Source organism: Vibrio metschnikovii CIP 69.14 (assembly GCF_000176155.1).
GTDB classification, from domain to species: Bacteria; Pseudomonadota; Gammaproteobacteria; order Enterobacterales; family Vibrionaceae; genus Vibrio; species Vibrio metschnikovii.
Map to the genome: position 1 here is coordinate 1 of NZ_ACZO01000005.1, position 57,671 is coordinate 57,671.

The 57,671-nt window shown below is 46.7% G+C and carries 51 protein-coding genes, 1 tRNA gene and 2 rRNA genes (1 of these 54 running past the window's edge); 29 read left to right on the forward strand and 25 right to left on the reverse strand.

The genetic code is table 11. The annotated features are described in order from the left end of the window. The 3 genes from VIB_RS02200 to VIB_RS02210 all read left to right on the forward strand — a co-directional run. Positions 1–187 (forward strand): 23S ribosomal RNA (locus VIB_RS02200); the annotation flags it as partial. 87 nt (positions 188–274) lie between these two features. Further along, positions 275–390: ribosomal RNA gene (gene rrf / locus VIB_RS02205) — 5S ribosomal RNA — on the forward strand. A 68-nt stretch (positions 391–458) separates the two neighbouring features. Further along, positions 459–549: transfer RNA gene (locus VIB_RS02210), tRNA-Ser, on the forward strand. 126 nt (positions 550–675) lie between these two features. Here the strand turns inward: VIB_RS02210 and add are convergent. The 5 genes from add to glnA form a co-directional block, all read right to left on the reverse strand. Next, a complete protein-coding gene (gene add, locus VIB_RS02215) occupies positions 676–1,680 on the reverse strand; it encodes an adenosine deaminase (protein WP_004394359.1) in 1,005 nt (334 codons plus the stop codon). A gap of 126 nt (positions 1,681–1,806) precedes the next feature. Next, a complete protein-coding gene (glnG, locus tag VIB_RS02220; RefSeq protein WP_004394360.1) occupies positions 1,807–3,213 on the reverse strand; it encodes a nitrogen regulation protein NR(I) in 1,407 nt (468 codons plus the stop codon). A gap of 38 nt (positions 3,214–3,251) precedes the next feature. Next, on the reverse strand, positions 3,252–4,298 hold the full coding sequence (gene glnL / locus VIB_RS02225; protein WP_004394361.1) for a nitrogen regulation protein NR(II): 1,047 nt from the start codon (positions 4,296–4,298) through the stop codon (positions 3,252–3,254). A 236-nt stretch (positions 4,299–4,534) separates the two neighbouring features. Beyond that, on the reverse strand, positions 4,535–5,080 hold the full coding sequence (locus VIB_RS02230; RefSeq protein ID WP_040903877.1) for a DUF4124 domain-containing protein: 546 nt from the start codon (positions 5,078–5,080) through the stop codon (positions 4,535–4,537). A gap of 218 nt (positions 5,081–5,298) precedes the next feature. Further along, a complete protein-coding gene (glnA, locus tag VIB_RS02235) occupies positions 5,299–6,708 on the reverse strand; it encodes a glutamate--ammonia ligase (RefSeq protein ID WP_004394365.1) in 1,410 nt (469 codons plus the stop codon). 503 nt (positions 6,709–7,211) lie between these two features. On the opposite strand from glnA, the gene typA reads away from it, so the two are divergent. From typA to VIB_RS02255, 4 genes are all read left to right on the forward strand, one after another. Continuing rightward, complete coding sequence (gene typA / locus VIB_RS02240; RefSeq protein ID WP_004394366.1) at positions 7,212–9,035, forward strand: translational GTPase TypA; 1,824 nt, start codon at positions 7,212–7,214, stop codon at positions 9,033–9,035. A gap of 237 nt (positions 9,036–9,272) precedes the next feature. Next, complete coding sequence (locus VIB_RS02245) at positions 9,273–10,184, forward strand: virulence factor BrkB family protein (protein WP_372436273.1); 912 nt, start codon at positions 9,273–9,275, stop codon at positions 10,182–10,184. Then, the gene (dtd, locus tag VIB_RS02250) at positions 10,156–10,590 is read left to right on the forward strand and encodes a D-aminoacyl-tRNA deacylase (RefSeq protein ID WP_004394368.1); all 435 of its coding nucleotides are present in this window, start codon (positions 10,156–10,158) and stop codon (positions 10,588–10,590) included. Before VIB_RS02245 ends, dtd begins: the two co-directional genes overlap by 29 nt. Before the next feature lie 33 nt (positions 10,591–10,623). After that, complete coding sequence (locus tag VIB_RS02255; RefSeq protein WP_004394369.1) at positions 10,624–11,550, forward strand: bifunctional GNAT family N-acetyltransferase/hotdog fold thioesterase; 927 nt, start codon at positions 10,624–10,626, stop codon at positions 11,548–11,550. A 47-nt stretch (positions 11,551–11,597) separates the two neighbouring features. Here VIB_RS02255 and VIB_RS02260 read toward each other — a convergent pair whose 3' ends face one another. From VIB_RS02260 to hslR, 4 genes are all read right to left on the reverse strand, one after another. Next, on the reverse strand, positions 11,598–13,505 hold the full coding sequence (locus VIB_RS02260; protein WP_004394370.1) for an AsmA family protein: 1,908 nt from the start codon (positions 13,503–13,505) through the stop codon (positions 11,598–11,600). A gap of 108 nt (positions 13,506–13,613) precedes the next feature. Beyond that, positions 13,614–15,242 carry a phosphoenolpyruvate carboxykinase (ATP) gene (gene pckA / locus VIB_RS02265; RefSeq protein WP_040903878.1) on the reverse strand — a complete coding sequence of 543 codons (1,629 nt, stop codon included), beginning with the start codon at positions 15,240–15,242 and terminating at the stop codon, positions 13,614–13,616. Positions 15,243–15,581: 339 nt separating this feature from the next. Beyond that, a complete protein-coding gene (gene hslO / locus VIB_RS02270; RefSeq protein ID WP_004394373.1) occupies positions 15,582–16,472 on the reverse strand; it encodes an Hsp33 family molecular chaperone HslO in 891 nt (296 codons plus the stop codon). Positions 16,473–16,491: 19 nt separating this feature from the next. Next, positions 16,492–16,878 carry a ribosome-associated heat shock protein Hsp15 gene (hslR, locus tag VIB_RS02275; protein WP_040903881.1) on the reverse strand — a complete coding sequence of 129 codons (387 nt, stop codon included), beginning with the start codon at positions 16,876–16,878 and terminating at the stop codon, positions 16,492–16,494. Between the two features lie 264 nt (positions 16,879–17,142). On the opposite strand from hslR, the gene gspC reads away from it, so the two are divergent. Genes gspC through VIB_RS02335 form a run of 12 tightly spaced genes read left to right on the forward strand, consistent with a single transcriptional unit; the run spans position 17,143 to position 28,346 of the window. Next, entirely contained in the window at positions 17,143–18,027 is an 885-nt protein-coding gene (gene gspC / locus VIB_RS02280) for a type II secretion system protein GspC (protein ID WP_004394376.1), read from the forward strand. Between the two features lie 35 nt (positions 18,028–18,062). Next, complete coding sequence (gene gspD, locus VIB_RS02285) at positions 18,063–20,090, forward strand: type II secretion system secretin GspD (RefSeq protein ID WP_040903884.1); 2,028 nt, start codon at positions 18,063–18,065, stop codon at positions 20,088–20,090. Beyond that, on the forward strand, positions 20,090–21,601 hold the full coding sequence (gene gspE, locus VIB_RS02290) for a type II secretion system ATPase GspE (protein ID WP_004394378.1): 1,512 nt from the start codon (positions 20,090–20,092) through the stop codon (positions 21,599–21,601). Before gspD ends, gspE begins: the two co-directional genes overlap by 1 nt. Beyond that, a complete protein-coding gene (gene gspF, locus VIB_RS02295) occupies positions 21,602–22,822 on the forward strand; it encodes a type II secretion system inner membrane protein GspF (protein WP_004394379.1) in 1,221 nt (406 codons plus the stop codon). A gap of 35 nt (positions 22,823–22,857) precedes the next feature. After that, complete coding sequence (gspG, locus tag VIB_RS02300; protein ID WP_040903885.1) at positions 22,858–23,301, forward strand: type II secretion system major pseudopilin GspG; 444 nt, start codon at positions 22,858–22,860, stop codon at positions 23,299–23,301. Between the two features lie 52 nt (positions 23,302–23,353). Further along, a complete protein-coding gene (gspH, locus tag VIB_RS02305) occupies positions 23,354–23,929 on the forward strand; it encodes a type II secretion system minor pseudopilin GspH (protein ID WP_040903887.1) in 576 nt (191 codons plus the stop codon). Continuing rightward, complete coding sequence (gene gspI / locus VIB_RS02310) at positions 23,922–24,278, forward strand: type II secretion system minor pseudopilin GspI (RefSeq protein WP_040903889.1); 357 nt, start codon at positions 23,922–23,924, stop codon at positions 24,276–24,278. Before gspH ends, gspI begins: the two co-directional genes overlap by 8 nt. Continuing rightward, entirely contained in the window at positions 24,265–24,897 is a 633-nt protein-coding gene (gene gspJ, locus VIB_RS02315; RefSeq protein WP_040903891.1) for a type II secretion system minor pseudopilin GspJ, read from the forward strand. Before gspI ends, gspJ begins: the two co-directional genes overlap by 14 nt. Then, positions 24,884–25,897 (forward strand): type II secretion system minor pseudopilin GspK, encoded by a 1,014-nt coding sequence (gene gspK / locus VIB_RS02320; RefSeq protein WP_004394381.1) that lies wholly within the window; start codon positions 24,884–24,886, stop codon positions 25,895–25,897. Before gspJ ends, gspK begins: the two co-directional genes overlap by 14 nt. Then, positions 25,866–27,092: a type II secretion system protein GspL gene (gspL, locus tag VIB_RS02325; RefSeq protein ID WP_040903893.1), complete on the forward strand. Its 1,227-nt coding sequence runs from the start codon at positions 25,866–25,868 to the stop codon at positions 27,090–27,092. Before gspK ends, gspL begins: the two co-directional genes overlap by 32 nt. Then, complete coding sequence (locus tag VIB_RS02330; protein ID WP_040903895.1) at positions 27,092–27,586, forward strand: type II secretion system protein M; 495 nt, start codon at positions 27,092–27,094, stop codon at positions 27,584–27,586. The genes gspL and VIB_RS02330 overlap by 1 nt, the downstream gene beginning before the upstream one ends. A 1-nt stretch (position 27,587) precedes the next feature. After that, positions 27,588–28,346 (forward strand): type II secretion system protein N, encoded by a 759-nt coding sequence (locus tag VIB_RS02335; protein WP_004394384.1) that lies wholly within the window; start codon positions 27,588–27,590, stop codon positions 28,344–28,346. Positions 28,347–28,396: 50 nt separating this feature from the next. Here VIB_RS02335 and cysQ read toward each other — a convergent pair whose 3' ends face one another. The 4 genes from cysQ to VIB_RS02355 all read right to left on the reverse strand — a co-directional run bounded on the left by cysQ (position 28,397) and on the right by VIB_RS02355 (position 31,378). Next, entirely contained in the window at positions 28,397–29,224 is an 828-nt protein-coding gene (gene cysQ, locus VIB_RS02340) for a 3'(2'),5'-bisphosphate nucleotidase CysQ (protein ID WP_004394385.1), read from the reverse strand. A gap of 8 nt (positions 29,225–29,232) precedes the next feature. Next, on the reverse strand, positions 29,233–29,793 hold the full coding sequence (nudE, locus tag VIB_RS02345; protein WP_004394386.1) for an ADP compounds hydrolase NudE: 561 nt from the start codon (positions 29,791–29,793) through the stop codon (positions 29,233–29,235). Between the two features lie 190 nt (positions 29,794–29,983). Further along, entirely contained in the window at positions 29,984–30,574 is a 591-nt protein-coding gene (gene nfuA / locus VIB_RS02350; protein WP_050782704.1) for a Fe-S biogenesis protein NfuA, read from the reverse strand. A gap of 84 nt (positions 30,575–30,658) precedes the next feature. Continuing rightward, the gene (locus tag VIB_RS02355; protein WP_004394388.1) at positions 30,659–31,378 is read right to left on the reverse strand and encodes an amidophosphoribosyltransferase; all 720 of its coding nucleotides are present in this window, start codon (positions 31,376–31,378) and stop codon (positions 30,659–30,661) included. A gap of 92 nt (positions 31,379–31,470) precedes the next feature. Here VIB_RS02355 and bioH point away from each other — a divergent pair, with 92 nt between their 5' ends. Continuing rightward, a complete protein-coding gene (bioH, locus tag VIB_RS02360) occupies positions 31,471–32,247 on the forward strand; it encodes a pimeloyl-ACP methyl ester esterase BioH (RefSeq protein WP_004394389.1) in 777 nt (258 codons plus the stop codon). Between the two features lie 122 nt (positions 32,248–32,369). Then, positions 32,370–32,840, forward strand: a complete 471-nt coding sequence (locus tag VIB_RS02365; RefSeq protein WP_004394390.1) for a hypothetical protein — start codon at positions 32,370–32,372, stop codon at positions 32,838–32,840. 280 nt (positions 32,841–33,120) lie between these two features. Here VIB_RS02365 and VIB_RS02370 read toward each other — a convergent pair whose 3' ends face one another. Further along, entirely contained in the window at positions 33,121–35,442 is a 2,322-nt protein-coding gene (locus VIB_RS02370) for a Tex family protein (protein ID WP_004394391.1), read from the reverse strand. Between the two features lie 235 nt (positions 35,443–35,677). Between VIB_RS02370 and greB the strand changes: the two genes are divergently transcribed. After that, positions 35,678–36,154: a transcription elongation factor GreB gene (gene greB, locus VIB_RS02375; protein WP_004394392.1), complete on the forward strand. Its 477-nt coding sequence runs from the start codon at positions 35,678–35,680 to the stop codon at positions 36,152–36,154. A gap of 38 nt (positions 36,155–36,192) precedes the next feature. Then, entirely contained in the window at positions 36,193–37,191 is a 999-nt protein-coding gene (locus VIB_RS02380; RefSeq protein ID WP_004394393.1) for a LacI family DNA-binding transcriptional regulator, read from the forward strand. A gap of 20 nt (positions 37,192–37,211) precedes the next feature. Here the strand turns inward: VIB_RS02380 and edd are convergent, their stop codons facing one another. Both edd and VIB_RS02390 read right to left on the reverse strand, forming a co-directional pair. Beyond that, on the reverse strand, positions 37,212–39,014 hold the full coding sequence (gene edd / locus VIB_RS02385; protein ID WP_004394394.1) for a phosphogluconate dehydratase: 1,803 nt from the start codon (positions 39,012–39,014) through the stop codon (positions 37,212–37,214). 2 nt (positions 39,015–39,016) lie between these two features. Continuing rightward, complete coding sequence (locus tag VIB_RS02390; RefSeq protein WP_004394395.1) at positions 39,017–39,532, reverse strand: gluconokinase; 516 nt, start codon at positions 39,530–39,532, stop codon at positions 39,017–39,019. A 158-nt stretch (positions 39,533–39,690) separates the two neighbouring features. Here VIB_RS02390 and VIB_RS02395 point away from each other — a divergent pair, with 158 nt between their 5' ends. The 4 genes from VIB_RS02395 (at position 39,691) to envZ (ending at position 44,078) form a co-directional block, all read left to right on the forward strand. Then, entirely contained in the window at positions 39,691–41,064 is a 1,374-nt protein-coding gene (locus VIB_RS02395; RefSeq protein WP_004394396.1) for a GntP family permease, read from the forward strand. Between the two features lie 12 nt (positions 41,065–41,076). Then, positions 41,077–41,682 (forward strand): bifunctional 4-hydroxy-2-oxoglutarate aldolase/2-dehydro-3-deoxy-phosphogluconate aldolase, encoded by a 606-nt coding sequence (locus tag VIB_RS02400; protein ID WP_170904288.1) that lies wholly within the window; start codon positions 41,077–41,079, stop codon positions 41,680–41,682. Between the two features lie 287 nt (positions 41,683–41,969). After that, positions 41,970–42,692: an osmolarity response regulator transcription factor OmpR gene (gene ompR, locus VIB_RS02405; protein ID WP_004394398.1), complete on the forward strand. Its 723-nt coding sequence runs from the start codon at positions 41,970–41,972 to the stop codon at positions 42,690–42,692. 84 nt (positions 42,693–42,776) lie between these two features. After that, positions 42,777–44,078, forward strand: a complete 1,302-nt coding sequence (envZ, locus tag VIB_RS02410) for a two-component system sensor histidine kinase EnvZ (RefSeq protein ID WP_004394401.1) — start codon at positions 42,777–42,779, stop codon at positions 44,076–44,078. A gap of 70 nt (positions 44,079–44,148) precedes the next feature. On the opposite strand, the gene VIB_RS02415 is transcribed toward envZ, so the two are convergent. The 6 genes from VIB_RS02415 to gmk form a co-directional block, all read right to left on the reverse strand. After that, positions 44,149–45,543 carry a uracil-xanthine permease family protein gene (locus VIB_RS02415; protein ID WP_004394402.1) on the reverse strand — a complete coding sequence of 465 codons (1,395 nt, stop codon included), beginning with the start codon at positions 45,541–45,543 and terminating at the stop codon, positions 44,149–44,151. 288 nt (positions 45,544–45,831) lie between these two features. Continuing rightward, the gene (gene recG / locus VIB_RS02420) at positions 45,832–47,913 is read right to left on the reverse strand and encodes an ATP-dependent DNA helicase RecG (protein WP_040903903.1); all 2,082 of its coding nucleotides are present in this window, start codon (positions 47,911–47,913) and stop codon (positions 45,832–45,834) included. Between the two features lie 69 nt (positions 47,914–47,982). Next, positions 47,983–48,669 (reverse strand): tRNA (guanosine(18)-2'-O)-methyltransferase TrmH, encoded by a 687-nt coding sequence (gene trmH, locus VIB_RS02425; protein ID WP_004394404.1) that lies wholly within the window; start codon positions 48,667–48,669, stop codon positions 47,983–47,985. A gap of 99 nt (positions 48,670–48,768) precedes the next feature. Continuing rightward, a complete protein-coding gene (gene spoT / locus VIB_RS02430) occupies positions 48,769–50,889 on the reverse strand; it encodes a bifunctional GTP diphosphokinase/guanosine-3',5'-bis pyrophosphate 3'-pyrophosphohydrolase (RefSeq protein ID WP_040903905.1) in 2,121 nt (706 codons plus the stop codon). 38 nt (positions 50,890–50,927) lie between these two features. After that, entirely contained in the window at positions 50,928–51,200 is a 273-nt protein-coding gene (gene rpoZ / locus VIB_RS02435; RefSeq protein WP_004394406.1) for a DNA-directed RNA polymerase subunit omega, read from the reverse strand. Positions 51,201–51,356: 156 nt separating this feature from the next. After that, positions 51,357–51,980 carry a guanylate kinase gene (gmk, locus tag VIB_RS02440; protein ID WP_040903908.1) on the reverse strand — a complete coding sequence of 208 codons (624 nt, stop codon included), beginning with the start codon at positions 51,978–51,980 and terminating at the stop codon, positions 51,357–51,359. Between the two features lie 395 nt (positions 51,981–52,375). Here gmk and VIB_RS02445 point away from each other — a divergent pair, with 395 nt between their 5' ends. After that, positions 52,376–53,047: a 7-cyano-7-deazaguanine/7-aminomethyl-7-deazaguanine transporter gene (locus VIB_RS02445; protein ID WP_004394408.1), complete on the forward strand. Its 672-nt coding sequence runs from the start codon at positions 52,376–52,378 to the stop codon at positions 53,045–53,047. A 127-nt stretch (positions 53,048–53,174) separates the two neighbouring features. Here VIB_RS02445 and VIB_RS02450 read toward each other — a convergent pair whose 3' ends face one another. From VIB_RS02450 to VIB_RS02460, 3 genes are all read right to left on the reverse strand, one after another. Continuing rightward, entirely contained in the window at positions 53,175–53,696 is a 522-nt protein-coding gene (locus VIB_RS02450) for a hypothetical protein (protein WP_040903910.1), read from the reverse strand. Positions 53,697–53,807: 111 nt separating this feature from the next. After that, a complete protein-coding gene (locus VIB_RS02455) occupies positions 53,808–55,589 on the reverse strand; it encodes a sodium:solute symporter family protein (protein WP_004394410.1) in 1,782 nt (593 codons plus the stop codon). A gap of 5 nt (positions 55,590–55,594) precedes the next feature. Continuing rightward, positions 55,595–55,855 carry a DUF4212 domain-containing protein gene (locus VIB_RS02460; protein WP_040903912.1) on the reverse strand — a complete coding sequence of 87 codons (261 nt, stop codon included), beginning with the start codon at positions 55,853–55,855 and terminating at the stop codon, positions 55,595–55,597. Between the two features lie 348 nt (positions 55,856–56,203). Here VIB_RS02460 and VIB_RS02465 point away from each other — a divergent pair, with 348 nt between their 5' ends. Then, positions 56,204–57,671, forward strand: partial view of a potassium/proton antiporter gene (locus VIB_RS02465; protein ID WP_004394412.1) — the 5' portion only. The gene runs 272 nt beyond the window's last position; the window shows 1,468 of its 1,740 coding nt (coding positions 1–1,468); the start codon lies at positions 56,204–56,206; its stop codon lies off the right edge, out of view.

Genomic DNA, 57,671 nt, shown 5'->3' on the forward strand with positions numbered 1-57,671 from the left:
GGTAGCTAAGTTCGGAATTGATAAGCGCTGAAAGCATCTAAGCGCGAAGCGAGCCCTGAGATGAGTTCTCCCTGGCACTATAAGTGTCCTAAAGGGTTGTTCGAGACTAGAACGTTGATAGGCAGGGTGTGTAAGCGCTGTGAGGCGTTGAGCTAACCTGTACTAATTGCCCGTGAGGCTTAACCATACAACACCCAAGGGGTTTTGGTGGACTCAAAGAAGTGCATTGAATGTGTGAGAACAAAAAAACAGCTTTCCGAATTAACCAAATTTGCTTGGCGACCATAGCGTTTTGGACCCACCTGATCCCATGCCGAACTCAGAAGTGAAACGAAACAGCGTCGATGGTAGTGTGGGGTCTCCCCATGTGAGAGTAGAACATCGCCAGGCTTTAATTTTGCCGCTTAATAAGCGGCCGGCCATGAGTAAATATTATTTACTTGTGGATTAAAAATTGTGGAGAGATGGCTGAGTGGTTGAAAGCACCGGTCTTGAAAACCGGCGATGGTTAATAGCTATCCTAGGGTTCAAATCCCTATCTCTCCGCCACTATTTAAAAAGCCGCTAATTTATTAGCGGCTTTTTTGCGTTACGCACCTGATTAAATCTCAATAAAAAAGATCGAATGTTTCGATCTTTTTTATTTTTTATATTATTGGCCTTTTTTATATTGGCCTAGTGGCGTGCGGCGACTTTGTTTATTAACGTCTGTTTTTCACTTTCAGATAAGAAGGCAAGTGTTACACCATTCTTCTGTGCCTGATAAATCTGTTCGTTACTAAGGCCCGCTTTAGGCGCCGCGACCAGATATTCGTGAGGAAGTTCTATACCTTCTACAGCAGGGTCATCTGTGTTAAGGCAAGCCAAGATACCGTGATTTAAAAAGAGTTTAATTGGGTGTTTCTCTAAGCTTTCAACCGTACTGGTTTGAATATTAGATGTTAGACAAGATTCAATACCAATATGATGTTTTGCCAGATAATCCATCAGCTTGGGATCGTTAATCGCTTTGACGCCATGGCCAATACGTGTAGCCCCTAATTCTTTAATCGCCTGCCACATACTTTCAGGACCAGCGGCTTCTCCAGCGTGTACTGTGACATGTAACCCTGCATCTTTAACTTGTTTAAAATGTTGGACAAAGCGCTCTCCAGGTTGTCCTAATTCATCACCAGCAAGATCGACTGCGACAATATGATCTTTTTGGCTAAGAATCGCCTCTAATTCTTTCTGGCATGCATCGGTTCCGAAAGTTCGGCTCATAATACCAATCAGATTAGCTTGAATCCCGAAGTCGCGAACCCCAGCTTGTACACCATCCACGACGGCTTCAACGACACCAGCAATAGGGAGATTATGTTTCATGGCCATGTAGTAAGGTGAAAATCGTAATTCGGTATAATCAATCTGAGCACGTAAAGCATCTTCTACATTCTCATAGGCGACTCTACGGCATGCCTCTAAATCACCTAGTACCGCAACTCCCCAGTCCAATTTAGATAGGAAAGCGACTAACGAAGGCTCTGCTTCAACGATTTGTACATAAGGTGTTAAGCCTTCTACCGTATTGGCAGGCAGTGCGACATTAAACTTACGACCTAGGTCGAGAATGGTTTGAGTGCGTATGTTGCCATCTAAATGGCGATGTAAATCGGTAAGAGGGAAGTTTTTGGTTATCATGGCATTTTTCCAAGTCATATTGTCAATCAAGTATAAAAACCAAACGCATGTCTGTCAGTAAGACGAGCTTGGGAATCTGCACAATTCATCTTTATTTTGTTATTGTTTACTGAAAGTGTTGATAGCTTACGAGTAAAGCTCTTTTAATTTACGCGTTAAGGTGTTGCGTCCCCAGCCTAATACTTTAGCTGCCTCTTGTTTATGGCCGTGAGTATGATCGAGCGCTACCTCTAATAGGATACGTTCAAATTCTGGTTGAGCATGGGTTAAAAGATCGGTTTCACCAGCCGCTAATGCAGATCTTGCCCAGACCTCAAGCTGAGCTTGCCAATGTATATCCGTTGTTGTTTCTACTGCTTTACGTTGTTGGAGTAGCTCTGGCGGAAAGTCGCTTGGCAAAACTTCACTGCCGCTGGCCATTACTGTTAGCCATCGGCACATATTTTCTAGTTGCCTTACATTACCTGGCCAATCCAAGCGATTAAGAATTTCAACACTCTTAGGATGCAATGTTTTCATTTCTACACTGAGCTCTTTTGCTGCTAATGCTAAAAAATGTTTAGTCAGTTTTTCAATATCTTGTCGCCGCTCACGTAAAGCCGGAATGTGAATTCGGATCACATTAAGGCGATGAAATAAGTCTTCACGAAATTTTCCTTGTTGAACTAATTTTTCTAAGTGTTGATGGGTTGCAGCCACAATGCGAACATCAACTTTTAAAGCTAGGTGCCCACCAACGCGATAAAATTGTCCGTCAGAAAGGACTCGCAATAATCGTGTTTGTATATCAAGTGGCATATCACCAATTTCGTCAAGGAAGAGAGTTCCCCCGTTGGCCTGTTCAAAGCGCCCTTGACGAACACTATTTGCTCCAGTGAAAGCCCCTTTTTCGTGTCCAAACAGTTCGGATTCAATTAAGTCCTTCGGAATGGCAGCCATATTAAGGGCGATAAATGGTTTTTGTGCTCTAGGACTATGACGATGTAAAGCATGAGCGACCAATTCTTTACCTGTTCCTGACTCTCCATTAATCAGTACCGAGATGGAGGAACGGGAAAGTCGGCCAATCGCTCGAAACACCTCTTGCATCGCCGGTGCTTCGCCAATAATTTCAGGTGATCTATAGGTTGAGATTGTGTGCTGTACTTGAGTCGTGCGCTGCTCTTGTCCGTGTGCCATCGCTCGTTCGACTAAGGTAACGGCTTCATCGACGTCAAAAGGTTTGGCGAGATATTCAAAAGCGCCTTTCTGATACGCATTCACGGCTGCATCTAAATCAGAATGAGCCGTCATAATAATGATCGGTAATTCAGGCGTACGAGAATGGACTTGGTTAAGTAGCTCAATACCATCCATGCCAGGCATTCGAATATCAGAGATCAGTGCATCTGGTGTTTCTCTTTCTAACGCCATTAGGACACTTTCTGCATCAGAAAAAGTTTCACATTTTATATTGGCTGCGGCTAAGGTTTTTTCGAGAACCCAGCGGATTGAGCTATCATCATCAACCACCCAGACGTATCCTTTGCTCATGTTTGTTCTCCTTTTTATTCGACCGGATCCTGGTCAGGTTAAATGGGTAAATAAATGGTAAATGCGGTACGCCCTGGCCAGCTTTCAACGTCAATTTTTCCATTGTGTTGATCAATGAGGTTTTGTGAGATGGACAGTCCTAGTCCTGTTCCTCCTTCTCGGCCACTCACCATGGGATAAAATAAGGTATCTTGTAGTTCAAGAGGGATGCCAGGACCATTGTCGATGATTTCAATTTTAGCGGCCAATTTATGACGATGACCGTGAATATTGGCTTGATGCACGGTTCTGGTACGCAGCGTAATCATTCCATAAGGTTGGTGAGCGAGAATTTGCGCAGCGTTACTAACAATATTTAATAGTGCTTGTTCAATTTGATCGGTATCCATCAATAGCTCAGGTAGACTCGGATCATAATCTCTTTCAATGGTGATTGAGTGGGTTGTTTCCAATTCAATCAATTGCCTTACTTTTTCTAGAATAACATGTAAATTCTCATGCGTTTTTTTTCCAGGTTTTTGGGGGCCAAGCAGCCTGTCGACTAGCGTTCTTAAACGATCGGCTTGTTCAATAATGATTTGCGTATATTCAGTTAGTTCACGATTAGGAAGCATTCTCTCGAGTAGTTGTGCTGCGCCGCGTAATCCTCCTAACGGATTTTTAATTTCATGGGCCAAACTACGCACCAATAACTTCGCTGCTTGTTGCTGAGCATGTTGGTTGAGTTCTTGTGTTAAACGTCGCTGTTGACCAATCTTCCTCATTTCAACCAATAGCATGAGCTCTTTTTGCCATGAAAAAGGGCTTACCGTGACTTCTAGCATCAGTGGTTTGCCATCCACTACAAACGTGACGTCACTGTCGGTAATACTTTGGCCGCTTTGTAGTGGTTGAGTTAATAAAGCGAGATCAAGCGAGGCATGTTGTACGAGTGCAGACAGTGATTGATGAAGAATGCGTTTAGCACTTTGCGAGAAGAGTTGCTCCGCCGCTGGATTAGCATAACGAACAGATAAGTTCTCATCGAGTAGTAACGTCGCGGTGACGAGATTATTTAATATCGCTTCACTTCGGTCTAGATTCACAGCGGCATCCTATTACCCATTGATACATTGCACCAGTTTGGTGCGGTCGACAGTTCAGTATGGCGCAACGGAATAAAAAGCAAAAGCTTAAATAAGAGCGGGAGTCTTCATTTCTCATGGCTGCCAGTTATCGCGGCATTGGATCACTGGGTGTTGTCACCCTTTTGCATTGATAAAGCATGAGATATCAGCTTGCTATGGTTTGTTCACTCAGTATGAGATCATACGATGACCGATTAATGCCGCGCAGCTCGATGTAAATAAACCGTTACTGAATTAGTTGATGCAATAACCTTGCCGTTTTCAATTGCTTGAATCATCAAACGATGTTCACCTCGATCGATATTTTTTAACTCCCAATAATTTTGCGTATTAGGCGCGCCATAGGCTTGGTTATTAAGCATCAGTTGTAGGTGCTGATGGGTTGTCAAAGGGCGACTTAACTCAACGACAACTTTAATACGTCCTTGGTTATCACGAATCGTTTGTTGATCAAGTGGCGAGATTATCTGTAGTGCTAAGGCTGGCAACAGGGAGCTGCTAGGTTGAGAGGTTTTACTTGGTAGGGTTTCATCGATTGGTATTGCTTCACTAAATTGAGGATCGGGAGCAGGATGATCGTCGACTGATAAGGTAATTAATTGAGCATGTGGGCTCTGAGCAAAATCACTAAAATGAACTATCCCTTGTTCATCTTCCCAAACGTACACCGTTTGTGCATGACTGGTGATTGGCAACAGCACGCTGTAGATAAGTAAACACACGATGACTATCGGATTCATTTTTTACCTCATATTTTACGGCTTCTTTGCTCAGAAATGGTGCAATGGGGCTAGTGAGCACCGAGTTAGGTGTTAGGTTTGACGGTTATGCTCCTGTTTGGTTAGGCGATGATGATGTTAAAGTGAATGGAAAGAAAGCCAAATAAACAAAAGGCCCGCCTGCGAGGCGAGCCTAGAATTACGTTGCAAAATAAGCTGAGATTTACATTAGGTGCTGATTACACCGAATAATAAAGTTCAAACTCAAGTGGATGAACGGCCATGTTAACACGCTCAACATCTTTTGATTTCAGAGCAATATAAGAGTTAATGAAATCATCAGAGAACACGCCACCTACGGTCAGGAACTCACGATCTTCGTCAAGTGCTTTTAGCGCGACTTCTAAAGATTCGGCGACTTTTGGAATTTCAGCGGCTTCTTCTGCTGGTAAGTCGTATAAATCTTTATCCATGGCTTCACCGGGATGGATTTTATTTTTGATACCATCAAGGCCTGCCATTAGCAGTGCAGCGAACGCAAGGTATGGGTTGGCTGCTGGGTCTGGGAAGCGAGCTTCAATACGACGCGCTTTCGGGCTTGGCACGACAGGGATGCGGATCGATGCAGAACGATTGCGCGCTGAATAAGCGAGCATGACTGGTGCTTCAAACCCTGGAACAAGACGTTTGTACGAGTTAGTTGATGGGTTAGCGAAAGCGTTAATTGCACGTGCGTGTTTGATAATACCGCCAATGTAATACAGGGCAAGATCAGAGAGACCGCCGTATTTGTCACCCGCAAATAAATTGACGCCATCTTTTGCTAGTGATTGGTGTACGTGCATGCCTGACCCATTATCACCAACGAGAGGTTTAGGCATAAAGGTCGCGGTTTTGCCAAACGCATGAGCAACGTTGTGTACAACGTATTTGTAAATTTGGATCTCATCTGCTTTTGTGGTCAACGTATTAAAGCGAGTCGCGATTTCGTTTTGACCTGCGGTGGCCACTTCATGGTGATGTGCTTCAACGACTAAGCCCATTTCTTCCATGATCAAGCACATCGCAGAGCGGATGTTTTGTGATGAATCGACCGGAGCAACAGGGAAGTAACCGCCTTTTACGCCAGGACGGTGACCTTTGTTACCACCTTCAATTTCTGCACCCGTATTCCAAGCCGCTTCGACATCATCAATCTTGAATGACGCGCCAGACATGCTGTTGGTATATTTTACGTCATCAAAGAGGAAAAATTCTGGCTCTGGGCCGACAAGAACGGTATCAGCGATACCGGTTGAACGCATATAATCTTCGGCACGCTTAGCAATAGAGCGTGGGTCACGGTCGTAGCCTTGCATCGTGGCTGGTTCAAGAATGTCACAACGAATATTGAGAGTGACATCATCGGTAAATGGGTCAAGCACGGCACTGGATGCATCAGGCATCATCACCATGTCAGATTCATTGATTCCTTTCCAGCCAGCAACTGATGAACCATCGAACATCTTACCTTCTTCGAAGAAGTCTGCGTCGATTTGGTGAGCAGGAATAGAGATATGTTGCTCTTTACCTTTTGTATCGGTAAAGCGTAAGTCAACAAACTTAACTTCGTTTTCTTGGATCAGCGATAGTACGTTTTCTACTGACATCTTGGATAACCTCCAGTGTTAAATAAAGCGGTTTGGGCTCGAATCAAAATGAAATCAGCACAGATTAATGGTTTTTCATCAAGCTTAATCCGTACTGTATTTACCTAAGCGATAATCGTGCCAGTTTTTATTGTCCATAAAATCAATTGTTTATGTTTTGATGGGTGAGTTTGGTGCGTATCGTTGCACCAAAAAGGTCACACGTTGCACTTTTGTGGTGCAATGCGGTAGCGTTGCTCACTACGGCTAACAAAACTTGTTCATTCAGCCGATTATTCATGGCTTTGTCAATCTTCATTTCTGTGTGGGAATCGGGTTTGAATTAAGCGGGAACGACGACTAGGATGTAATGGGACAATATTGAGCGTGATAGATCACATTTTTCTAGGTTTTTCGCCAAAATCTGGTACATTATTGACCATTTTTTTAACGAAAATTTTGGCTACGTTTGTGCACTCCCGTAGAAACGAGCTATCTGTGTAAAATAAGTGAAGCAAAACTCCATGGCTACTCCACAAATTGAAAAACTAAGAAACATCGCGATCATCGCGCACGTTGACCACGGCAAAACGACCTTGGTGGATAAACTACTCCAGCAGTCGGGTACCTTAGAGTCTCGCGGTGACGCTGAAGAGCGAGTCATGGACTCGAACGATATTGAAAAAGAACGTGGTATTACGATTCTTGCCAAAAATACCGCGATCAATTGGCACGATTACCGCATTAACATCGTAGACACCCCTGGACACGCTGACTTCGGTGGTGAAGTTGAGCGTATTATGTCGATGGTTGATTGTGTTTGCTTGATTGTCGATGCTGTTGATGGTCCTATGCCACAAACACGATTTGTGACTCAAAAAGCTTTTGCTCATGGCTTAAAGCCGATTGTCGTTATCAATAAAATTGACCGTCCAGGTGCTCGCCCTGACTGGGTAATGGATCAAGTGTTTGACTTGTTTGATAATCTAGGTGCAAGTGATGAACAGTTGGATTTCCAAGTGGTTTATGCTTCAGCACTGAATGGTTGGGCGACCTTAGAAGAAGGTGTTATTGGTGAAAACATGGAACCATTGTTCCAAGCCATCGTCGATAATGTGGAGCCTCCACAAGTGGATCTTTCTGGTCCATTACAGATGCAAATTTCACAACTTGATTATAGCTCGTACGTTGGCGTTATCGGTGTAGGCCGTGTGACTCGTGGTAGCGTAAAGGCTAACCAACAAGTAACGGTTATTTCTGCTGATGGTAAAAAACGCAACGGTAAAGTCGGTACTGTACTCGGATACCTTGGTTTACAACGTACGGAAACCGAACTGGCCACTGCTGGTGATATCGTCGCGGTTACTGGATTGGGTGAGCTGAAGATATCGGATACGATTTGTGATGTTAATGCCGTTGAAGCGTTACCACCATTGAGCGTTGATGAGCCTACTGTGACCATGACTTTCCAAGTAAATACTTCTCCTTTTGCTGGTAAAGAAGGTAAGTTCGTTACTTCACGTAATATTCTTGAACGTCTTGAGAAAGAGTTAGTGCATAACGTGGCACTTCGTGTAGAGCAAACCGAAGATCCCGATAAATTCCGTGTTTCTGGTCGTGGGGAATTACACCTCTCTATCTTGATCGAAAACATGCGTCGCGAAGGCTTTGAATTAGCGGTTTCACGTCCAGAAGTTATTCTTAAAGAAGAAAATGGCCAGTTAATGGAACCGTTCGAGACCGTGACTATCGACGTGATGGAAGAGCATCAAGGCGGGATCATGGAGAAAATTGGTCTGCGCAAAGGCGAGATGAAAGATATGTCGCCAGATGGTAAAGGCCGAGTTCGTTTAGACTTTGTGATGCCTTCTCGTGGACTGATTGGTTTCCAAACAGAGTTTATGACACTAACGTCAGGTTCAGGTTTGCTTTATCATACGTTTGATCATTATGGACCTCACAAAGGTGGTGATATTGGTCAGCGAGTGAATGGCGTACTGATTTCTAATGCGACGGGTAAGGCATTAACTTACGCATTGTTTAACTTGCAAGAGCGTGGTCGCTTGTTTACTGAGCATGCTGACGAAGTCTACGAAGGTCAAGTGATCGGCATTCATAATCGTTCTAACGATCTAACCGTAAACTGTCTAAAAGGTAAGCAGCTGACCAACGTACGTGCTTCTGGTACGGACGAAGCTCAGGTGCTAACCCCTGCGATTAAATTTACTCTTGAGCAGGCACTTGAGTTCATTGATGATGATGAATTGGTTGAAGTGACGCCAAAGAGCATTCGTATTCGTAAGAAACACCTAACCGAAAACGAGCGTAAACGTGCTTCTCGTGGCTAATTAATGGTCATGATGGCAGTGAAAACCCTTATCCTGTAAAGGCTAAGGGTTTTTTTATATCGCGAGTTGGCTTGGTGTGAGAGTGATGTCTAATCAAGGGGAAATGAAGCGTTGGATGATGCGTTTAAGGATATCCTGACATAAGATGTTGTGCTGGTGGAGAGGCAATAGCGTCAATTTTTCAGTACACTAGCATATTGGACAGCACAACGTAGGAGTGAGATTTTGGCCCTAGAGATGTTATTTAAGCAAAGCGTGCGGTTTGTTCGTTATTTATTCAACCGAATGAATCATGACCGAATCAATATTAATGCCGGCTATTTAGCTTATATTACTTTATTGTCCCTTGTGCCGATGTTAACGGTGCTGTTATCCATTCTTTCCTCGTTTGCCATTTTTGATAATGTAGGGGAAATTATCCAAGAGTTTGTGATCACTCACTTTGTTCCTGCGGCCGGCGATGCGGTTAGTAACGCTTTACTGCAGTTTGTTGCTAATACGGGAAAAATGACCGCCGTTGGTGGGGCCTTCTTATTTATTGCCGCGTTAATGCTGATCTCAAATATCGATAAGAATATGAATTTTATTTGGCGAGTACGCAATAAGCGGCGGGTCGTCTTTTCATTTTCTATGTATTGGATGATTTTGACCTTAGGGCCGATTCTTGTCGGCACGAGCATTGCGGTGACCTCCTATGTAACGTCTTTGAAATTGGTGGAAAGTGAAGCGTTTAGCGGTGTTTTTCGATTGTTTTTAAGCCGATTGCCTTTTTTATTGTCCTTTTTTGCTTTTGTGGGTTTGTATGTTTTGGTTCCCAATAAAAAAGTTCGCCTCGTTCACGCTCTATCCGGAGCATTTGTTGCCGCTTTGTTGTTTGAGTTAAGCAAAAAAGCCTTTGCCGCTTATATTACCCAATTTCCGTCTTATCAATTGATTTATGGCGCACTCGCAGCGATACCGATTTTATTCGTCTGGGTATATTTATGTTGGTTGATTGTACTGATTGGTGCTGAGTTTACTGCCGCGTTAGGTGAAAGTGAGCAATGGAAGCGCGAGCCTAACGTGGTAGACTCAACCACTCGATTAGATAAATTAGCAGAGAAACCACAAGGAGATCCAAGTGATCGCTTTAATTCAACGGGTGAGTGAAGCTGCGGTTCGCGTCGATGGTGACGTCGTCGGACAAATTGAGCGCGGTTTATTGGTGTTACTGGGAGTCGAGCGTGATGATGATGAGGCTAAGGCGAAGCGTTTGGTCGAGCGGGTCACGCAGTATCGCGTTTTTGAAGATGAAGCCGGTAAAATGAACCTGAGCGTGCAAGATGTTGGTGGTAGTGTTTTGGTCGTTTCACAGTTTACGCTGCCTGCTGATACCAAAAAAGGCACCCGAGCTGGTTTCTCACGTGGGGCTGCACCACAAGAAGCGGAACGCCTGTACGATTATTTTTCAGATCTATGTGCGACCATTTTACCGACGCAGCGAGGACGTTTTGCGAAGGATATGCAAGTCTCACTTATTAACGATGGTCCAGTGACTTTTTGGTTACAGGCTTAATCTGAGCGAAATAGCGCTTTAGGAAGGGAATCAATGTTTAAGCTTATCACTCCCAAGACGGAAAACCAGCTCAACAAGTATTACCATTTTCGTTGGCAGATGCTACGTGAGCCGTGGCGAATGCCCTTAGGTTCGGAGCGTGATGAATACGATCCCATGAGTCATCATCGAATGATTGTCGATGGACGAGGACGACCGATTGCGATTGGTCGGGTCTATATCACTCCTGACAGTGAAGGGCAAATTCGCTACATGGCGGTGAAGTCTAGTGCGCGTAACAAAGGGATGGGATCCTTGTTGTTAGTGGCACTTGAGTCTTTAGCTCGTCAGGAAGGAGCGAAGCGTTTAGTGTGTAATGCTCGCGAAGATGCGATTGCTTTTTATGCACAAAATGGCTTTGAGCGACGAGGGCCCTTAACGGATGAGCGAGGCCCGGTGCGTCATCAGCAAATGGTTAAACCGCTAGACCCGATGGCCGATGTATTGCGTAAACCAGAGTGGTGTACAGAGTTACAAGAACGCTGGGCGACGCATATTCCGATCAGTGACAAGATGGGTATTAAAGTCCAACAGTATACCGGGTATCAGTTTCAATGCAGTGCGCAGCTTAACCCTAATTTAAATCCTCACAATACGTTATTCGCTGGTTCGGCGTTCACTTTGGCCACTCTGACGGGGTGGGGAATGGCTTGGTTATTAATGCGTGAGCGTAATCTGCAAGGGGACATTGTGTTGGTTGATAGCCGCATTCGTTATCGGCATCCAGTGGTGCATAATCCCGTTGCATCGACCTCATTAGATGGGATCAGCGGTGATCTTGATCGCCTGGCTTCAGGGAGAAAAGCACGTATTGTGGTCAAAGTGGATATCAGTAGTGGTACTAAAGATGCGGTAGAATTTATTGGTACCTATATGCTCATCCCCGATTATTTGACGATCATTGATAACGCTCGAGCTTAATCGTTCCTCGCTTAAGCATGGTGATCTATCCATATCAGTGAGATCAGTTATCTTGCCGATGGATTCTCCGTTGATCGGCATGGCGCGTTAACTTGTGTCGCCTGTTGATCTCGTAATAGATCGAAGTGATGCTCAGTGCAATCTTGCCACAGATGCAGTTCTAGTATTGCTTGATCGGGGGTTAATAAATCCATCTTTCCGTCAAGTTTGGCATTCAGTTTAGGGCCAGATAGAGTGATTGGTGGGAGTTGTAGTCGTCCTCGGTCAGCCGTTAGCTGAATGGCATCTGATTCAAAAGGTTGAACCACCAGCGTATCATGATGTTGATAAGTAAAGGTTCCTTGACGTAAGTAGCCATTAAGTTGCCCAGTTAAGGAGTGGCTGAACATCGGGTAATCACCAGCTAGCCCTTGTGCGGTAACAGTAAACTCAGCTAAAGCATCGACGTTTAATGGCAGTGGAACCCAATGGTTAAAAAGCTGCAGTGGTAGGCCATCGGCATGCAATTGGAGTTGCCAAGGCGCACTGGCTGTTGTGGCATCCCAACTTGCTGTCGCATCAAGATACCCTTGTTCGAGAGGGAAAAAAGCTCGAGTGATATGCCCAAGGCCATTGTGGCTACTGACCTCGACAATCGCTTGTGAGGTTAGTGTTTGTTCAATACTGGCATTATTAGCACTTAAAGTCAGTTCCCCGTTCCATAATCCCCATCGTCCATGACGCTTCAATTCCAGCCCTTGCCCAGCAGCGTTGAATCCAGAGAGTTGCCAATGGGGGGAGTCAGCTAACTGAATCAGTTGTAAGTTATTTAAGTTCAACTGTTCAATGTGTAAGTTTTTTAAGGCAGAGAGGGCATGACTGGGTAATGAAAACTGACCAATTTGCTCTTGAATCCAGCGACTTCGGCTGATGGCCAGTCGATGTAGATAGAGCTCATCTGGGGTAACAAAGCCATTAAATTGAACATGCCCATCAAGCCAGTCGGCAGTAAATTCAGTGATTGTGATTTTTTGGGGAGTCAATTCCAGTTTAAACGTGGGTTCGTTCCATTGCTGATTTTGCCAGAGCAGACTATCGGCATTAAGGGAGAGATAGCCATTTTCTTGCTGCCACCAAGATGGGGTAAGTAATAGATTCTCGAGAGAAAAACTCACGTTATTCAAGGTAACGTCACCTTGCTGAATATCGCTATTAAGAACATCTAAGCTATTAATATGAAATAGATGCTTTTCAATAAGTTGTCGCCAAGCCAGCGGAGGTAATGGTGAGTTTGGGGTGATATTTAAGCGATTGATGGTGGCATTCACTAATGACCAACCTTGTGGATACTGTTCCGCTTGGCCAGAAAAAAGCGCCTGTCGCCAAGCAAAGGAAAAGCCGTAAATGGTGCTCTGTTGCGCTCGATGATCGGCATCAATCAATAATTGACTTAACGCTTCACCTTGCCAATAAACCTGTTCCGCAGATAACTGCAGTTTACCGTAAGGTAATGAGTTAGTCGTTGCTGGCCATTGCGGTTGCTCTATTTGACCACTTAGGCCGCGGATGATCCAATCATGATGCACATAATCAATATTGCGCACCGCTAACTGATGCAGTGCCCACTGCTTAGGCCATTGATAACTCGGTAGTCCAGAAGAGAGATTTGCTCCATCGATTAATAGGCTATCAATTTGCCACTGCCCCTGTTTTCGTAAACCGGGGTTGAGCCAAATATCTACTTGTTGGGCGTGAAAAGGGTTGGATGAGAGATAAAGCGTTGGATTGATGAAACGAAAGTGCAGTGGATAAGTATACTCGAGTTGATGGAAAGTGAGGGTTTGTGGCCATCGCTGATTAACGAACCATTGTGCGCAAGGGGTCAGGTAGCGGGTATGCAGTAGGGCGAAAAGCAATAATACACCACTGGTCATGACAAGAAGACTTGCGATACACAGAGTCAGCAGTTTTTTCATCATTCTCTCATACTGTCATTATGCGAATGCATAGCTTGGCGTATCTTGCGTAACGGTTCAAGCCAAAAATAGCCCCTCATTGCGAGGGGCTAGTCTAGTTAGAATCGCTTAATCAAGCTGTGGGCCAGCGCTCACTAACGCTTTGCCTTCCGCGTTGTCTGTATACTTAGCAAAGTTGTTGATAAAGCGAGCAGCAAGATCTTTTGCTTTGCTTTCCCACTGTAATGGATCGACGTAAGTGTCACGAGGATCTAAAATAGCAGGATCAACCCCAGGTAAAGCGGTCGGGATTTCTAGATTAAAGATAGGAATCGATTTGGTTTGTGCCTGTTCAATCGAACCATCCAAAATTGCATCAATGATTGCACGAGTATCTTTAATTGAGATGCGTTTACCTGAACCGTTCCAACCAGTATTGACCAGATAGGCTTCTGCGCCAGCTTGTTCCATGCGTTTAACGAGTACTTCGGCGTACTGAGTTGGGTGCAAGGTCAGGAATGCCGCACCAAAACACGCCGAGAAAGTTGGTGTTGGTTCGGTTATGCCACGTTCGGTACCCGCTAGTTTAGCGGTAAACCCAGATAGGAAGTGATACTTCGTCTGCTCAGGGGTCAGTTTCGATACTGGAGGCAGTACGCCAAAAGCATCGGCGGAAAGGAAGATCACTTTATTCGCATGACCACCTTTAGAGACCGGCTTAACAATATTTTCGATATGGTAAATGGGGTAAGAGACACGGGTGTTCTCAGTTTTAGAACCGTCATCAAAATCGATGGAGCCATCACCACGTACAGTGACGTTTTCTAGTAATGCATCACGACGAATCGCATTATAAATGTCGGGTTCGGCTTCTTTGGACAATTTAATGGTTTTAGCGTAGCAGCCACCTTCAAAGTTAAACACGCCGTCATCATCCCAGCCATGTTCATCATCACCGATCAAAGCACGTTTCGGATCGGTAGAGAGCGTGGTTTTGCCAGTGCCGGATAGACCGAAGAAAATCGCCACATCGCCGTCTTTACCCATATTGGCTGAGCAGTGCATTGAAGCGATACCTTGTAATGGAAGGAAGTAGTTCATCATCGCGAACATACCTTTCTTCATCTCGCCGCCGTACCAAGTGCCGCCGATCAGCTGCATTTTCTCGGTGAGATTAAATACGGTAAAGTTTTCTGAATTTAATCCCTGTTGTTGCCATTTATCATTGGTGCATTTCGCGCCGTTCATCACCACAAAGTCAGCTTTGAAGGTCGCTAACTCTTCTTCACTTGGGCGAATAAACATATTTTTCACGAAGTGAGCTTGCCAAGCAACTTCAGTAATCACGCGAATATTCAGACGAGTATCTGGGTTAGCACCACAATAGCCGTCAATAACGAATAGACGTTTGCCTGATAGCTGTTTAGTAACAAGAGATTTTAGGTCATTCCAAACCGCTTGATTGATAGGTTTGTTATCATTTTTGGCGTGATCTGAAGTCCACCATAAGGTATCGCGGGTAGTATCGTCATTGACAATGAATTTATCTTTTGGTGATCGGCCAGTGAAAATACCCGTATCAACAGCGACCGCTCCTAGTTCTGTTACGATGCCTTTTTCATAGCCAGTCAAATCTGAGCGAGTTTCTTCCGCAAACAACAGCTCGTAACTGGGGTTACGGATCACTTCTGTCGCGTTGGTAATTCCATATTGGGTAAGATCTAATTGTGCAGCCTTGGTATGTTCCATAACGGTCAGTTAGGTGCTCCTTATAAGGATTTTGTAGGGATTTTATGTAACTTTTTGTAATTGTTATCTGTTTACCATGCTAACAACGGGGTACCGAAAAAACAGGGAGCTAGGTCAAATATTACCCATGCCTTTTCGAAGATTATAAGCAACCCGTCACAGATACTGGCATTACCTATTCTATCGTGTACGCAAACCTTTGCGCTAGCGTAAATGATTAATATTCAAAAGAAAATAAGTATGCTGTACGGTATGGTTTATGCTTGATTTATTGACGGTTTGTGCACAAAAAAGCCAGCAAAATGCTGGCTGTAAGGTGATTTTATCGTGCTTGTTGAGCGATGAAAATTAATGCACCGTTGGATTGTTGGGAGCGCTTTGAGCAAAGAGTTCACTGACTTGGGCGCTGTCAAAAGAGTAAGTCGTTCCACAATAATCACAGTGCAAGGAGACTTGACCCTCTTCGGCGAGAATACTGTTTACTTCTTCTTGGGCGATAGTGATGATCGCGGCGGCGCTGCGTTCTCGAGAGCAGCCACAAACAAACTCAACGACTTGTGGTGTAAAGAGTTGCACCTTTTCTTGGTTATAAAGACGATAGAGAAGATCCGTCGCTTCTAGACCAAATAACTCACTATCTTTAACAGTGTTCGTCAACTGTTCTAGATGCTCAAAGTCCTCTTCAGAACCCGTACCATCAGGCATCACTTGTAACAACATGCCTGCGGCATGAGGTTTGCCATCGTGTTCACCGGTGCGGATCCATAAGCGTGTTTTTAATTGCTCAGAGCGCAAGAAATAACCTTCGAGCACTTGTGCTAGGTTATCTCCTTCAAGCCCGACGACACCTTGGTAACGCTCACCTTTTTTAGGTTCAATGGTAATGACTAAATAACCGTTACCGACCAATTGATGCAGAGTAGCATCCGCGGCAATTTGCCCATCCCAGCGAGCGACACCGCGCATCTTTTGTTGATTATCGCCATTGATCACGACCAACGAAACGGGACCATCGCCTTGCAATTGCATGGTGATTGACCCTTCAAACTTTAACGTCGCCGTCAGTAAGCTGGTGGCGACCAATAGCTCACCGAGTAAGTGTTGAATTGGTACGGGGTAATCTTTACTGGTGATAATTCGTTGGTAAACATCATTGAGTTGTACCAATTCACCACGCACCGATAAGTCTTCAAACAGATAGCGATGTAATAGATTGTTGGGGGTTACTTGTGTTGTCATAGTGAATGATCCGACTAATTTATTGATGTTTGAATTTGATAAGATCACGGCGCTGTTTCTTATCTGGACGCCGTTCTGGACTTGGGTTATGGGCATTGAGCTTACGAAGCAACGCTTGGCGTTCTCGTTTGACGATACTCTCTGAAGTTTCGCTATACAAAGCCTGTGCTTCGGCTGCGCCGCGCCGTTGCTGAGCAATCTGTTCAATGACAACGGTTTTTTCTTCATTACCTTGACGTAAGGTAATCATCGCACCGACTTCAACCGCTTTACTGGGTTTACTCCGCTGACCATTATAGTGAACTTTGCCCCCTTCAACCATCTCTCGGGCTAATGCGCGTGTTTTATAAAATCGAGCGGCCCAAAGCCATTTATCTAAGCGAACTGCTTGTTCTGGGGAACTCATGATTATTGGTGGCCTCTAAGGTAGTCACGCTGTCTGCGGTTTCGCGCTACGCCTTTGGTGTTTATCTTGTAAAGATAGCACAGCTTTCGGAGTGGATTTATCAACAAACTATGGAGACAAGCTCCCAGATTTTCAAGCGAAGCGGTAAATAATCATCATAAAATAACGTCGTCAGTCGCACCGATTATCGAGCTGATGTATATTAACTGACTCAATAACTAGTGAACGCTTTGGATGATGAATCAGCAAGGATTGAAATAATCAATGGAATTTAATCAACAGACTTTTAGCGAGCGCATGGCGCAGGTTCTTCGTTGGCAGAATCCGTTGAGTCTCATTCTCACTTTAACTTGCCTTGTCTTCTCTGCTTGGATCATTGGCCAACTGGTGTGGTTGTTGCCAAAACAAGAGAGTTCGATCGTACCATGGGTGGCGAAACCAATCAGTAGCCAAGTGGCGACGGCGAGAACGGATATTGGTCCGTTGCAAAATAGTCATCTATTTGGCGTTTATAATCCCCAAGCGGCTCCTGTTGTCGTGGCTCCCGTTCAAGTCGATGCGCCGCCCACGCGTCTTAATTTAACCTTAGTTGGTGTCGTTGCCAGTAATGAGCTGGAGCGCAGTTTGGCGGTTATTGCTAACCGAGGCCAGCAAGCCACTTACGGATTGAATGAACAAATAGAAGGAACCCGCGTGACGTTAAAGGCGGTATTGGCTGACCGAGTTATTATTGATAATGCTGGTCGGGATGAAACGCTAATGCTAGAAGGACTCGATTATGGTAAGCCGAGCACCAACAATGTGGCTCAGCGCACAGCGCCTGCCGCACAAGCGGTAGTAGAAGACAAGCTGGCTGCTATTCGTTCGGCGATCAGTCAAAATCCCCGTGAGGTGTTTCAGTACGTGAGCTTGTCGCAAGTCAAACAAGATGATCAAATCGTCGGTTATCGCGTTAGTGCTGGGCGAGATCCTGCGCTTTTTGAAGCCGTTGGTTTACAAAATGGGGACATCGCTGTGCAGCTGAATGGACTCGATTTAACCGACCCGAGTGCAATGACGCAAGTGTTTGAGTCCATTTCTGATCTGACTGAGCTGAATCTGACAGTAGAGCGAGATGGACAACAGCATGATATTTATATTCAGTTTTAACAGCCAATTGGCGGTAATCATTAAGGGAGTATTGTGTGAAGCATTGGCTTAAGAAAAGTAGCTGGCTTTTGGTGGCAAGCCTAATTGCAGCGCCATTAGCACAGGCGAATCAAACCTTCAGTGTCAGTTTCAAAGGCACCGATATTCAAGAGTTTATTACTATCGTTGGACGAAATCTTGAAAAAACCATCATCGTCGATCCTTCGGTACGCGGAAAAATTGATGTACGCAGCTACGACACTCTCAATGAAGAGCAGTACTACAGCTTCTTTTTGAATGTCCTTGAAGTGTATGGATTTGCCGTGGTGGAGATGGATAACGGTGTACTGAAGGTGATTCGCTCTAAAGATGCTAAAACCTCGGCTATTCCGGTGCTGGGCAATGATGATCGCGCTTTTGGTGACAGTGTCGTCACTCAAGTGGTGACCGTGAAGAATGTTTCCGTTCGTGAGCTATCTCCGCTATTGCGTCAGTTGATTGATAACGCTGGCGCGGGCAACGTAGTGCACTATGATCCGGCGAATATCATTTTGATTACGGGCCATGCTGCGGTGGTCAATCGCTTAGCCAATATTATTCATCGCGTTGATCAGGCTGGCGATACTGACATTGAAGTGGTCGAGCTGCGCAATGCTTCTGCTTCCGAAATGGTGCGGATCGTCGAAGCGCTGAGCCGTGCTAACAATACTCAAAATGCACCTGAGTTTTTACAACCTAAATTTGTGGCCGATGATCGTACCAATTCGATTTTGATTTCGGGTGATCCGAAAGTGCGTGAGCGGATTAAACGTTTGATTAATCAGTTAGATGTTGAAATGGCTACGCGAGGTAATAACCGCGTGGTCTATCTGAAATACGCTAAAGCCGCTGATTTAGTCACCGTGTTAAAAGATGTGTCTGAAAACCTCCAGGCCGAGAAACAAGGCGGTCAGCGTAGTGCAAGTTCATCACGTAGCAGCGTGATGATTTCCGCGCATACCGATACCAACTCGCTGGTGATCACTGCGCCGCAAGATATCATGAACTCTTTGTTGGACGTGATTTCTCAACTGGATATTCGCCGCGCTCAAGTGCTGATCGAAGCTTTGATTGTTGAAATGGCTGAAGGTGATGGGATTAATCTCGGCGTACAATGGGGCTCATTAAAAGATGGCGCGGTAATTCAATACGGCAATAGTGGTGCGCAAGTGGGCCAGGTTATGGTTGGATTAGAGCAAGCGAAAGATACTACTGAATCGAGAGCGGTTTATGATCGAGATGGTAATTTTTTAAGAAATGAGACAACCACAAAAAAAGGTGACTACTCAACACTTGCTTCGGCTTTATCAGGAGTCAATGGTGCCGCGCTTGGAGTAATGATGGGTGACTGGACGGCGCTGATCAGCGCGGTATCGAGCACCTCCAGCACCAATATCTTATCATCACCGAGCATTACGGTAATGGATAACGGTGAAGCCTCGTTTATTGTTGGTGAAGAAGTGCCAGTATTAACCGGTTCAACCGCTGGTTCGAATAACGATAATCCATTCCAAACCGTAGAGCGCAAAGAAGTCGGCATCAAACTGAAAGTTGTGCCACAAATTAACGAAGGTGATTCCGTTCAGCTCTCGATTGAACAAGAAGTTTCCAACGTGCTTGGTGCTCAGGGCGCGGTCGATGTGCGTTTTGCTAAGCGTCAGTTGAATACCACGGTGATGGTGCAAGATGGACAAATGCTGGTGCTTGGCGGGTTGATTGATGAGCGTACCGCAGAGAGCGAATCTAAGGTGCCGATTCTTGGTGACATTCCATTGTTAGGTTATCTATTCCGCTCAACCAATACCACGGTAGAAAAGAAAAACCTGATGGTGTTTATTAAGCCAACCATCATTCGTGATGGTATGACTGCAGACGGTATCACTCAGCGCAAGTACAACTACATTCGTGCCGAGCAGCTATTTAAAGCCGATCAGGGGCTCAAGTTAATGGATAATAACAATATTCCTGTATTACCGAAATATGGTGAATCTCGTCGTCATCCTGCTGAATTGCAAGCTTTTCTTGATCAAATGGATAATAAATAATGAGTGTGGATGTGATTGATACGCAGGGGTTGCAGCGGATTCGTCGCTTACCGTTCAGTTTTGCTCAGCGCCATAAGTTAGTTTTAGAGTGGGATGAAGCGCAACACCATGCCACGGTGTATTGCGTTGCGCCATTGTCGATTCCTGCTCTGGTTGAAATTAAACGCGTAATCAAACAGCCGTTTGCGTTGAGTGAGATCAGTGCTGAAGCATTTGAAGCCAAAATCACCCAAGTCTACCAACGAGATTCATCTGAAGCGCGTCAGTTAATGGAAGACATTGGTGCCGATAGCGATGATTTCTTTTCTCTTGCTGAAGAGTTGCCGCAAAGTGAAGATTTATTAGAGTCCGAAGATGATGCGCCGATCATTAAATTGATCAATGCCATGTTAGGTGAGGCGATCAAAGAAGGCGCATCGGATATTCATATTGAAACCTTTGAGAAAGTGTTATCGATCCGTTTTCGTGTCGATGGTGTCCTGCGTGAGGTGCTATCACCGAGCCGTAAATTATCGCCCCTGCTTATTTCACGGGTAAAGGTGATGGCTAAACTCGATATTGCCGAGAAACGCGTTCCTCAAGATGGGCGGATTTCTCTGCGTATCGGCGGGCGGGCAGTCGACGTGCGTGTTTCTACTATGCCTTCTTCTCATGGTGAGCGAGTCGTGATGCGTTTGTTGGATAAAAATGCCACTCGGTTAGATTTATACAGTTTAGGCATGACCAAAGCGAATCACGATAATTTCCGTCAGTTAATTGCTCGGCCACACGGTATTTTATTGGTCACTGGACCGACGGGGTCGGGGAAATCGACTACGTTATATGCCGGACTGCAAGAACTGAATAGCAGTGAGCGGAATATCCTCACGGTAGAAGACCCGATAGAGTTTGATATTGACGGTATTGGCCAGACGCAAGTTAACCCCAAAGTCGATATGACTTTTGCTCGTGGTCTGCGGGCGATTTTACGTCAAGATCCGGATGTGGTGATGGTCGGAGAAATTCGTGATTTGGAAACGGCGCAAATAGCGGTGCAAGCTTCTTTGACCGGTCACTTAGTGATGTCGACGTTGCATACCAATACCGCAATTGGTGCGATTACTCGTTTACGTGACATGGGTATCGAACCTTTTTTAATTTCCTCTTCGTTGTTGGGCGTGCTGGCACAGCGTTTGGTACGTACTTTATGCCCAGATTGTAAGCAGCCATACGAGGCGGATAAAGAGCAGCGTAAGCTGTTTTCGGTCAGTAAAAAAGAGCCATTAACCCTTTATCGCGCCGCAGGTTGTGAGAAATGTAATTTTAAGGGGTACCGTGGGCGAACGGGGATTCATGAACTGATGTTAGTGGATGATAAGGTTCAAGCGCTGATCCATCGCGAAGCGGGGGAGCAAGCGATAGAACAAGCGATTCGTGAACAAACGCCAAGCATTCGCGATGATGGTTTGGATAAAGTCCGCCAAGGGATCACTTCTCTTGAAGAGGTGTTGCGCGTGACCAAGGAGTCGTAAATGGCAGCGTTTGAATATCGAGCATTAGATGCCAAAGGCCGGCAAAAAAAAGGCATTCTCGAAGGTGATAATGCTCGTCAAGTCCGTCAACGCTTAAAAGAGCAAGGTTTGCTGCCAATTGAAGTGGTGGAGACGCAAGCCAAAGCAGCTAAAGCTCAGCAAAGCAGTTGGGTCAAACCTCGCGGCATTAGTACACCCGATCTGGCTTTGTTGACTCGTCAGCTTTCGACGTTGGTTCAGTCAGGGATGCCGTTAGAAGAGTGCTTACGCGCCGTGTCTGAACAATCGGAAAAACCTCGGATCCGTAATATGCTGGCTGCAGTGCGGGCTAAAGTCACCGAAGGCTATACGTTAGCCGATAGCTTGGCCGACTACCCACATATCTTTGATGATCTGTTTCGTTCAATGGTCGCTGCGGGTGAAAAATCTGGGCATTTGGATGCGATTTTAGAGCGATTAGCGGATTACGCTGAAAACCGACAAAAAATGCGTTCTAAGTTGATGCAAGCCTTGTTGTATCCGATTGTCTTAGTAGTGTTTGCTGTTGGAATCGTGGCTTTTCTACTTGCTGCGGTGGTGCCGAAAATTGTCGGTCAATTTGTACAGATGGGACAGGCGCTGCCTGCATCGACCCAATTTTTGCTCTCTTCAAGTGATTTTGTTCAGCAGTGGGGATTAACCTTACTCGCCAGTGTGTTAGTGAGTATTTACTTTATCAAATGGTTACTGCGTAAACCTAACGTTCGTTTGTACTGGCATAAAAAGCTGCTATTTATGCCAATGATTGGCAAAATTGCCAAAGGACTGAACACGTCGCGTTTTGCGCGCACGCTATCGATTTGTACTTCCAGTGCGATTCCGATCCTCGATGGCATGCGAGTGGCGGTTGATGTGATGACCAATCAATACGTTAAGCAGCAAGTCTTACTGGCGGCCGATAACGTACGTGAAGGCTCTAGCTTGCGTAAAGCCTTATCTCAAACCAAGTTGTTCCCGCCCATGATGTTGCACATGATTGCCAGTGGTGAACAAAGTGGTGAATTAGAGAGTATGTTGACCCGTGCTGCCGATAATCAGGATGCCAACTTTGAATCGACGGTGAATATAGCACTGGGGATTTTTACCCCTGCGTTAATCGCGTTAATGGCTGGATTGGTACTGTTTATTGTCATGGCAACCTTGATGCCGATTTTAGAAATGAATAATTTAATGAGCCGTTAATCGGTGTACGATGCTTGGATCGAAATGGAGTAACTATGAATAGAAGAGCAAGTAAACAGTCAGGTTTTACCTTACTGGAAGTGATGGTGGTGGTGGTGATTTTAGGCATTTTGGCCAGTTTCGTAGTGCCTAATTTATTGGGTAACAAAGAAAAGGCCGATCAACAAAAAGCCATTACCGATATTGTTGCCTTAGAAAATGCCTTGGATATGTATCGCTTGGATAACAATGTTTACCCAACGACGGATCAAGGCTTAGAGGCGTTGGTGACTAAGCCATCAAACCCTGAACCGCGTAATTATCGTGACGGTGGATACATTCGTCGTCTACCGAAAGATCCTTGGGGCAATGATTATCAATATTTAAGCCCTGGCGATCATGGTCGGATTGATGTCTTTACTTTAGGGGCGGATGGTCAAGAAGGTGGCGAAGGTTCGAACGCCGTGATTGGTAACTGGAATTTGCAGGATTTTCAATAAATCCCGTGACATTCCTGTTGCTTACCGATAACCCATTGAGCAGTCATCAGTAATGAAATTTACCCGAGGCTTTACGCTACTTGAAATCATGCTCGTATTGGTACTGATTTCAATCAGTGCGGTAGCGGTGATCGCCACGTTGCCAGCTCGACAAAATGATCAGGCTAATGTGGCTGCGCAGAGCTTGTTTCAGCGTTTACAGTTACTCAATGAAGAGGCACTGCTCAGTGGTTTTGATTTTGGCTTACGGATTGATGAGCCCAATAAACGTTTTACCTTTGTACAGCTGACCGAGAAAGGCTGGCAAAAGATCGATAAAATTGGTTTTGCTGCTCAACTTAGCTTAGCCGATTCACTCAATCTCGATTTTGTTCTCGGTAGCGGCGTTTGGCAGGATAAAAACCGACTCTTCACCCCAGGATCTTTGTTTGATGAGGAGAGGTTTGCTGAGTACAAAGAACAGCAAAGCGAACCTGCGCCACAAGTATTTATTCTCTCTAGTGGTGAAATCACCCCGTTTCGTTTATTGCTTTACCCTCATCAGGAGAGCGTCGAACAAGCTTGGCAAGTCGTGGTCGAAGATAATGGGCATATTCGCCTATTCGCACCAGGAGAGAGTGATGAGTAAAAGGAAGCGCGGTTTTACGCTGTTGGAAGTTTTGGTCGCGTTAGCGATTTTTGCTACCGCGGCGATCAGTGTGATTCGAGCGGTGACTCAGCACGTCAATACGATTGGTTATCTGGAAGATAAAATGTTCGCGGCAATGGTAGCCGATAATCAGATGGCCAAGGTCATGTTAACCCCCGCTTCACTCGCGGCAAAAGAAGGCAAAGAGGAACTTGCTGGTCGCACTTGGTACTGGCGCGTTGCGCCGATTGCGACCACTGCGCCAGTGTTATCTGCCTTTGATGTCAGTGTTGCCAGCGCAGAAAAAGGCCAACCTTTGGTCACGGTTAGAAGCTATGTCAGCAAATAAAACACGCGGATTTACCTTAATCGAAGTCCTAGTGGCGATAGCGATTTTTGCCAGTTTAAGTATTGCAGCTTATCAGGTGCTTTATCAGGTACAACTGAGTAATCAAGTTTCTGCACAACGAGAAGCCCGATTGAGTGAGCTACAGCGCGCGATGGTAATGATGGATGCCGACTTTCGACAAATGGCGGCACGCGCTTTTCGTACTAATGGTGAAGCTCCGACCGGACTCCTTGTCCAGTGGCGAGATTATTTGCTCGATTCAGATGAAAAAGGCGTGTTATTTACCCGCTTAGGTTGGCATAACCCCCAGCAACAGTTTCCGCGTGGTGAAGTACTTAAAGTCGGTTATCGTTTAAAAGATCATGTCCTAGAAAGAGTGTGGTGGCGTTATCCTGACACTCCTGTTGCACAAGAGCCAGTCATTGCGCCAGTGCTGAGCGAGGTTGAAAGCTGGTCGATGCGCTTTTATCAACGGGGAGAGTGGTCAGAACAATGGGAATCGGAGCGTCGATTGCCCGAAGCGGTCAGCGTGCGCTTAACACTGAAAGATTATGGTGAGATTGAGCGAGTCTATTTATTAACTGGCGCTTCATTAGGAGAGGCCGATGGCGCATCCTAATGCCCAGCGCGGAGTCGCGTTAATCGTCGTGTTATTACTGCTGGCGGTGATGGTTTCGATTGCTGCGACGATGTCGCAGCGTATGTTTAGTCAGTTTCAACGTGCTAATCACCAACTGGGCTATCAGCAAGCGTATTGGTATACGCTGGGGGTGGAGGCGTTAGCCAAAGCCGCGATTGAACAGAGTTATCAAGACAGTGATGTGATCAGTTTGAATCAGCCTTGGTCTCAACAACATCAAACTTACCCGCTAGATTATGGCGTGGTGACGGGCAGTTTAGTCGATGCACAAGCCTGTTTTAATCTCAATGCATTCGCAGGTTTACTGCCCAGCAATGAGCCAACGCCACCTTATCTCTATCGAGTGTGGCGCGCGTTGTTGGATGAAGTAGAGATTGATAATTTTCAAGCTGAGACGATTGCCGATGCGACATGGGATTTTATTGATGCCGATGATCGGGTTAATCGTTCCAATGGTGCAGAAGATAGCTTGTATGAATCGATGACACCAGCGTATTTACCGCCAAATGGTTTATTGGCCGATGCCAGTGAATTGCGGGCAGTGTATCAAGTGAGTGGCGAAGCAATGCATCAGCTGTCACCTTATGTCTGTGCGCTACCCACCCAAGATTGGCGTTTAAATATCAATACGTTACCACCAGAAAAAGCGCCATTATTGGTGGCCATGTTTAGCCCGTATTTAAATGAGGCCAACGCTAAGTCTGTGTTAGAATCTCGCCCCTTTGATGGTTGGGATAGCGTGGCGAGTTTTCTCGCCGAGCCAGCGATCGCGGCCGTCGATAATGCGCGTCGTGAAGAGGCAAGAGCGTATTTAAGTGTCGATAGTCACTATTTTGAATTGGATGCTCAGGTGATGGTGGATACGTCCCGAGTGCGTGTTCGTAGTCTGTTTTATAGCAGTAATAAAAAGGATGCTACGGTAGTTAGCCGTCGCTATGGAGGAGTCAGTGAGCGAAAGCTTGATCGTTCGGCTGAGTAGTCAACAAAATGCAATTATCCCTTGGTTAGTCTGGTCATCGACTCAGCAACAAGTGATCGCCAGTGGTGAGCTAAGCAATGGACAACAACTCGAACAACTGACCCCGCACGCGGTTCAGCGTTCAACGATAATTTTGCTATCAACCAGCGACTTACTGTTAACTCAAGTCACGATCCCTGCAGGAGGCAGTCGGCAGTTTGCCGCCATGCTTCCCTATCTTTTAGAAGAAGAGATCGCGCAAGATGTTGATGAACTGCATTTTAGTGTATTAGGTAAACAAGGTGATCAAGCTTTTGTTGCTGGCGTTGATCGTGCCTGGTTACAGGCCATGCTGGAGCAGTTACAAGCGTTAGGACTAGACGTTAAGCGAGTGGTCCCCGATGTGTTGGCTTTGCCGGTGCATGAGGAGGGATTAAGTGCCGGTCAAATGGGTGATCAATGGCTGGTGCGTAAAGGTGAATACAGTGGATTATCGGTTGATAAGGACTGGTTAACGTGGTTTTGTGCGTCGGACTGGGTTAAGAATCAGACCGAGTATTTACCTCTCACAGCTTATACTCCTTTACCCGAACTTCCCTTGAGTGAGCAACAATCGTGGCAGTCGATGGCTTGTCCGTCGTTGTTGGTGCTGCTCACTGAGCAAGTGCTCACACATAAAATAAATTTGCTGACTGGGCCTTTTAAGCCCAAATCCTCTTGGAATAAATATTGGTTGATTTGGCGTAAGGCCGTGATCGCCGGTTTGTTTTTGCTGGTGGTATTGATGACCAGTTATGGTTTACAAGTTCATAAAGATACGCAGCTCGCGCAAAGCTATCGTGATGAAAGTGAACGTATTTTTAGAGAGATTTTTCCTGATAAGCAGCGTATTCCAACCGTCAGTTATTTGAGACGACAGATGACGGATGAGTTAACGGCGCTCTCTGGTTCAGCGCAAGGTGAAGATGTCCTAAGTTGGTTCAGCCGATTACCAGAGACGATTGGTAGTGTGACTGATATGCAAGTGCAAAGTTTACGTTTTGACGGCAATCGCAGTGAAGTGCGTCTTGATGTCACTAGTAGTGATTTTCAATCGTTTGAACAAGCGAGAGTCAAGTTAGCGGAGTACTTTTTGGTCGAGCAAGGACAGCTCAGCCGTAATGAGCAACGGGTATCAGGATCGTTTGTTTTGAAACCTAAGGAAGGGAGTGAGTAATGAAAGACAAATTAACTCCACTTTATCTATGGTGGCAAAGTATTAGTCAGCGTGAGCAACGCTTATTATCGGTCGCGGTGCTCTGTTTGGTGCTCGGGTTCGTCTATTGGGGGGCAATTGCACCACTCAATCAACGCAGTCAGGAAGCCAAAACTCGCATCCAAAGTGAACGCCAACTATTACAATGGGTAGAAAATACGGCCGATCAAATTAGCGCTCTACGTCAGCAAGGCGGTGTGGTGCGCTCTGCTCAACCGTTAAACCAAGTGATCGCCGCATCGACCGGGCAATTCAATATTGAGTTAGTCAGAGTGCAGCCGCGTGGCGACCGTATGCAAGTATGGATTCAACCAGTACCATTTACCCAGTTGGTTGCTTGGTTGGCTCATTTAAAAGAGCGACAAGGGATTGAGGTTGAGTTTATGGATCTCGAACGCGGTAAAGTTTCGGGCATGGTAGAAGTCAGACGTCTACAGTTTAAGCGGGTCGGATAACATGAAGCGTATTATTGGCTATTTGAGTCTATTTATCTCGGTCGCTTTCGTTAGTGCGCTGCTTCACCTTCCCGCTCATGTCGTGATTAAGCACTTTCCATTACCTTCAGGTTTAGCTTTGCAAGGTGTTAAAGGGACTATTTGGAATGGCAGCGCGAGTCAAGTTCGTTGGCAACAACAGAATGCGGGGGCGGTTCAATGGCAGTGGCAATGGTCGGCGCTGTTAAAAGCCCAAGCACGGCTAGCGGTGCGTTTTGGACGGGGTAGTGATGTACAGTGGCAAGGACGTGGTGTGGTTGGTTATGGTTGGTCGGGTCCTTTTGCTGAACATCTGGTGATCTCCTTACCGGCTAAGCAGCTACAACCTTATTTAACCTTACCTATTCCTCTGACCTTTGAAGGACAAGTGGAGCTGACTTTACGTGATTATCGCTACCGTGTTCCTTGGTGTGACACAGCGCAAGGCGTGATGACTTGGGATCAAGGTCAAGTTGGTTCTCCACTTGGTGAGCTAGCGTTAGGAGCGGTGGTTGCTGATTTTACTTGTCAGCAGAGTGTGTTTGAAATAACGGGCGGTCAACAGACGGAGCAAGTAAGCAGTGAGTTTTCGTTACGGCTTCAAGCAGATCGAAGCTTTGCAGCTCAAGCTTGGTTTAAGCCGGGCGCACAATTTCCCGCATCACTGGCTCAGCAGTTAGATTATTTACCCAGTCCAGATAGCCAAGGTCGTTACTCATTTAATCAACAGGGACGTCTGTAAAGTGGTTATAAAGGGGTAAGATGGGCGTGCAGGGGATGCCCTGCACGTTGCTAATCTTTTATCTTTAATATTTCATCCCAAGGCAAATCGGCATCGCCTAATACGATGAAATTGGGATTCTCTAAAGTATCTCGTTCATTATAAGACAAGGGGTCGAGTTGAGTATTTAAGATCCGACCTCCCGCTTCTTCGACAATGCACTGTGTCGCGGCGGTATCCCACTCTCCGGTTGGCCCTAAACGTAGATAGCAATCAACCGCCCCTTCGGCGACTAAACATGCTTTGAGCGCCGCGGAACCTAGTGGGATTAAATCGTAATTCCATTGGTGGCTTAAACGCTGAGTGATGCGATTAATGTCTTGTCGGCGACTGATGGCGATAGCGATTGATTGACCGGCTAACTCATGCTTATGACTATAAATACGCAGACTTTCTGACATATCGGGAATTTTCCATGCCCCTTTGCCCTGATAAGCATAATAAGTGACGCCAGAAACGGGTCCATACACCACCCCCATCACTGGTCGGTTATGTTCCACTAAGGCAATCACAGTCGCGAAGTCTCCGCTGCGCGCAATAAACTCTTGGGTACCATCGAGAGGGTCAACCAGCCAGTAGCGCTGCCACGTTTCACGGGTTTCTAAACCAATATTCGCCGCTTCTTCAGAAAGAACCGGAATGTCTGGAGTGAGTTCCATTAACCGTTCAGTGACTAATTTGTGGGCGGCGAGATCGGCGCTGGTGACTGGCGTTTCATCACTTTTTACAAACGATTCGTAAGATTTATTCTCGTATATATCAAGAATCAGTTGGCCTGCAGAGCGGGCAATGCTGATCACATCAGGTAAAAGATGAGAGAGATCTTTGGCTGTGGGCATGATATTTCCTATTCGTTTGCGGCAATAGACAAGTGACGAAGAGCCAGCAATAAAGCGGTAATACTGCGAGCTTCACTAAAATCAAGATGGGTTAATAACTCTTCGGCTTGTGCTAAAGGCCAGCGTATGACTTCGAGTGGCTCCGGTTCATCACCAATTAACTGATCTGAGTATAGGTTTTGTGCAATAAAAAGTGTCATTCGACTGGAGAAGTAGGAGGGGGCAAGCACCACTTCTTTGAGCGGTATTAAACGATCGGCTCCCATACCAATCTCTTCTTTTAATTCGCGAACAGCAGCTTGTTCTGCGGATTCTCCAGCATCGATCAAACCTTTGGGAAAGCCGAGTTCATAGCGCTCTGTGCCTGCTGCGTATTCCCGAACCAGCAACAAATCGCCTTGAGCGGTGATCGGTACCATCATGACGGCATGACGCCCACTGGGCTTCATACGCTCATAGGTACGCTGTTCGCCATTCGAGAAGCGGAGGTCGAGAGCTTCAATCGTAAACAGTTTAGATTGGGCGACGGCGCGTTGCGCTAAAATTTCTGGTGCTGTTTTCGAGGACATCCACTAACTCCTTGGCAGGCAAACTATTCTTACTATATAAGAAAATGAGATAGGTGGAAATATCTCCCTTTTACTTGCTGTATTGGCCGTACGGATCATATTGACGCCATCAATCGTGCTGAACGTTCAACCCGCGAGAAGGGGGAATACACAAACAGCGTAAGTCACGCCTGCGCTGTTTGTCTCTGATTTAGTAGTAAGAGTGGTCGCCGCGATCATGTTCCGTTGCATCACGTACCGCGGTTAGCTCGCCAGCAAATTGGGCCAATAGTTCTTTCTCAATGCCTTCTTTTAGAGTGACATCGACCATCGAGCAGCCATTACAACCACCACCAAATTGCAGTAAAGCGACACCCTCATCGGTAATGTTCACTAAGCTCACGTGACCGCCATGCCCAGCAAGTTGAGGGTTAACTTGAGTTTGAATCGCATACTCAACGCGCGCCATTAATGGGGCATCATCGTCTACTTTGCGCATTTTAGCGTTTGGCGCTTTAAGGGTAAGTTGTGAGCCCATCTTATCGGTCACAAAATCAATTTCAGCGTTTTCGAGGAACGGTAAGCTGAGTTCATCGACATACGCAGAAAAATCAGTGAAAGGGATCACGGTATCGGTTTTTTCTACCGCTTCTGGTGGACAATAAGAGACGCCACACTCGGCATTTTGTGTTCCGGGATTAACCACAAACACACGAATGTTCGTTCCTTCGGGTTGCTGTGCCAAGAGTTTGGCAAAATGAGACTGAGCGGATTCAGTAATAACGATAGTAGTTGTTGACACGACGAATACCTGAGTAATTTTGTAGGTTATTTGCTAGCCATTCTACTCCAGTCGCGCCGAGGATCCAGCCCTTTTTTACTTCGATTATGGCTGGAATGCATCGCTCGGCTCAGGAGTGCGGCATAAGCAATAAATATCAATCCTTTCGATGCCAACTTCAAGCAGTAAATCACATAATTGTCGGATAGTGCTACCGGTAGTGACCACATCGTCGACGATAGCGACATGGTTAACGTGTGGAATCGATAGACGTTGAAATGCACCAGATAAATTTTTCTCACGCTGTGATTTGGTTAATTGTTGTTGAGCGGGAGTGGCTCGAGTGCGGGTAAACAGATGCGGGTCAAACTGGCTACCTACGTGCTTGGCAAGGGGGCGAGCAAGACGCTCGCTTTGATTAAACCCTCTTTGCCATTGTCTGCGCCAGTGTAATGGGACGCAAGTGATCAGCGGAGCTGGCTCGGTGATGCATTCAGCGAGTCGAGCGGCTAAATGAAGCGCTTGCCAAAACTGACGCTGATATTTAAGTTGATGAATGGTGTGGCTCAATGGGAATCGGTAGTCACCGATGCAAAACAGCCGTTGCCAAGGGGGAGGGGTACGTAAGCATTGACCACACTGGGGAGTGAGGGTTAGGCAAGGTAAACCACAGCGCTGGCAACGAAGGCTGGGAGCATACCAAGCTTGGCAGGCGTGGCAAGTACCATGCTGCGCTTGAGGCTCTAAAGGCAGATGGCATAAGGTGCAGGTTGGCGTGAGCCAAGCGTGGGTGATAGCCGATATCCGATTTCGCCACATTGACATAATAAACCTCGGATGATGCGATAGAGATTGAGGTAAAGTATGGCGAAGATAGTCGTCTTAAGAGGCGGGTTTTAGTAGGAGAAAGTGTGAACATGACCGAAAAGCTGTACTGGCAAGTGATAGGCGAAGGGCCTGATCTGGTGCTGATTCACGGATGGGGGATGAATGGTGCTGTGTGGCAGCAAACCAGTCAACGGTTACAAACCCAGTTTCGTGTCCATATCCTGGATTTGCCTGGTTATGGTTATAGCGCTCAATCGTCGGCAGCGAGTTTAGCCGAGATCGCTCAAGTGGTATTGGACCAAGCACCGTCGCAGGCGATCTGGGTAGGATGGTCTTTAGGGGGATTAATTGCTACCCATATCGCGCTGCATTACCCGCAACGAGTTACCCAGTTAGTCACGGTTGCTTCGTCACCTAAATTTACCGCTAGCGAGCAAGAGACGCCAGTATGGCGGGGAATCAAACCACAGGTATTGGATACCTTTACCGACCAGTTGTTAACCGATTTACCCTTGATGATTGAGCGGTTTATTGCTTTACAAGCCATGGGTAGCCCGAGTGCGCGTCAAGAAATCAAAGCGCTTAAGCAAGCGGTATTAGCGCGGCCAATGCCGACTCACCAAGCGTTATTAACCGGATTACAACTGCTTTCCGAGACCGATATGCGTCAGCAATTGACCCAGTTAACCATGCCAGTACTGCGTATGTATGGTCGGTTAGATGGTTTAGTTCCGATTCGTATTGTTGAGGCAGTGCAGCAGTTGCAATCCAATAGTCAGACCTCTATTTTCCAAGCCTCTTCGCATGCGCCTTTTATGACCGAGCAAGACGCCTTTTGTCAGCAATTGCTCAGCTTTGCAAAATAACGGTAAATTTTGTTGCCGATTAGTGAATAAGCGCTAAAAAATCGCCCCGATTGGTCGATATATAGGTTATCCCCAACGGTAGCCTAATCGAAGGGGTGTGCGACACTGAGGAGGACTCGGTTATGATCGTGTCACCGACTAATGTTAGCGTGCCACTTATCGCCCCGTCAGTGAATGTGCAAACAGAGCAAGCGTCACGAGATAATCGGATACGTGCGCCTGTTACGGCACCGGTAGAGCTCACCAAAAGCCAAGCTGAGCGTAAAACCAAAGCAGAGGACAAGCGGCGTAAACAATCCGCTTGGGATCCTGCTGAGCACCCTAACTATGAGCAAGAGAGTGATCAAGAGTCTAAACGACGACAGCGTGAAGCACTACGCAGTGAATTGGATCGGTTGTTTGATTTATTAGCATTATCTTCTTACAGTGAGGAGCAAGGTAAAGGCTATACAATGCGTTTTCGGTTGCCAACGCGGATCATTGATGCGGCAATAACTGAAGGCAAAATGGCGAAACGACGGACAGTGATTAAATTTCATTACGGTCATTCTGTAGCGCCCAATACGCCATCAGAAGTGATAGCGATCCTGTAGTTATCATTGAGCATAAGCTGGAATGATAAGGTGAATAAAAAATCCCCACAGCCAATGCTGCGGGGATTTGTTTTTACCAAGTAGAACCTTGACGATGTGTTAATATTCCTGAAGCTGCAGGGGCGACGTTCGTTCACCTCAATCACATCGCCTGTCTATGCTTATCGGGATAATGAGCGCTGTCCTTGGCTCTCCACCAAAAGCTAGCCTACGGCTGTTCACATGGGTCTCTCACTTGCCTTCTACCTGTAACTCCAAGTGGTTTGGGTGTACGTTGGCGTTATTTTTTCGCTTTAGCAAAGGCGGCCGCAAAGGCACCGCCCATCGCGCCATTTTGCGCCGGTTCATCTCGGCGACGAGGAGGTTGCGAGGTTTGCTGACGCGCTTGAGTGGTGGATGACGAGCGTTGTCCGCGGCTCTCTTGTCCCGGCTCGTCGTTTAAGCGCATGGATAGTGCAATGCGTTTGCGCTGTGCGTCCACTTCCATCACTTTCACTTTAACAATATCACCCGCTTTTACCACGTCTCTTGGGTCAGCAATGAAACGGTCAGTGAGCGCCGAGATATGCACTAAACCATCTTGATGAACACCAATATCAACGAAAGCGCCAAAATTCGCTACGTTAGACACCACGCCTTCCAAAATCATCCCCACTTCGAGATCTTTCATCTCATTGACTCCATCAGCAAAGGTCGCCGTTTTGAATTCCGGGCGAGGATCGCGTCCCGGTTTATCCAGCTCTTTAATGATGTCGGTGATGGTTGGTAGGCCAAAATGCTCATCGGTATAATCGACCGCGCGTAGCGAGCGCAAAAAGGTACTGTTACCAATCAATGATTTAATCTCTTGCTGGTTTTTCTCAGCAATCGCTTTGACCACGGGATAAGCTTCAGGGTGGACCGCTGAGGCGTCGAGTGGATTTTTCCCCGCCATAATTCGCAAGAACCCCGCACATTGCTCAAAGGCTTTGGGGCCAAGGCGCGGTACTTTTTTCAAGCTGGTTCGTCCTTCAAAGCGGCCATGCTCATCACGATATTGAACAATATTTTGTGCTAATGCTGCAGATAAGCCAGCAACGCGAGTCAGGAGTGCAGCCGAGGCGGTATTGACATCAACCCCAACGGCGTTCACACAGTCTTCAACTACCGCATCAAGACGCTTGGCGAGCAACGTTTGGCTGACATCGTGTTGGTATTGACCCACACCAATCGATTTAGGATCAATTTTGACCAATTCTGCCAGTGGATCTTGCAAACGACGAGCAATGGATACGGCACCGCGCAGTGAGACGTCCATATTGGGAAACTCTTTCGCGGCCAGTTCAGACGCAGAATACACCGAGGCCCCCGCTTCGCTGACGATGATTTTTTGTACCTTAAGATTGCCGCGTTTAATTAAGTCGGCAACAAAAGTATCGGTTTCACGTGAGGCGGTACCGTTACCGATGGCAATCAGATCCACCTGATGTTTGTTGACCAATGCCGCGACGGTTTGCATCGCTCGCTCGTATTGATTTTGTGGTACATGCGGATAAATGGTGTCGGTGGCGAGTACTTTTCCGGTTGCATCGACGACGGCGACTTTACAGCCCGTCCGCAGCCCAGGATCGAGCCCCAGTGTTGCACGAGGGCCAGCTGGTGCTGCCATCAGGAGATCTTTGAGATTATTAGCAAACACATCGATAGCCTCAATCTCCGCGCGTTCTTTCATCGCGGCCATCAGCTCAGTCTCCATGTGCATCGAGACTTTAATTCGCCATGCCCAACTGATCACTTGCTGACGCCATTGATCTGCGGCGGCTTGACTGAGGTGCAACTGATAATGTTCGGCGATTAAGGTTTCGCAATACGAGTGGCGTAGGCTCTCATCTTGCTGGGGATCGGCATTTAAGCTCAGAGTTAAGAAGCCTTCGTTACGGCCACGTAGCATGGCTAAAGCACGATGTGATGGCGTTTTACTGATCGGCTCTCGGTGATCAAAATAGTCTTTAAACTTTTCACCCGCTTGCTCTTTACCTGCCACGACTTGAGCAACAATCTCCGCGTGACGGGTTAAATAGTGGCGTATTTTGGCTAATAGGTCGGCATCTTCAGCGATGCGCTCCATGATGATCGCTCGTGCGCCATCCAATGCCGCTTTACTATCGGCAGCGCCTTTATTGACGTCGATATAAGCTAAGGCGGCTTGCTCTGGTTCGATATCCCCTTGTAGCCATAAACGATCCGCTAACGGTTCAAGACCGGCTTCAATGGCGATGTGACCTTTGGTGCGTCGCTTCGGCTTATAAGGTAGGTAGAGATCTTCTAAGCGAGTTTTGTTGTCAGCAGCAAGAATTGCTTGTTCGAGCTCTGGAGTGAGCTTACCTTGCTCTTGAATCGATTTGAGAATCGTCTGACGGCGCTCATCCATTTCTCGCAAATAACTTAAGCGGGTATCTAAGTGACGCAGTTGCGTATCATCTAATCCTCCCGTTACCTCTTTGCGGTAGCGAGCAATAAACGGCACTGTGTTGCCGTCATCAATTAAGCTAACAGCAGCGATAACTTGTGTAGGGCTGACATTCAGCTCGTTGGCAATCTGTTGGCAGATAGCGTGGCTCATCCGTGGTCTCTCTTTTGAACAATCATGCAGGGATTGTACGTAGTCAATTTTTAGCTGCAATGTCTTTTGCTGATGGTTGGCGGTTCAGGTCGATTTTTAACATTGCTCATACCGAAAACTGACCCTGAAATCGAGCTGGAATAGGGGAGTGAAACGATGAATGCTATGCCCTGTTTAGTGAATTAGGTAACATACTGGCTAATAATAAGGTCTGTAACGATGATTGAGGTAGTAGGTGAAAACGAAACTGATTACACGTGCTGGTTATGAAAAGCTTAAGCAAGAGCATGATCATCTATGGCATGAAAAACGCCCGGAAATTACCAAGATTGTTACTTGGGCGGCCAGCCTAGGCGATCGCTCTGAAAATGCCGATTACACCTTCAATAAGCGTTTGTTGCGTCAGATCGATCGTCGGGTGCGCTATTTGCGTAAATTATTGCCAGAGTTGAAGATTGTTGATTACTCGCCACAGCAAGAGGGTAAAGTGTTTTTTGGTGCTTGGGTTGAGATTGAAAATGAAGCTGGCGAGATGAAAACCTTACGTATTGTCGGTCCAGAAGAGATTTATGGTGATGCCAAAGACTACATTTCCATTGACTCTCCGATGGCGCGCGCCTTGCTGAAAAAGCAAGTGGATGAAGAAGTGACAGTAAAAACGCCAACCGGTGATAAACTCTGGTTTATTAATGCCATTCGTTACGAAAAATAGTTACCCCATTGGTTCGTCAAGTTGGGGCTAGGAAAAATATGCACAAAAAAAACAGACCGACTCTGCAAGATATTGCTGATCAAGTCGGCATTACCAAAATGACCGTCTCGCGTTACATGCGCGATCCTAATTCTGTGGCGCAAGTTACCCAACAAAAAATCGCCGCGGTGGTTGAGCAGCTTGGTTATATCCATAACCGTGTACCGGCGATCATGTCTAAATCGTCCAGTCGGGCCATTGGCATCATTTTGCCTTCGCTCTCTAACCAAGTGTTTGCTCATTTGGTGCAAGGCATCGAAGAGGTTACTCAGGCCGCAGGCTACGATACCTTAATTGCCCACACCGGTTATAACCCCCAAGTTGAAGAAGATAAAATCGCCGCGTTTCTTTCTTATCGGGTGGATGGCCTAATTTTAACCGAAACTAACCATACCGAGCGCAGTCGGCAAATGCTCAAATCTGCCGGGATTCCGGTGGTTGAAACGATGGAAATCCCGACTCAGCCGATTGATATGGCAGTGGGGCTGGATCACGAACAGATCTCGTATCAAGTGGTGCAGCAGATGATTGCCCGTGGTCGACAGCAGGTTATCTATCTTGGCGCTCGGTTAGACACGCGAACTCAACTGCGTCGGCAAGGTTATGAGCGAGCCATGCGTGAAGCGGGTCTTCAGCCGATGCAGGTGTCCACTGGTGAGCATTCCAGTTTTACCTTGGGCGGTATTTTGCTACAACAGGCGTTGCAACAGTACCCAGCGCTGGATGGTATTTTTTGTACCAATGATGATTTAGCGGTCGGGGCGATGATGTATTGTCATCACCATCGTATTGCGGTTCCGCAGCAGATTGCCGTAGTGGGGTACAATGCGTTGGATATCGGGCAGGCAATGGTGCCGCGTTTAACCAGTGTGGAAACGCCCCGCTTGGCGATTGGTAAAAAAAGTGCCGAGCTATTGCTGGCGGCACTCTCTGGTCAAGCTGTCGAGCCGAAGGTTTATGATTTAGGCTATCGATTAACCCATGGCGAAAGCTGGTAATTGTTTGCGCTGCCTAGCGATTAACGAGTGAATAAAAAGCTCGCGCCTTGATCCGCCGAAGTCACGTGTTGGCGGGCGAGGGTGAACAGCTCTCGCCCCCAACTCTGTTGATCCTGTTCAGTCAGCGGCGGCTGCGCCACGCGTTGACTTAAATCGTCTAAACAGGTTAGCTCACCCTTGGTGGCATCCAATCTCAGTAAATCACCATCGCGCAGTAATCCTATCGCGCCACCGCGCAGTGCTTCAGGAGAGACGTGGATCGCGGCGGGGATTTTGCCTGAAGCTCCGGATAAGCGACCATCGGTCACTAATGCGATTTTAAAGCCGGCCTTTTGTACGTTACCGAGGACTGGCATCAATTTATGCAGTTCAGGCATACCATTGGCTGCTGGGCCGCTGTAACGAACCACCACAATGCAATCTTGATTCAGCTCGCCGCGTTGATAAGCCGCTTCCACGTCATGTTGTGAATTAAACACCTTAGCGGGAGCCTCAACGATATGATGAGAGGGTTTGACTGCCGAGACTTTGATCACCGCTTGGCCAAGGTTACCGCTCAGTACCTTAATCCCTCCGGTTGATTGAAATTGCTGATGCTGAGCGGCAATCACGCTGGCATCCAGTGTCTCTTGGCAAGGTTGCCAACTGAGTTGCCCCTCGGTTAACACCGGGCGAGTTAATTGATCGGTAAACTGACCGAAAGCGGGCGTGACATCGGTATGCAGCAGATTTCGTTCATTGAGGCGGGTGAGCAGCATCGGTACCCCTCCCGCCGCCTCAAAAGCATTAATATCAGCGCTACCATTCGGATAAATATTGGTTAATAACGGCACGATTTGCGACAAGTCGCTGATGTCCTGCCAAGTTAAGATCAGCCCAGCGGCTCGTGCAACCGCGAGCATGTGAATGGTGTGATTGGTACTGCCACCCGAAGCCAGTAAGGCGACAAGGCCATTGACCAAACTTTTCTCGTTGATCACTGTACTCAGTGGTCGATAACTCGGTGTACCTGGTGCCATAGTGGCAATTGCGTTGGCCGCATAGTCGGTTAAGGCATGACGCAATGGGCTATTCGGTGCAACAAAAGCGGATCCGGGTAGCATCAAACCCATGGCTTCAAACACCAATTGATTGGTGTTGGCGGTGCCGTAAAAGGTGCATGTGCCGGGGGAGTGATAAGAATGACACTCCATATCGAGCAGTGCTTCACGCCCGACTTGCCCTGCGCTGTATTGTTGGCGAATCTCGACTTTTTGTTCATTACTGATCCCAGTACCCATTGGGCCAGCGGGAATAAAAGCGGTCGGTAGATGAGCATAACTGAGCGCGCCCATTAATTGTCCCGGGGCAATTTTATCGCAGATACCAAGCAGTAAAGTGCCATCAAACATATTGTGGCTAAGCGACATCGCGGTGGCTTGGGCTATCATGTCTCGGGAAAATAGTGACATATCCATCCCTGGCTGACCTTGAGTAACGCCATCGCACATCGCCGGTACGCCACCGGCCACTTGCGCTGTGTGTCCACTGAGCTGTAATGCGGCTTTAATGCGCGCAGGGTAATCCAGATACACTTGATGGGCACTGAGCATGTCATTGTAAGCGGTGATGATCGCAAGGTTAGATTTGGTTAAGTCAAGAATGTGCGATTTTTCACTCTGACAAGAGGCCGCAATCGCATGAGCTAAGTTACCGCATGATAAACTGGCTTTGCCTTTTCCTGCGGCGAGCTGCTGAGCGGTTCTGGTTAAGAATACGTGACGAAGTTCACGGCTACGCTGTGCAATTCGTTCGGTGACTTGCAAAAGGAGCGGCTGAGTCATGGTTATTCCTCCCGAGCTTGTAGGGCGAGGATCGCTTGATTGACCACTTCCTCAATGTCACCGTCAATACTGATGGTGAGAACATCGTGTTCTGTTTCGCTGGGGCGTTCTAAGGTAGCAAATTGGCTATCGAGCATGCTGGTTTTCATAAAGTGACCCTGCCGCGCTTGCATCCGTTCTATAATCAGTGCTTTATCACCGTCCAGAAACAGAAACGTCACCTGTTGATTGCCATCGCGAATTTGATCGCGATAGCTTTTTTTCAGAGCCGAACAGACGATGATGCCTTGCTCACTCTTATTTTCTAAGCTAAAAGCCGCGTCACGAATCCGTTCTAACCAAGGGGCGCGATCGTGGTCATTGAGTGGTTGACCTTGGCGCATTTTTTCAATGTTGGCGCGAGGATGCAAATCATCACCATCGATAAATTTTGCTTGCAGACGTTCAGCAATGCGTGCCCCAATGGTGCTTTTTCCACAGCCACTGACACCCATCACAATAATGCTTTTACCAGTCATATCGACTCCTTAGTCCGAGATCTGAGCGAGATCCCAATTTTTAACTTTGCCTAACGAATTGGCTTTATCTTAATCTTGTTATCGGTAACATGTTACCCGTAACTTATAGATTTGTGAACCGAAACACAAACATCCCATTTTTGATAAAGGTGAACGAAATGGACCAAATAGCACATAGCCCTACCTATCTGTTGTTGCTCGCCCTTGCGGCGATCGTTGCTCTACTGTTTTTGATCATGAAGTTAAAAGTCCATGCTTTTGCTTCATTAACGTTAGTCAGTTTCGGCACCGCGCTGGCCGCTGGTATTCCAGCCAATCAAGTGGTTCCGAGCATGATGTCTGGATTCGGCGGCACGCTCGCTTCTGTTGCTTTACTGGTTGGTTTAGGAGCCATGATTGGTAAGATTTTAGAAGTGACGGGCGGGGCAAAAGTCTTAGCTGATACCCTAATAGGTCGGTTCGGAGAACAGCGTGCGCCTCTGGCCCTCGGTGTTGCCTCATTATTGTTTGGTTTTCCGATCTTTTTTGATGCCGGCTTAATCGTCATGATGCCGATTTTGTTTAGCGTCGCGAAACGCTTTGGCGGATCGACACTCAAATACGCTTTGCCAGCGGCGGGTGCGTTTGCGGTGATGCATGCGTTTGTTCCTCCGCATCCCGGCCCAGTTGCCGCCGCTGAGTTATTGGGTGCTGATATTGGTCTACTGTTAGTGGTGGGTTTGCTGGTCGCGATCCCGACTTGGTATCTTGGCTCGTATCTGTTTGGTCTTTATTGCGGTGAAAAATTTAACTTACCGCTCTCTAAAGCCTTTTTAAATGCCGAAGTAATGTTCAAAGACAAAGCGGATTTACCGAAATTTTCTACCGTACTGTTTATTTTGGTTCTACCCGTATTGTTGATCTTCTTGGATACCGGGTTAAATACGTTAGCGGTGGCTGGTGTGCTGGACGGTCAGCAGCCTTGGATTGAATTTTTACGCATGCTAGGAAAAACGCCGATTGCGTTACTTATCACGCTATTGGTGTGTTTATTCACCTTTGCTGGTAAATATGGCATGAGTAAGCTAGAAAAACTGTGTACCGATGCGTTAGCCCCGATCTGTGCCGTTATTTTGGTCACAGGTGCAGGCGGTATGTTTGGTGGCGTATTACGCTCTAGTGGTATTGGCCAAGCCCTAGCCGATGTATTAGCGCATACTGGCATGCCAGTGATTGTCGCTGCCTTTGTGATTTCAACTTGTTTACGGGTTGCGCAAGGTTCTGCCACGGTTGCCTTAACCACCACGGCGGCGCTGATGGCACCGATTGTTGCGCAAACCACAGGTTTGTCAGAGTTAGACTTATGCTTTATCGTGATTGCTATTGCTGGTGGAGCGACGGTGCTGTCTCACTTTAATGATTCTGGTTTTTGGCTCGTCTCTCGCTTGCTGGAAATGGATGAAAAAACCACGCTCAAAACGTGGACGGTAATGGAAACACTACTGGGTAGTATTGCGTTTATTATTGTCGCCACTCTCAGCTATCTTCTATAAGGTTTAGGTATGATGACTCTTGAACAGCGCTTGGCGCAGATAAAAATTGTTCCTGTGATTGCGATTAACCATGCTCAGCAAGCGCTGCCGCTGGCCAAAGTATTGATGGAAAATGGCCTGCCGTGCGCGGAAATCACTTTTCGTACAGAGGCGGCGCAAGAGGCTATTCGTCTAATGCGCGACGCGTATCCAGAGATGTTGATTGGCGCTGGGACGGTACTGACCACAGCGCAAGTCGATCAAGCTCAGCAGGCGGGAGCCGATTTCATTGTGAGTCCAGGACTCAATCCCACCACAGTGAAATATTGTCAGCAACGTGGTATCGCCATCGTGCCAGGAGTGAATAACCCCAGCTTAGTCGAGCAAGCGATGGAACTGGGGTTACGCACCTTAAAATTCTTCCCTGCCGAACCCTCTGGTGGCGTTGCTATGCTCAAAGCGCTCAGTGCGGTCTATCCGGTCAAATTTATGCCAACGGGTGGCATCAGTGCGGCTAATGTACAGCACTATTTGGATTTACCATCGGTAGTGGCTTGTGGTGGTACGTGGATGGTACCAACGGATTTGATGGATAAAGGCGATTGGCCAGCGATTGCTAAGTTGGTACGAGAGCTATAACGTTTTATCGGTCCTTGGCACCATGCAGAGATAAATGTCTAAGCCAACCGTGATGGTTGGCTTTTTTGATCAGTCGATGCCTTATTTTATCTTCGCTAGCGATGTGTAAGCGTTAAAGCTTGAAATAAGGGGCTTTTTTGGCTTCGATTATCCGTTATGATGAGTAGTCGGACGAAAATAGGTAATAAATGCTAACAATTCTTTAAATTGCTCACCGTGCAACAGTGTTACATTTTGTTTGCCCTCATCTGTGCGGGTGTCATCTCTTTTTAGTGGGATCAGTGGACATGCAAGAAAACTATAAAATTTTAGTGGTTGATGATGATGCGCGTTTGCGTGCATTGCTCGAGCGTTACTTATCTGAACAAGGTTTCCAAGTTCGTAGCGTTGCCAATAGCGAGCAAATGGATCGGCTGTTAACCCGTGAAACTTTCCATTTGATGGTGCTCGATCTGATGCTGCCGGGCGAAGATGGCTTATCGATTTGTCGTCGCTTAAGAAATGCCAATAATCTTATTCCGATTTTAATGCTGACGGCAAAAGGCGACGAGATTGATCGCATCGTAGGTTTAGAAGTGGGTGCGGATGATTATTTGCCGAAACCCTTTAACCCCCGTGAGCTATTGGCGCGGATTAAAGCCGTATTACGTCGCCAAGTAATCGAAGCACCCGGAGCGCCGAGTGCTGAAGATACGATTGTCGAATTTGGTGAGTTTCGTTTAAATCTGGGCACGCGAGAAATGTTTCGTGGTGAGGAAGCGATGCCACTGACTTCTGGTGAGTTTGCGGTATTAAAAGCCTTGGTCACCAATGCTCGTGAGCCTTTGTCACGTGATAAATTAATGAATATGGCCCGTGGTCGAGAATACTCAGCGATGGAGCGTTCTATCGATGTGCAAATTTCTCGTTTGCGCCGTATGTTAGAGGTTGACCCAAGCAAACCGCGTTATATTCAAACGGTGTGGGGCCTAGGTTACGTCTTTGTGCCTGATGGTAAAGCCGCCAGTTAAGATTATTGTCTGCAGCCAGTGTTCAATAGGTTCACTGGCTGTTATCGTTTTATCCCTCCATTATTCTCACACCTTAGGTGCACTATGCGAATCCGTAGTTCATTTACCCAAACGATTCTGCTGTTTTTTACCCTCTTGGTTGCCAGTCAAGCGTATTCCTATTTTGCGCTGATTAATTATGCGCTGATCCCAAGCTTGCAGCAGTTCAATAAAATTCTCAGCCATGAAATCAGTTTGATGTTGGATGATAGCTTTACCGATGCGGAGCCTAATTTAGACAGATCGCTACGTTTGCGGGTGTTGGAAAAGCTTGGGGTTGAGATTTTTAGTGATGATGGTCCGGCGGCGGATGAGTTTCAACGCGCGATCAGTATCGATTTGATGAGTGATAAAATGACCGAAGAACTGGGCTCTCCGACGGAAGTACGCATGGGCGTTGGAGCAGAAAGTTATATTTTATGGATGAAAATCGAACAGTTACCTGAGCAAATCTTACGTATTCCGCTGACTGAATTACGGGAAGATGATTTTGCTCCACTGTTTCGTAACAGTATTTTTGTCGCCGTACTGATCTTGGTCGGAGGATGGTTATTCATTCGTTTGCAAAATCGTCCTTTGATTGCGTTAGAAAGAGCCGCGTTGGCAGTAGGACGAGGGGAGATCCCGCCGCCAATTGTAGAGAGTGGGGCCAGTGAAATTCGCGCGGTAACTCGCGCATTTAATCAAATGTCGCAAGGCATTCAAGCGCTGGAAGAAGATCGCGCTTTACTGATGGCGGGAATCAGTCATGATTTGCGAACGCCACTAACGCGAATCCGCTTAGCAACCGAAATGATGTCTCCTCAAGACAGTTATCTCGCTGAAGGGATCATTAGCGACACCGAGGAGTGTAACGAGATCATCAGCCAGTTTATGGACTACTTAAAACCGGTCGATAAACAAACCTTCCAAGCCGTCGATCTCAATGAGATTGGCGGAGACATTGCCAGTTCCGAAGGTGGTTATGAGCTGCACATTGAAACGGATTTTCAAGCGTCGATTGAACCAGTATTTGGTAATCCGATTGCCATTAAACGGGCGGTGAGTAACTTAGTAGTGAACGCGTTACGTTATGGCAATGGCTGGGTGAAAATCAGTACTGGGGTAACGGCGGATAAACGTATGGCTTGGGTCTGTGTTGAAGACAATGGTCCAGGGATTGATCCGAGCCAAGTGCAAAAGGTCTTTGAGCCCTTCATTCGAGGCGATACTGCGCGAGGCAGTGAAGGTACTGGCCTTGGGTTGGCGATCGTAAAACGTATCGTTGGTCAGCATCATGGAGCGGTAGTATTAAATAATCGTAGCGAAGGTGGTTTGAAAATTCAGCTCAGTTTTCCAACCAAGTAAGCGTGGTAGTCGTCAGTCAGGGATTAAGCCGGTTAGCGTATCGCCAACCGGCTTAATTATTTGAACTCGCTTATGGTTGCTCAGTGACTGTGGTTTCTGACTCTTGGCGAGTCGAGTGCTCCGGCAATAAGAGATTGAGTAGAATCGCGGTAATGCCACCTGCGGCAACACCAGAAGAGAAAATACTTTTGATGATTTCTGGCATAAATTGCAGAATTTCAGGTTTTTGCGCAATGCCTAATCCCATCGAGAAAGACAGTGCCATGATTAAAATCGCTCGGCGATCAAGCTCAACTCGCGAAATGATTCGTACCCCAGCGGCGGCAATCGTACCGAACATGACAATCGTTGCGCCACCCAGTACCGGCTCTGGAATTAACTGCACAAAGCTTGCTACACCGGGAAATAGCCCAAGTAACATCAGCATCGCCGCGATAAAATAACCGACATAACGGCTGGCAACGCCAGTTAATAATATCACCCCATTATTTTGGCTAAAGGTTGAGTTAGGGAAACTATTCAGCAGTGCGGCGAGAGCGGAGTTAATCCCATCAGCCAGTACGCCTCCTTTGATACGCTTCATATAGACTGGGCCTTTGACCGGTTCTCCTGAGACTTCCGAGGTCGCAGTGATATCGCCAATCGCTTCTAACGCCGTGATCAAAAAAATCAACACTAATGGAATGAATAAAGACCAATCAAAGCTTAGCCCATATTGCATTGGGATAGGCAGGGCGATGAGACTGCTTTGAGGGCGCTGTGTGGTATCGACCATGCCGAGTAAGTAAGCCATGATATAACCGACCAGCATAGCGATGACGATAGAGGCAACGCGAATATACGGATTGCGAGCTCGGTTAAGGATCACGATAAGCGCTAATACGGTGCCCGCTAAGGCGAGTTTATCAAGGCTACCAAAGCTACCATCACTCAGTGCGCTGTAGCCGCCTCCGATAGAGACTAAGCCCACTTGGACTAAGGTCAAACCGATTAACGTGACCACGATACCAGAAACTAAAGGGGTAATGATCCGCTGGGCAAACTGCAGCACACGTGATAGTAAAATTTCAGCAAAAGAGGCAACTAAAATGGTACCAAAAATCGCCGCCATCATAGTGGCGATATCCGCTCCGCCCGCTTTCAGCGCGAGGCCCGCGCCAATGATTGGCCCAAGAAAGTTAAAGCTGGTGCCTTGAATCGAGAGCAGTCCCGAGCCAATCGGCCCGAAGGTTCGGATCTGAATAAAAGATGAAAGACCAGAGGCAAACAGCGACATGCTAATAATGGTATTGGTCTGATCGGCCGGAACCCCTAACGCTTGGCAAATGATCAGCGACGGTGTGATGACGGCAACGAACATCGCCAGTAAATGCTGGATCGCGGCGAATAAAGTTTGGGGCAAAGGCGGGCGCTCATTTAATTGATAGATCAATTCAGAGGGACGCGTATCGTGTTGGTGACTCATGATGGTATCCTAAAATGACAGTCGATGACGTGCGCTGAATGGGCCGTCACCGTTGAGTTTTTATCGCCTGTGATTGCTGTTAATCAGGCTCAACTCTGAGTTGACCAAGCCGGATTCTCTGCTTGCTATAGTCCAGTGCTAGTAGAGAAATCGTCATCTTGGTGATTTTGGGCGAGGATTATAGATCCTTAATCAGAAAAAGCAAACGTTTGCTTTTCAATGTGTCAATAAGGGGTAACAGACATTATTGTACGTTCAAGTAACACGAAAACGAGAATGTGGTGAATATTATGCTTTGGCGTAGACTTCGCGCTCACCGAGCCAGCGTTCAATAATCGCATCAGCATGAGTGGGATAGTGATCATGAATGTGCCGCGCTATTCTTTGTACTTCTGGAATTAAGCGTTGATCACGAACCAGATCGGCAATTTTGAAATCAGCTAATCCGGTTTGTTTCGTGCCCAATAATTCACCCGGACCACGAATTTCTAGATCGCGCTGAGCAATCACAAAACCATCGTTGCTCTCTCGTAATACTGCTAAACGTTTTTGTGCGGTTTTCGATAAGGGTGAACGGTACAGCAGCACACAGTGACTGGCGACAGAGCCTCGACCGACTCGGCCACGCAATTGATGCAATTGTGCTAAACCTAATCGCTCTGGATTTTCAATGATCATCAAGCTAGCGTTCGGTACATCGACGCCGACTTCAATGACGGTGGTTGCTACGAGAAGATGCAATTGATTGTCTTTAAAGGCTTGCATCACCTGCTGTTTTTCTGCGGGTTTCATGCGTCCATGGACCAAGCCAATCTTAAGTTCAGTCAACTGGCGCTGTAGTTCTTCAGCGGTATCAGCCGCTGCTTGAGCTTCAAGCACTTCAGATTCATCAATTAAAGTACAGACCCAATAAGCTTGTTTATGCTCATGCAGGCAAGCGTGACGAACCCGTTCGATGATATCACTGCGCTTGGTATCCGGGATCGCCACGGTTTGGATTGGCGTGCGTCCGGGAGGCAGTTCATCAATAATTGAAGTTTCTAAATCCGCATAGGCGGTCATGGCAAGAGTACGTGGGATCGGGGTCGCAGTCATAATTAACTGGTGTGGATAAGCGCCTTGTTTTGCGCCTTTTTCACGTAGCTCTAAGCGTTGATGGACCCCGAAACGGTGCTGCTCATCGATAATGACTAACGCAAGGTGATCAAACTCAACCTGCTCTTGAAAAAGTGCATGGGTGCCGACGATCATTTTTGCGGTGCCGCTGGCAATCTGTGTTAATTCAGTTTGTCGAGCTTTACCTTTTAGTTTGCCAGCAAGCCAAGCAACTTGAATACCTAACGGAGCAAACCAGTTGGCGAAGTTCGCCGCATGTTGTTCGGCAAGCAATTCGGTTGGCGCCATCAGCGCTACTTGATAACCGTGTTCAATGGCTCTGAGTGCGGCTAAAGCGGCGACCAACGTTTTTCCGGAACCGACATCCCCTTGCACTAGGCGCATCATTGGATGGGCTTGGCTGAGATCGGTTTCAATCTCTTGTACGACTCGCGTTTGCGCTTGAGTCGGTTGAAAAGGCAGCTGGGCAAGAAATTGTTTTTTGAGTTGGCCTTGAGTGATGAGAGGCAGCGCCGCGTCTTGTTGACCTTTGCTACGCACCGCGAGCATGGAGAGGTTTTGCGCTAATAACTCCTCGATGATCAGGCGAACTTGAGCGGGATGACGCCCTTCATCAAATTGGCTCAGATCGATATCAGTAGGCGGGCGATGCAAAATATGCAGCGCTTGAGCGAGGCTGATCTGTTTATCGTACAATCCATCAGGCATCAGTTCTTGTACCGCGGCTTTATCGAGTAGCGCAAGAGCTTGTTCGGTTAAGCTGCGCAGTGTGCTTTGCCTTAGGCCTTCCGTGGTTGGATAAACAGGGGTCAGGGTTGCCTCTTCGGGTTGTGTTTCTTGTGGCTGAGTATAAAGCTGATAATCGGGATGGATGATCTCCAGTCCGTGATTTCCGGGTTTGATCTCGCCAAACGCATAAATCACCTTACCAATCGCAAAGCTATTTTTCATCGCTGCAGTAAAATTGAAAAAACGCAGCGTGAGAGAGCCATTACCATCACTGATCTTTACGGTGAGCATTTTCCGCCGCCCAAAATGGGTATCAGTGGCGGTTATTTTACCTTGGACTGCTGCCCATAAGCCTGGATGTAGCTTGACCATCGGATAGATGCGTGAGCGGTCTTCATAACGCAGTGGAAGATGAAACAGCAGATCCTGTACATTGCTTAAGCCAACTTTAACAAGCTTTTCCGCGACTTTAGCGCCGACACCCGATAGCGATGTTAATGGTATTGCGGAAAGAAGCTGCGACATAATATCAACCAGTTAATCAGAAATGGTACGTGTTATTCAATCATTGAGCTGTGTATTTGTACAGTTAAATTATGCGCGCTGCATCGCGTCCCACCACTTTTTATCAGCGATGATCTGCCCTTGATCGTCCAGTAATGGGTATGCCAATCCTTTACGTTTGGCGACTTTAGCCAGAACCGGATGACCGCGTTCAAACAAAATACGTTGAATCGTTGCTTGGGATAGGGCGCTTTGCTCGCGGTCATACATCCCGGCTTGCTGACGCTGGCGCTGCGCTTCATATAAGATCAGCGCACTAGCCACCGAAACATTCAAGGATTGAACCATACCCACCATGGGAATAACAATATCATGATCGGCCAATTGTAAGGCCTGTGGCGAGATGCCTGACTTTTCACTGCCGAAAATGATGGCGGTGGGTTGGGTGTAATCAATCGCTCGAAAATCGATAGCGTGCTCGGATAAATTGGTCACCAGTATTTGCATGCCAGTCTCTTTTAAGTGACTGACGGCCTCTAGCGTGCTGTTGTGAGTCTGGACTTCAACCCAATTGCGCGCCCCAGCCGATGTGTGGCTTAAGGTACGCATTTGTTCGTTTGGCCATACAGCATGAATTTGGTGTAACCCAACCGCATCGGCGGTGCGGATCACTGCAGAGACATTATTCGGTTTGTGGACTTCTTCCAAACAGACGGTTAAATCGGTTTGACGGGCTTTAAGCACATCTTGAATGCGTTGATAACGTTCTAAATTCATAAATCTATTTATGTGCTCGCGTTGTGCTGCACACCTTTTCTTAGTCAGTCTATTGCTAATAAAAAAGCCCTGATTCAGGGCTTTCTGTGCGTTAAAGGGTTAGTACTTTCTACGCCGCACTTTTAAGGCGTTTGGCATCACGCGGATTTTTCGCATGATCCCCGCTAAGTGGACTCGGTCTTTGGTGCTTAACAGTACCGTCACGGTATACAAACGGCCATCGCGCTCTTCGGTAGAGAGGCCGTGAATGTTTGAACCGGTATTGGAAATAACATTGGTTAAATCGGCCAGCGCACCTTGACGATTGTGCATATCCACCGTCAGTTCAGCGATAAAGTCTTGGTCGTAATCTTTGGTCCATTCCACCGCCATGTATTTATCGGGCTCTCGTTGGTAGCCGCGTACATTTGGACAGGTTTCACGGTGTACAACCAAGCCGCGTCCCGGAGAAACATGAGCAATAATCGAATCATCAGGGATTGGATGGCAGCAATTAGCGAAGGTTAATAAAATGCCTTCTGCGCCGCGGATAGGTAATTTTTTCTTCGCCGAACCGTCAGGGTTTTCTGTTTCGTTGAGCTCATCGGCATTGCCCAGTAAGCGACGTGCGATGACGATACTCATTAGTTCACCCAAACCAATCGCGGCGAGTAAATCTTGCTCGTTAGCGATTTTAAGTTCACTTAATACATGGGCAAAATTTTCTGGGCTGATGTCGGCCAGTGAGCGCTCACCGAGGGCGTGGTTGAGCAGTCGGCGACCTAAGGTGATTGACTCTTCGCGGCGCATGGTTTTCAGCACTTGGCGAATTTTAGTTCGCGCCCGAGAGGTCACCACATAGTTGAGCCAAGCGGCGTTTGGTCTTGCGCCGGGCGCACTGATAATCTCAACGGTTTGACCATTTTTAAGTGGTTTGCTCAGCGGGTAAGGGTTGCGATCGACTCGTGAACCCACGCAAGTATTGCCCACATCAGTATGAACCGCGTAAGCAAAATCGACCGCGGTAGCGCCCATCGGCAGTTCCACGATGCGCCCTTTGGGAGTAAAGACGTAGATTTCATCGGGGAAGAGATCCGATTTTACGTTTTCAATAAATTCAAACGAGTTACCCGCGCTTTGTTGTAGCTCAAGTAAACTTTGCATCCAACGCTGGGCTTTGACTTGCGCCGTGGTGCCTCCTCGTTCGCCATTAGCTTTATAAGACCAATGAGCGGCAACCCCTTTGTCGGCCATTTGATCCATATCTTCGGTGCGAATTTGCACTTCGACAGGGACGCCATGTGGGCCGACCATGGAGGTATGTAACGATTGATAGCCGTTGGCTTTAGGGACCGCGATGTAATCTTTCACTCGCCCTGGGCGTGGTTTATATAGGCTATGGACTTGGCCCAATACGCGATAACAGGTATCGGCAGAGTCGACAATCACTCGAAAAGCATAGATATCCATAATGGTGTGAAAGCGCAGTTCTTTAGTCTTCATCTTGTTATAGATGGAATAAAGATTTTTCTCTCGGCCAACCACTCGCGCTGAGAGGTTGACTTCTCGTAAGCGATCTTCAATTTCACTATGGATGCGTTGAATCATCTCTTTGCGATTACCACGAGCCGCTTTGACCACTTCTTTGAGGACCCGAAAGCGATTCGGATATAAGGCTTCAAAACCCAGCTCTTCGAGCTCAGTTTTAATATTATGGATACCTAAGCGGTGAGCGAGAGGGGCATAGATCTCTAATGTTTCACGGGCAATTCGCCGTTTTTTATCGGGACGCAACGCACCGAGCGTACGCATGTTGTTCGTACGGTCAGAGAGTTTGATCAAGATGACTCGAATGTCTTGCACCATCGCTAGCACCATTTTGCGAAAATTTTCCGCTTGGGCTTCTTTACGATCGCGAAACTTGAGTTTATCCAGTTTAGACACACCATCGACCAGTTCGGCGACAGCGCTCCCAAATTGGGCTTCTAGTTGTGCTTTAGTGGCAGAGGTATCTTCGATAACATCGTGCAGCAAGGCCGCTTGCAGTGTTTCTAAATCCAAACGCATTTCCGCTAGGATTCGAGCCACTGCAACAGGGTGGATAATATACGGTTCCCCGCTTGAGCGGGTTTGCCCTTCATGAGCATCTCTTGCCACTAGGTAAGATTGGCGCAGAGCCTCTATTTGAGGCTCTGTGAGATATTCTTGGACAACACTTTTGAGGCTATCGAATAGATACAAATTTCAGGCCCGTCAGTTGAATCCTTGCTGATACAGAATTAGCGGTTATGAACGATGCTGCTTACCGCGGCTAATTCTGCTGCTTCTTGCTCTTGTTGCTCTTGACGCTCACGATTATCAAGTACATCTTTCGTGATCAGACCTTCTTCGATTTCGCGTAGAGCGATAACCGTGGTCTTATCGTTCTCTTCCGGCACTAGAGCGTCTTTACCGCCCGTTTGAATTTGACGAGCGCGGCGAGCCGCAATCAGAACTAAGTCGAAACGGTTGCCAACTTTTTCAACAGCGTCTTGAACAGTTACGCGTGCCATGAGAACTCCAAATAGTTAACTAAAATAGGGTTGATTGTAAAGTATACAGCCTAACGCTAACAGATACTAGCGACAGGCGATGCCCAAATTACATCGTCATCCAACGCAAGTCAGCCGTGTTAGTGATGGCGACTTTCGTTGGTGGACAAGGCGGGGTTATTCCGCCAATAAAGCCGCGATCATCGATTGATATTTAGCGGCTTGTTTATCTTGCTTTAATCTTTCTGCGCGTAAGATGGCTTTAAAGTCCATCAAAGCGACATCGAAGTCGTCATTGACGATCACATAGTCGTATTCACAATAGTGAGAGATCTCAGAGCGAGCTTCGCTCATACGTTTAGCAATCACGGCTACGCTATCTTGTCCACGTGTATTCAACCGGCGCTCCAGCTCTTCCTTGGAGGGCGGTAGAATAAATACGCTTTTTGCGTGAGGCATTTGCTGGCGAATTTGTTGCGCGCCTTGCCAATCGATATCTAGGAAAACATCAATGCCTTTCTCTAGCGTATCTTCGATCCAGACTCGCGAGGTTCCGTAGTAATTACCGAACACTTCGGCGTATTCAAGGAATTCACCTTGCTCAATCAGTGCTTCAAATTGTTCTTTTTGCACAAAGTGATAATGCACGCCATCTTGCTCTCCAGGCCGCATTCCACGAGTGGTATGTGAGACGGAAACCTTCATCGCATAGGTTGGGTTTCGTTCCAATAGTCCTGCAATTAGGCTAGATTTTCCTGCGCCACTAGGTGCAGAGACAATATACAGAGTACCTTTGCCCATTTATTCGGTTCCACGTTTGAGTTGGAAGATGAGAGAAACGCTATTTTATCATTGTAAATTAACGCTAGTTTTATCTTAAGACTAGCACTGACCCAGTGTAATGCCGTTTAGAAAGTGGCAATTTAGGTCAGAAAAATGGACGCGAAGAGTAGCATGATCCAGCGGATCGGCTCAAGTAAAAGCTGTGGCTATCTCGATAGGCTAATCTGTGTACAGAAAAATTTCTTATTGAAGATAACGATTGCTTAATAAGTAACCCTTGCGAGCTTATCCTGTTTGCGTATAATCGCCGCCCTTAATTCAGCAATTGTTGTTCGATTAAGTAACATTATTAACTGAAGCTGCGGCTTTCCTTTGGGTTCCCTCGCCCCCAAACCAAACTAAAAAGGTCCAATATGAGTCCGTTTACTCCTGCTCAGTTGCGCAAAGCGCTGGTGTATTTAGTGTTATTTCATTTGGTGATTATTGCGTCAAGTAATTACCTTGTTCAACTACCGTTCACACTCTTCGGTTTTCACACCACGTGGGGCGCGTTTACGTTTCCTTTTATCTTCCTTGCCACCGATTTAACGGTACGTATTTTTGGTGCTGGTTTAGCGCGTAGAATCATCTTTTGGGTGATGCTTCCTGCGCTTGCGGTTTCCTATTTGTTATCGGTAATTTTCTTTGAAGGCCAGTTCCAAGGTTTCACACCACTCAGTGAATTTAACTTGTTTGTTGCGCGTATTGCGGTAGCGAGTTTTATGGCTTATTTGCTGGGGCAGATCTTAGATGTGCATGTCTTTAATCGCCTAAGACAGATGAAACAATGGTGGGTAGCGCCAACCGCGTCAACCCTATTCGGTAATGCACTGGATACAGTAGCCTTTTTTGCAATTGCTTTTTACCAAAGTCCAGATCCGTTCATGGCTGAGCATTGGACTGAGATTGCTTTGGTCGATTATGGTTTGAAGCTCTTGATCAGCTTAGGTCTATTTGTTCCGATGTATGGGGTGCTACTGAATTATTTAATTAATAAATTGACCTTGGTTAAACCCGAAACGTCAGGTAAGCCGATCAAGATATGAATAATCAGCCCAGCATAATGCTGGGCTGAATTGCACTTAAAGCGACGGACCGTTTAATGTTAGCCAGTCATGCCTTACTCGAGACAGCAAAACGCTGATAATCACTAAGCTTATTTTTAACGTTGGGTTAGTTTCGCTGACACAATAAAAGCAATAATCGATCATCGGCTGCTAGCTTGTACCAACCGGCTGTTAAGTTTTCTTCTGTCGCAGGGATCTGTAAATCTTCGCTAAAATCTGCGCGGGCACCGGCCTCACAATCCACGACTTGAGGTACGCGTCTGGCATGCATTCGTCGTTCAAAAAAATATAAGTCAACCAGAACTAATGCAGAGTAGCGTTGATTAACGCTGGCATTATTAATATCAGCGGCAACAAAGCGCAGTGTTTGTGGGTAAAGATAACTCCAAGGTCGCCAGCCTGAACTTTCTTGCGCTGTGCGTATCACTTCAACGCCAGCAGGTAATAGACTGCGTTGATGGCTAAACCAGGTGTATTCTGAGTAAATCTGAAAACCCAACATGCCAGCTCCGGCAAATACCGGAATAATCCAATTAGGTAGTTTTTTCAGGGTGATCGCTCTCAATAACAAGGCGATGCCTGCGGCGCCTAAACCAGCGGAAAAGGTGGCAATTAATTCCCAAAACATACGGTCATCCTACTCAAACATAGTGTCTTGCTAAAAATTCGGGCTTTCAGTTGAAAGCCCGAGTGTACAGTGGTGAGTTGATGTTAATCTTGTCACCTTGGTTGCGATTGATTAATGGTCAATCGCAACACCAGCGCCTTTTGGATAACGAACACTTTCTACCAAGTCCTGGATTTCTTTTGGTGGTGGCGCTGTAACCGCGGATACCGCAAAGGCAACAGCAAAGTTAATCATGGCACCCACAGCACCGAATGATAGCGGTGAAATACCATAACCGAATGAGCCAAATAGCCAGTTATCCGGTGTATTGGGCAGCATATTCGTGCCCGGGATAAAGAACCAACCTAAATAAGTAAAGATATAGAGTAGAGTCACAATTAAACCAGTTAGCATACCGGCAATGGCACCAGCGCTGTTAATACGCTTAGAGAATATCCCCATCATCAATGCTGGGAATAAGGTTGCTGCTGCGATACCAAAGGCAAGGGCCACCACCTGCGCAGCAAACCCGGGCGGATTGAGCCCTAGATAGGTAGCCAGCAAGATAGCACCGGCCATGGAGATCCGAGCGGCTAACATTTCTCCTTTTTCACTGATGCGTGGATTAATAATATTTTTGATTAAGTCATGACTAATGGCTGATGAGATGGCTAGTAACAAGCCTGCGGCGGTTGATAATGCAGCGGCAATACCACCGGCGGCGATTAAGCCGATAACCCAACTTGGTAAATTGGCAATCTCAGGGTTGGCTAATACTAAGATATCATTATTTACCGTTAACTCATTGCCAGCCCAGCCGCGCTCTGCCGCTTTTTCAGCAAAAGCAGGAGTGTCGTTGTACATTTGGATTCGGCCATCATTGTTTTTATCATCCCAGCGGATTAAGCCAGTTTGCTCCCAAGTTTGAATCCAGTCAGGACGTTCTGCGTAATTAAGCGCAGGCGCACTAGGACCATCAGGATAAAGGGTGGTTAACAAGTTTAAACGTGCCATAGAGGCAACCGCTGGAGCAGTTAAATACAGTAAGGCGATAAACACTAAGGTCCAGCCAGCCGACCAACGTGCATCCGCCACTTTCGGTACCGTGAAGAAACGGATAATAACGTGTGGTAAGCCTGCCGTACCTATCATTAATGATAAGGTAAACAGTACCATATTCAGTTTATTACTGACGTCAGCGGTGTAATCTTGGAAGCCAAGTTCACTGACAATTTCGTTTAATTTCACCAGCAGTGGTAGGCCTGATTCAGTGTGAGTACTAAACATACCGAACATCGGAATCGGATTATTGGTTAGCTGTAATGAAATAAAAACCGCAGGAATGGTATAGGCAATAATTAACACTACATATTGAGCAACTTGGGTGTAAGTAATGCCTTTCATACCGCCGAATACGGCGTAAATAAATACCACAGCAGCAGCGATCCAGATCCCCGTAGAAGAGCTGACTTCTAGGAAGCGGGAGAAAGCGACACCTGCGCCGGTCATTTGACCGATAACATAGGTCACGGACATGATAATTAAACAAACAACTGCCGTGATACGAGCGCCTTTGCTGTAAAAGCGATCACCGATAAAATCAGGCACGGTAAATTTACCGAATTTACGTAGGTAGGGTGCTAACAGCATGGCTAAAAGGACATACCCTCCCGTCCAGCCCATTAAGAAAGAAGAGTTGGCATAACCACCGGCAGCCAGCAAACCCGCCATCGAGATAAATGAAGCAGCAGACATCCAGTCGGCGGCGGTTGCCATACCGTTAGTAATCGGATTAACGCCACCACCGGCGACGTAAAACTCTTTCGTTGACCCAGCGCGGGCCCAAATGGCGATACCGATGTAGAGTGCAAAAGAGGCACCAACAAACAGTAAGTTGATTGCAAATTGACTCATGAAAATTACTCCTCTACACCAAATTTTTTATCTAACTTGTTCATTTTCCATGCATAGATAAAAATGATCGCGATAAAGGTAATAATTGAACCTTGTTGTGCAAACCAGAAGCCCAGATCCGTCCCGCCAATATGAATGTCAGCGAGCATCGGGCGCAGCAAGATTGCAAATCCATAAGATACTAAGGCCCAAACGATCAGGCTAATTGTTATGTAGCGCAGGTTAGCGCTCCAGTAAGCAGCGGCGTTGTTGTTATGATCAGCCATAGTTGTGTCCCTTCTTCCCTGTAATGTTAAATTATTGTTACTCTTGAAGGTTAGCAGGCTTTATGCTAGCGATCTGTGCAACTTTAGTCGTGATGGGGGCTGTTTTATTTGCTTGATTTATAATGGTTTATTTTTGTTTTTAGCGGTTTTTTTAGTGAGTAGAGCGAAGAGATTAGCCAAAGGTATAATAAGCGCTATTCGCTCAGTGAGGCGTCTTTGCTGGATCTATTTTGTCTAAATCGTCATTTGTTTACATAAACTTTTCGTTACTGTGTCATAAAGTAGTGCACAATATAGACCAAAGACAATGTGTTAGGGCGATATCATTAATCGATGATAGGAGGATACGTGGACGCAGTTACCATTAATAGTTTTTTTCTGATTGGAGCATTACTGATCGCATTAAGCGTTTTGCTCAGTCCCGTATCATCCAAATTAGGCATTCCAATTTTATTGGTGTTTCTCGCCGTCGGTATGCTGGCGGGAGAAGATGGTTTAGGGGGCATTGTTTTTGATAATTACCCCTTGGCTTATTTGATTGGTAATTTGGCGTTAGCAATCATTTTGCTGGATGGTGGGATGCGCACTCGGGTGGCGAGTTTCCGTGTCGCTTTATGGCCATCGATCTCCCTCGCTACTTTTGGGGTGGCGATTACCACCATGCTGACAGGCTTGATGGCCATGTGGCTCTTTGACCTGAGTTTATTACAAGGGATCTTAGTCGGTGCCATTGTTGGTTCTACGGATGCGGCGGCCGTTTTCTCGTTACTTAAAGGTCGCAGCCTAAATGAACGGGTAGGGGCGACACTGGAGATTGAATCGGGCACCAACGATCCAATGGCGATATTTCTTACTGTGACTCTGATTGCTGTATTGGGTAATCAAGGCCTAGATTTAAGTGCTGGATTTTTAGCGCTGAGTTTTGTTCAGCAATTTGGTGTTGGTGCGTTGATGGGCTTGATCGGAGGTTGGCTATTGTGGAAGTTGATTAACCACACTCAGCTACCTGAAGGGCTCTACTCAATCTTAACCGTCAGTGGTGGTTTAATCATTTTCGCTTTGTCCAATGCTTTAGGTGGTAGCGGTATTTTGTCGATTTACTTAGTCGGTTTACTGCTCGGTAACCGTCCAACTCGTGGTCGTCAATCTATTTTAAACGTGCTGGATGGCATGACGTGGTTGGCTCAAATTGGCATGTTCTTGGTGCTAGGGTTATTAGTCACTCCTTCTAATTTACTGGATATTGCTTTACCAGGATTAGCTTTAGCGTTTGGGATGATCGTCTTTGCGCGTCCGTTGTCGGTGTGGATAAGCTTACTGCCCTTTAAAAGCTTTACCGCTCGTGAAAAGTGGTTTGTCTCTTGGGTGGGGTTGCGTGGCGCGGTGCCGATTATTTTGGCCGTGTTTCCGATGATGGCCGGATTACCAGACGCGCAGTTGTATTTTAATCTCGCATTTTTCGTGGTTATGGTCTCCCTAATCGTGCAGGGAGGCTCACTAACTCAAGCGATGAGTTTGGCTAAAGTGGAACTGCCCCCAAAACCCGAGCCGATTTATCGTACTGGTGTCGAAGCTTTTCCTGCCAGTCAGTGGGAGCTGTTTGTCTATCGACTCAAAGAAGATAAATGGTGTATCGGTGAACCGCTACGCAACTTGTTTATGCCGGAAGGAACTCGAATTGTGGCAGTGTTTCGCGATCAACAATTGCTTTATCCGTCCGGTAGCACTCAGCTACAAGAGGCGGATATTCTTTGTGTCTTAGGTCAAGAGAACGATCTTCCAGCTTTAAGCCAATTGTTCAGTGAAGCGCCAGAAA

What these genes read in the sequence shown, in the direction of transcription:
- add (WP_004394359.1), bottom strand. Translation starts at nt 1,680, where the DNA reads ATGATAACCAAAAACTTCCCTCTTACCGATTTACATCGCCATTTAGAT.
- glnG (WP_004394360.1), bottom strand. Translation starts at nt 3,213, where the DNA reads ATGAGCAAAGGATACGTCTGGGTGGTTGATGATGATAGCTCAATCCGC.
- VIB_RS02230 (WP_040903877.1), bottom strand. Translation starts at nt 5,080, where the DNA reads ATGAATCCGATAGTCATCGTGTGTTTACTTATCTACAGCGTGCTGTTG.
- glnA (WP_004394365.1), bottom strand. Translation starts at nt 6,708, where the DNA reads ATGTCAGTAGAAAACGTACTATCGCTGATCCAAGAAAACGAAGTTAAG.
- typA (WP_004394366.1), top strand. Translation starts at nt 7,212, where the DNA reads ATGGCTACTCCACAAATTGAAAAACTAAGAAACATCGCGATCATCGCG.
- VIB_RS02245 (WP_372436273.1), top strand. Translation starts at nt 9,273, where the DNA reads ATGTTATTTAAGCAAAGCGTGCGGTTTGTTCGTTATTTATTCAACCGA.
- VIB_RS02255 (WP_004394369.1), top strand. Translation starts at nt 10,624, where the DNA reads ATGTTTAAGCTTATCACTCCCAAGACGGAAAACCAGCTCAACAAGTAT.
- VIB_RS02260 (WP_004394370.1), bottom strand. Translation starts at nt 13,505, where the DNA reads ATGAAAAAACTGCTGACTCTGTGTATCGCAAGTCTTCTTGTCATGACC.
- hslO (WP_004394373.1), bottom strand. Translation starts at nt 16,472, where the DNA reads ATGACAACACAAGTAACCCCCAACAATCTATTACATCGCTATCTGTTT.
- hslR (WP_040903881.1), bottom strand. Translation starts at nt 16,878, where the DNA reads ATGAGTTCCCCAGAACAAGCAGTTCGCTTAGATAAATGGCTTTGGGCC.
- gspC (WP_004394376.1), top strand. Translation starts at nt 17,143, where the DNA reads ATGGAATTTAATCAACAGACTTTTAGCGAGCGCATGGCGCAGGTTCTT.
- gspE (WP_004394378.1), top strand. Translation starts at nt 20,090, where the DNA reads ATGAGTGTGGATGTGATTGATACGCAGGGGTTGCAGCGGATTCGTCGC.
- gspF (WP_004394379.1), top strand. Translation starts at nt 21,602, where the DNA reads ATGGCAGCGTTTGAATATCGAGCATTAGATGCCAAAGGCCGGCAAAAA.
- gspG (WP_040903885.1), top strand. Translation starts at nt 22,858, where the DNA reads ATGAATAGAAGAGCAAGTAAACAGTCAGGTTTTACCTTACTGGAAGTG.
- gspH (WP_040903887.1), top strand. Translation starts at nt 23,354, where the DNA reads ATGAAATTTACCCGAGGCTTTACGCTACTTGAAATCATGCTCGTATTG.
- gspI (WP_040903889.1), top strand. Translation starts at nt 23,922, where the DNA reads ATGAGTAAAAGGAAGCGCGGTTTTACGCTGTTGGAAGTTTTGGTCGCG.
- gspJ (WP_040903891.1), top strand. Translation starts at nt 24,265, where the DNA reads ATGTCAGCAAATAAAACACGCGGATTTACCTTAATCGAAGTCCTAGTG.
- gspK (WP_004394381.1), top strand. Translation starts at nt 24,884, where the DNA reads ATGGCGCATCCTAATGCCCAGCGCGGAGTCGCGTTAATCGTCGTGTTA.
- VIB_RS02330 (WP_040903895.1), top strand. Translation starts at nt 27,092, where the DNA reads ATGAAAGACAAATTAACTCCACTTTATCTATGGTGGCAAAGTATTAGT.
- VIB_RS02335 (WP_004394384.1), top strand. Translation starts at nt 27,588, where the DNA reads ATGAAGCGTATTATTGGCTATTTGAGTCTATTTATCTCGGTCGCTTTC.
- cysQ (WP_004394385.1), bottom strand. Translation starts at nt 29,224, where the DNA reads ATGCCCACAGCCAAAGATCTCTCTCATCTTTTACCTGATGTGATCAGC.
- nudE (WP_004394386.1), bottom strand. Translation starts at nt 29,793, where the DNA reads ATGTCCTCGAAAACAGCACCAGAAATTTTAGCGCAACGCGCCGTCGCC.
- VIB_RS02355 (WP_004394388.1), bottom strand. Translation starts at nt 31,378, where the DNA reads ATGTCAATGTGGCGAAATCGGATATCGGCTATCACCCACGCTTGGCTC.
- bioH (WP_004394389.1), top strand. Translation starts at nt 31,471, where the DNA reads ATGACCGAAAAGCTGTACTGGCAAGTGATAGGCGAAGGGCCTGATCTG.
- VIB_RS02365 (WP_004394390.1), top strand. Translation starts at nt 32,370, where the DNA reads ATGATCGTGTCACCGACTAATGTTAGCGTGCCACTTATCGCCCCGTCA.
- VIB_RS02370 (WP_004394391.1), bottom strand. Translation starts at nt 35,442, where the DNA reads ATGAGCCACGCTATCTGCCAACAGATTGCCAACGAGCTGAATGTCAGC.
- VIB_RS02380 (WP_004394393.1), top strand. Translation starts at nt 36,193, where the DNA reads ATGCACAAAAAAAACAGACCGACTCTGCAAGATATTGCTGATCAAGTC.
- edd (WP_004394394.1), bottom strand. Translation starts at nt 39,014, where the DNA reads ATGACTCAGCCGCTCCTTTTGCAAGTCACCGAACGAATTGCACAGCGT.
- VIB_RS02390 (WP_004394395.1), bottom strand. Translation starts at nt 39,532, where the DNA reads ATGACTGGTAAAAGCATTATTGTGATGGGTGTCAGTGGCTGTGGAAAA.
- VIB_RS02395 (WP_004394396.1), top strand. Translation starts at nt 39,691, where the DNA reads ATGGACCAAATAGCACATAGCCCTACCTATCTGTTGTTGCTCGCCCTT.
- VIB_RS02400 (WP_170904288.1), top strand. Translation starts at nt 41,077, where the DNA reads ATGACTCTTGAACAGCGCTTGGCGCAGATAAAAATTGTTCCTGTGATT.
- ompR (WP_004394398.1), top strand. Translation starts at nt 41,970, where the DNA reads ATGCAAGAAAACTATAAAATTTTAGTGGTTGATGATGATGCGCGTTTG.
- envZ (WP_004394401.1), top strand. Translation starts at nt 42,777, where the DNA reads ATGCGAATCCGTAGTTCATTTACCCAAACGATTCTGCTGTTTTTTACC.
- VIB_RS02415 (WP_004394402.1), bottom strand. Translation starts at nt 45,543, where the DNA reads ATGAGTCACCAACACGATACGCGTCCCTCTGAATTGATCTATCAATTA.
- recG (WP_040903903.1), bottom strand. Translation starts at nt 47,913, where the DNA reads ATGTCGCAGCTTCTTTCCGCAATACCATTAACATCGCTATCGGGTGTC.
- trmH (WP_004394404.1), bottom strand. Translation starts at nt 48,669, where the DNA reads ATGAATTTAGAACGTTATCAACGCATTCAAGATGTGCTTAAAGCCCGT.
- rpoZ (WP_004394406.1), bottom strand. Translation starts at nt 51,200, where the DNA reads ATGGCACGCGTAACTGTTCAAGACGCTGTTGAAAAAGTTGGCAACCGT.
- gmk (WP_040903908.1), bottom strand. Translation starts at nt 51,980, where the DNA reads ATGGGCAAAGGTACTCTGTATATTGTCTCTGCACCTAGTGGCGCAGGA.
- VIB_RS02445 (WP_004394408.1), top strand. Translation starts at nt 52,376, where the DNA reads ATGAGTCCGTTTACTCCTGCTCAGTTGCGCAAAGCGCTGGTGTATTTA.
- VIB_RS02450 (WP_040903910.1), bottom strand. Translation starts at nt 53,696, where the DNA reads ATGTTTTGGGAATTAATTGCCACCTTTTCCGCTGGTTTAGGCGCCGCA.
- VIB_RS02455 (WP_004394410.1), bottom strand. Translation starts at nt 55,589, where the DNA reads ATGAGTCAATTTGCAATCAACTTACTGTTTGTTGGTGCCTCTTTTGCA.
- VIB_RS02460 (WP_040903912.1), bottom strand. Translation starts at nt 55,855, where the DNA reads ATGGCTGATCATAACAACAACGCCGCTGCTTACTGGAGCGCTAACCTG.